General features: G+C 48.2%; 59 protein-coding genes (2 of these 59 running past the window's edge). 1 reads left to right on the top strand and 58 read right to left on the bottom strand.

From position 1 onward, the window contains the following. The 54 genes from BCS37_RS02395 to BCS37_RS02135 all read right to left on the bottom strand — a co-directional run. Nucleotides 1-365 carry the 5' portion of a hypothetical protein gene (locus tag BCS37_RS02395; RefSeq protein WP_159057707.1) on the bottom strand. The gene continues 721 nt to the left of window position 1, outside the view, so the window shows 365 of its 1,086 coding nt (coding positions 1-365); its start codon is at nucleotides 363-365; its stop codon lies beyond the left edge, outside the window. 7 nt (nucleotides 366-372) lie between these two features. Further along, complete coding sequence (locus tag BCS37_RS02390; RefSeq protein ID WP_069179982.1) at nucleotides 373-1,881, bottom strand: MBOAT family O-acyltransferase; 1,509 nt, start codon at nucleotides 1,879-1,881, stop codon at nucleotides 373-375. A gap of 13 nt (nucleotides 1,882-1,894) precedes the next feature. Beyond that, nucleotides 1,895-2,137, bottom strand: a complete 243-nt coding sequence (locus BCS37_RS02385; protein WP_069179981.1) for an acyl carrier protein — start codon at nucleotides 2,135-2,137, stop codon at nucleotides 1,895-1,897. Nucleotides 2,138-2,160: 23 nt separating this feature from the next. After that, a complete protein-coding gene (locus BCS37_RS02380; RefSeq protein ID WP_069179980.1) occupies nucleotides 2,161-2,589 on the bottom strand; it encodes a MaoC/PaaZ C-terminal domain-containing protein in 429 nt (142 codons plus the stop codon). Nucleotide 2,590: 1 nt separating this feature from the next. Further along, complete coding sequence (locus BCS37_RS02375; protein ID WP_069179979.1) at nucleotides 2,591-3,505, bottom strand: transketolase family protein; 915 nt, start codon at nucleotides 3,503-3,505, stop codon at nucleotides 2,591-2,593. Nucleotides 3,506-3,508: 3 nt separating this feature from the next. Then, nucleotides 3,509-4,339, bottom strand: coding sequence for a transketolase (locus BCS37_RS02370; protein ID WP_083205756.1), 831 nt, complete (start codon nucleotides 4,337-4,339; stop codon nucleotides 3,509-3,511). Beyond that, on the bottom strand, nucleotides 4,332-5,177 hold the full coding sequence (locus tag BCS37_RS02365; RefSeq protein ID WP_069179978.1) for an aldo/keto reductase: 846 nt from the start codon (nucleotides 5,175-5,177) through the stop codon (nucleotides 4,332-4,334). The genes BCS37_RS02370 and BCS37_RS02365 overlap by 8 nt, the downstream gene beginning before the upstream one ends. Beyond that, nucleotides 5,164-6,969 carry an HAD-IIIC family phosphatase gene (locus BCS37_RS02360; protein ID WP_069179977.1) on the bottom strand — a complete coding sequence of 602 codons (1,806 nt, stop codon included), beginning with the start codon at nucleotides 6,967-6,969 and terminating at the stop codon, nucleotides 5,164-5,166. The genes BCS37_RS02365 and BCS37_RS02360 overlap by 14 nt, the downstream gene beginning before the upstream one ends. Before the next feature lie 460 nt (nucleotides 6,970-7,429). Next, a complete protein-coding gene (locus BCS37_RS02355; protein WP_069179976.1) occupies nucleotides 7,430-8,479 on the bottom strand; it encodes a hypothetical protein in 1,050 nt (349 codons plus the stop codon). After that, nucleotides 8,472-9,251, bottom strand: a complete 780-nt coding sequence (locus tag BCS37_RS02350) for an AAC(3) family N-acetyltransferase (protein ID WP_069179975.1) — start codon at nucleotides 9,249-9,251, stop codon at nucleotides 8,472-8,474. The genes BCS37_RS02355 and BCS37_RS02350 overlap by 8 nt, the downstream gene beginning before the upstream one ends. Next, entirely contained in the window at nucleotides 9,248-9,493 is a 246-nt protein-coding gene (locus tag BCS37_RS02345; RefSeq protein WP_069179974.1) for an acyl carrier protein, read from the bottom strand. The genes BCS37_RS02350 and BCS37_RS02345 overlap by 4 nt, the downstream gene beginning before the upstream one ends. Before the next feature lie 2 nt (nucleotides 9,494-9,495). Next, nucleotides 9,496-10,146 carry a cyclase family protein gene (locus tag BCS37_RS02340; protein WP_069179973.1) on the bottom strand — a complete coding sequence of 217 codons (651 nt, stop codon included), beginning with the start codon at nucleotides 10,144-10,146 and terminating at the stop codon, nucleotides 9,496-9,498. Nucleotide 10,147: 1 nt separating this feature from the next. Further along, the gene (locus BCS37_RS02335) at nucleotides 10,148-10,783 is read right to left on the bottom strand and encodes a glyoxalase/bleomycin resistance/dioxygenase family protein (protein WP_069179972.1); all 636 of its coding nucleotides are present in this window, start codon (nucleotides 10,781-10,783) and stop codon (nucleotides 10,148-10,150) included. Next, on the bottom strand, nucleotides 10,767-12,197 hold the full coding sequence (locus BCS37_RS02330; RefSeq protein ID WP_069179971.1) for a class I adenylate-forming enzyme family protein: 1,431 nt from the start codon (nucleotides 12,195-12,197) through the stop codon (nucleotides 10,767-10,769). Before BCS37_RS02330 ends, BCS37_RS02335 begins: the two co-directional genes overlap by 17 nt. A gap of 29 nt (nucleotides 12,198-12,226) precedes the next feature. Beyond that, nucleotides 12,227-13,537, bottom strand: a complete 1,311-nt coding sequence (locus BCS37_RS02325; RefSeq protein WP_069179970.1) for a DUF4910 domain-containing protein — start codon at nucleotides 13,535-13,537, stop codon at nucleotides 12,227-12,229. A 36-nt stretch (nucleotides 13,538-13,573) separates the two neighbouring features. Continuing rightward, on the bottom strand, nucleotides 13,574-14,719 hold the full coding sequence (locus tag BCS37_RS11695) for a glycosyltransferase family 4 protein (protein ID WP_083205755.1): 1,146 nt from the start codon (nucleotides 14,717-14,719) through the stop codon (nucleotides 13,574-13,576). Beyond that, nucleotides 14,694-15,623, bottom strand: a complete 930-nt coding sequence (locus BCS37_RS02315) for an NAD-dependent epimerase/dehydratase family protein (protein WP_069179968.1) — start codon at nucleotides 15,621-15,623, stop codon at nucleotides 14,694-14,696. The genes BCS37_RS11695 and BCS37_RS02315 overlap by 26 nt, the downstream gene beginning before the upstream one ends. A gap of 11 nt (nucleotides 15,624-15,634) precedes the next feature. Then, nucleotides 15,635-16,258: an acyltransferase gene (locus tag BCS37_RS12330; RefSeq protein WP_069179967.1), complete on the bottom strand. Its 624-nt coding sequence runs from the start codon at nucleotides 16,256-16,258 to the stop codon at nucleotides 15,635-15,637. 6 nt (nucleotides 16,259-16,264) lie between these two features. Beyond that, entirely contained in the window at nucleotides 16,265-16,744 is a 480-nt protein-coding gene (locus BCS37_RS11690; protein WP_159057706.1) for an acyltransferase, read from the bottom strand. A 206-nt stretch (nucleotides 16,745-16,950) separates the two neighbouring features. After that, complete coding sequence (locus BCS37_RS02305) at nucleotides 16,951-17,928, bottom strand: glycosyltransferase (protein WP_237142730.1); 978 nt, start codon at nucleotides 17,926-17,928, stop codon at nucleotides 16,951-16,953. 36 nt (nucleotides 17,929-17,964) lie between these two features. Continuing rightward, on the bottom strand, nucleotides 17,965-19,860 hold the full coding sequence (gene asnB, locus BCS37_RS02300) for an asparagine synthase (glutamine-hydrolyzing) (RefSeq protein ID WP_069179966.1): 1,896 nt from the start codon (nucleotides 19,858-19,860) through the stop codon (nucleotides 17,965-17,967). Between the two features lie 26 nt (nucleotides 19,861-19,886). Then, a complete protein-coding gene (locus BCS37_RS02295) occupies nucleotides 19,887-21,053 on the bottom strand; it encodes a nucleotide sugar dehydrogenase (RefSeq protein WP_069179965.1) in 1,167 nt (388 codons plus the stop codon). A 45-nt stretch (nucleotides 21,054-21,098) separates the two neighbouring features. Beyond that, nucleotides 21,099-22,271, bottom strand: a complete 1,173-nt coding sequence (locus tag BCS37_RS02290; RefSeq protein ID WP_237142729.1) for a glycosyltransferase family A protein — start codon at nucleotides 22,269-22,271, stop codon at nucleotides 21,099-21,101. A 174-nt stretch (nucleotides 22,272-22,445) separates the two neighbouring features. After that, nucleotides 22,446-24,314: an LIC12162 family transferase gene (locus tag BCS37_RS02285; protein ID WP_069179963.1), complete on the bottom strand. Its 1,869-nt coding sequence runs from the start codon at nucleotides 24,312-24,314 to the stop codon at nucleotides 22,446-22,448. A 70-nt stretch (nucleotides 24,315-24,384) separates the two neighbouring features. Next, nucleotides 24,385-25,410, bottom strand: a complete 1,026-nt coding sequence (gene pseI, locus BCS37_RS02280) for a pseudaminic acid synthase (RefSeq protein WP_069179962.1) — start codon at nucleotides 25,408-25,410, stop codon at nucleotides 24,385-24,387. Nucleotides 25,411-25,432: 22 nt separating this feature from the next. Beyond that, on the bottom strand, nucleotides 25,433-26,365 hold the full coding sequence (locus BCS37_RS02275) for an ATP-grasp domain-containing protein (protein ID WP_069179961.1): 933 nt from the start codon (nucleotides 26,363-26,365) through the stop codon (nucleotides 25,433-25,435). Between the two features lie 18 nt (nucleotides 26,366-26,383). Then, nucleotides 26,384-27,085: a metallophosphoesterase family protein gene (locus BCS37_RS02270; protein ID WP_069179960.1), complete on the bottom strand. Its 702-nt coding sequence runs from the start codon at nucleotides 27,083-27,085 to the stop codon at nucleotides 26,384-26,386. Then, nucleotides 27,082-27,759: an SDR family NAD(P)-dependent oxidoreductase gene (locus BCS37_RS02265; protein ID WP_069179959.1), complete on the bottom strand. Its 678-nt coding sequence runs from the start codon at nucleotides 27,757-27,759 to the stop codon at nucleotides 27,082-27,084. Before BCS37_RS02265 ends, BCS37_RS02270 begins: the two co-directional genes overlap by 4 nt. After that, a complete protein-coding gene (locus BCS37_RS02260; RefSeq protein ID WP_069179958.1) occupies nucleotides 27,756-28,655 on the bottom strand; it encodes a class I SAM-dependent methyltransferase in 900 nt (299 codons plus the stop codon). The genes BCS37_RS02265 and BCS37_RS02260 overlap by 4 nt, the downstream gene beginning before the upstream one ends. Before the next feature lie 23 nt (nucleotides 28,656-28,678). Next, complete coding sequence (gene pseG, locus BCS37_RS02255; protein WP_237142727.1) at nucleotides 28,679-29,713, bottom strand: UDP-2,4-diacetamido-2,4,6-trideoxy-beta-L-altropyranose hydrolase; 1,035 nt, start codon at nucleotides 29,711-29,713, stop codon at nucleotides 28,679-28,681. A 32-nt stretch (nucleotides 29,714-29,745) separates the two neighbouring features. Then, nucleotides 29,746-31,038 carry an aspartate aminotransferase family protein gene (locus BCS37_RS02250; protein ID WP_069179957.1) on the bottom strand — a complete coding sequence of 431 codons (1,293 nt, stop codon included), beginning with the start codon at nucleotides 31,036-31,038 and terminating at the stop codon, nucleotides 29,746-29,748. 33 nt (nucleotides 31,039-31,071) lie between these two features. Next, complete coding sequence (locus BCS37_RS02245; protein WP_069179956.1) at nucleotides 31,072-31,824, bottom strand: cytidylyltransferase domain-containing protein; 753 nt, start codon at nucleotides 31,822-31,824, stop codon at nucleotides 31,072-31,074. A gap of 44 nt (nucleotides 31,825-31,868) precedes the next feature. Then, complete coding sequence (locus tag BCS37_RS02240) at nucleotides 31,869-32,522, bottom strand: class I SAM-dependent methyltransferase (protein WP_069179955.1); 654 nt, start codon at nucleotides 32,520-32,522, stop codon at nucleotides 31,869-31,871. A gap of 11 nt (nucleotides 32,523-32,533) precedes the next feature. Then, nucleotides 32,534-33,412 carry an aldo/keto reductase gene (locus BCS37_RS02235; RefSeq protein ID WP_083205806.1) on the bottom strand — a complete coding sequence of 293 codons (879 nt, stop codon included), beginning with the start codon at nucleotides 33,410-33,412 and terminating at the stop codon, nucleotides 32,534-32,536. Between the two features lie 38 nt (nucleotides 33,413-33,450). Beyond that, nucleotides 33,451-34,605, bottom strand: coding sequence for a UDP-4-amino-4,6-dideoxy-N-acetyl-beta-L-altrosamine transaminase (pseC, locus tag BCS37_RS02230; protein ID WP_069179953.1), 1,155 nt, complete (start codon nucleotides 34,603-34,605; stop codon nucleotides 33,451-33,453). Further along, nucleotides 34,602-35,585 carry a UDP-N-acetylglucosamine 4,6-dehydratase (inverting) gene (gene pseB, locus BCS37_RS02225; RefSeq protein WP_069179952.1) on the bottom strand — a complete coding sequence of 328 codons (984 nt, stop codon included), beginning with the start codon at nucleotides 35,583-35,585 and terminating at the stop codon, nucleotides 34,602-34,604. The genes pseC and pseB overlap by 4 nt, the downstream gene beginning before the upstream one ends. Before the next feature lie 66 nt (nucleotides 35,586-35,651). Beyond that, on the bottom strand, nucleotides 35,652-37,391 hold the full coding sequence (locus BCS37_RS02220) for an ABC transporter ATP-binding protein (protein WP_069179951.1): 1,740 nt from the start codon (nucleotides 37,389-37,391) through the stop codon (nucleotides 35,652-35,654). A gap of 163 nt (nucleotides 37,392-37,554) precedes the next feature. Then, nucleotides 37,555-38,499: a GDP-L-fucose synthase family protein gene (locus BCS37_RS02215; RefSeq protein WP_069179950.1), complete on the bottom strand. Its 945-nt coding sequence runs from the start codon at nucleotides 38,497-38,499 to the stop codon at nucleotides 37,555-37,557. Continuing rightward, nucleotides 38,496-39,818 (bottom strand): sugar phosphate nucleotidyltransferase, encoded by a 1,323-nt coding sequence (locus tag BCS37_RS02210; protein WP_069179949.1) that lies wholly within the window; start codon nucleotides 39,816-39,818, stop codon nucleotides 38,496-38,498. The genes BCS37_RS02215 and BCS37_RS02210 overlap by 4 nt, the downstream gene beginning before the upstream one ends. A gap of 24 nt (nucleotides 39,819-39,842) precedes the next feature. After that, nucleotides 39,843-40,874, bottom strand: coding sequence for a GDP-mannose 4,6-dehydratase (gene gmd / locus BCS37_RS02205; protein ID WP_069179948.1), 1,032 nt, complete (start codon nucleotides 40,872-40,874; stop codon nucleotides 39,843-39,845). Nucleotides 40,875-40,906: 32 nt separating this feature from the next. Continuing rightward, a complete protein-coding gene (locus tag BCS37_RS02200) occupies nucleotides 40,907-41,773 on the bottom strand; it encodes a glycosyltransferase family 2 protein (protein WP_069179947.1) in 867 nt (288 codons plus the stop codon). Nucleotides 41,774-41,850: 77 nt separating this feature from the next. Beyond that, nucleotides 41,851-43,038, bottom strand: a complete 1,188-nt coding sequence (locus BCS37_RS02195; protein WP_069179946.1) for a glycosyltransferase — start codon at nucleotides 43,036-43,038, stop codon at nucleotides 41,851-41,853. Nucleotides 43,039-43,073: 35 nt separating this feature from the next. Next, nucleotides 43,074-44,075 (bottom strand): glycosyltransferase family 9 protein, encoded by a 1,002-nt coding sequence (locus BCS37_RS02190; protein WP_069179945.1) that lies wholly within the window; start codon nucleotides 44,073-44,075, stop codon nucleotides 43,074-43,076. A 34-nt stretch (nucleotides 44,076-44,109) separates the two neighbouring features. Further along, a complete protein-coding gene (locus tag BCS37_RS02185) occupies nucleotides 44,110-44,865 on the bottom strand; it encodes a glycosyltransferase family 2 protein (protein ID WP_069179944.1) in 756 nt (251 codons plus the stop codon). Between the two features lie 38 nt (nucleotides 44,866-44,903). Next, nucleotides 44,904-46,343, bottom strand: a complete 1,440-nt coding sequence (wbaP, locus tag BCS37_RS02180; protein WP_069179943.1) for an undecaprenyl-phosphate galactose phosphotransferase WbaP — start codon at nucleotides 46,341-46,343, stop codon at nucleotides 44,904-44,906. Between the two features lie 48 nt (nucleotides 46,344-46,391). Further along, nucleotides 46,392-47,333 carry an AEC family transporter gene (locus tag BCS37_RS02175; protein WP_069179942.1) on the bottom strand — a complete coding sequence of 314 codons (942 nt, stop codon included), beginning with the start codon at nucleotides 47,331-47,333 and terminating at the stop codon, nucleotides 46,392-46,394. Nucleotides 47,334-47,433: 100 nt separating this feature from the next. Then, nucleotides 47,434-48,219 (bottom strand): histidinol-phosphatase HisJ family protein, encoded by a 786-nt coding sequence (locus tag BCS37_RS02170; protein WP_069179941.1) that lies wholly within the window; start codon nucleotides 48,217-48,219, stop codon nucleotides 47,434-47,436. After that, nucleotides 48,216-49,094, bottom strand: coding sequence for a 16S rRNA (adenine(1518)-N(6)/adenine(1519)-N(6))-dimethyltransferase RsmA (rsmA, locus tag BCS37_RS02165; protein WP_069179940.1), 879 nt, complete (start codon nucleotides 49,092-49,094; stop codon nucleotides 48,216-48,218). The genes BCS37_RS02170 and rsmA overlap by 4 nt, the downstream gene beginning before the upstream one ends. Continuing rightward, nucleotides 49,094-49,630, bottom strand: a complete 537-nt coding sequence (gene rnmV, locus BCS37_RS02160) for a ribonuclease M5 (protein WP_069179939.1) — start codon at nucleotides 49,628-49,630, stop codon at nucleotides 49,094-49,096. The genes rsmA and rnmV overlap by 1 nt, the downstream gene beginning before the upstream one ends. A 13-nt stretch (nucleotides 49,631-49,643) precedes the next feature. After that, a complete protein-coding gene (locus BCS37_RS02155) occupies nucleotides 49,644-49,958 on the bottom strand; it encodes a DUF2442 domain-containing protein (RefSeq protein WP_069181522.1) in 315 nt (104 codons plus the stop codon). A gap of 5 nt (nucleotides 49,959-49,963) precedes the next feature. Further along, complete coding sequence (locus BCS37_RS02150) at nucleotides 49,964-50,230, bottom strand: DUF4160 domain-containing protein (RefSeq protein ID WP_069179938.1); 267 nt, start codon at nucleotides 50,228-50,230, stop codon at nucleotides 49,964-49,966. Nucleotides 50,231-50,246: 16 nt separating this feature from the next. Further along, nucleotides 50,247-50,918: a dTMP kinase gene (locus BCS37_RS02145; protein WP_069179937.1), complete on the bottom strand. Its 672-nt coding sequence runs from the start codon at nucleotides 50,916-50,918 to the stop codon at nucleotides 50,247-50,249. Between the two features lies 1 nt (nucleotide 50,919). Further along, nucleotides 50,920-52,371: an aminotransferase class I/II-fold pyridoxal phosphate-dependent enzyme gene (locus BCS37_RS02140; protein ID WP_069179936.1), complete on the bottom strand. Its 1,452-nt coding sequence runs from the start codon at nucleotides 52,369-52,371 to the stop codon at nucleotides 50,920-50,922. Continuing rightward, on the bottom strand, nucleotides 52,368-53,627 hold the full coding sequence (locus tag BCS37_RS02135; protein ID WP_069179935.1) for a sensor histidine kinase: 1,260 nt from the start codon (nucleotides 53,625-53,627) through the stop codon (nucleotides 52,368-52,370). Before BCS37_RS02135 ends, BCS37_RS02140 begins: the two co-directional genes overlap by 4 nt. Before the next feature lie 159 nt (nucleotides 53,628-53,786). On the opposite strand from BCS37_RS02135, the gene BCS37_RS02130 reads away from it, so the two are divergent. Beyond that, a complete protein-coding gene (locus tag BCS37_RS02130) occupies nucleotides 53,787-54,242 on the top strand; it encodes a nitrous oxide-stimulated promoter family protein (RefSeq protein ID WP_069179934.1) in 456 nt (151 codons plus the stop codon). A gap of 45 nt (nucleotides 54,243-54,287) precedes the next feature. Here the strand turns inward: BCS37_RS02130 and BCS37_RS02125 are convergent, their stop codons facing one another. The 4 genes from BCS37_RS02125 to whiA form a co-directional block, all read right to left on the bottom strand. Continuing rightward, a complete protein-coding gene (locus BCS37_RS02125; protein ID WP_069179933.1) occupies nucleotides 54,288-54,812 on the bottom strand; it encodes a methyl-accepting chemotaxis protein in 525 nt (174 codons plus the stop codon). Nucleotides 54,813-54,921: 109 nt separating this feature from the next. Continuing rightward, a complete protein-coding gene (locus BCS37_RS02120; RefSeq protein WP_069179932.1) occupies nucleotides 54,922-56,151 on the bottom strand; it encodes a copper amine oxidase in 1,230 nt (409 codons plus the stop codon). A 28-nt stretch (nucleotides 56,152-56,179) separates the two neighbouring features. Then, nucleotides 56,180-57,043 (bottom strand): polysaccharide deacetylase family protein, encoded by an 864-nt coding sequence (locus BCS37_RS02115; RefSeq protein WP_069179931.1) that lies wholly within the window; start codon nucleotides 57,041-57,043, stop codon nucleotides 56,180-56,182. Nucleotides 57,044-57,046: 3 nt separating this feature from the next. After that, nucleotides 57,047-57,671, bottom strand: partial view of a DNA-binding protein WhiA gene (gene whiA / locus BCS37_RS02110; protein ID WP_069179930.1) — the 3' portion only. It continues 302 nt past the right edge of the window; the window shows 625 of its 927 coding nt (coding positions 303-927); its start codon lies off the right edge, out of view — the gene reads right to left on this strand; its stop codon occupies nucleotides 57,047-57,049.

The raw sequence follows: 57,671 nt of genomic DNA, 5'->3' as shown, positions 1-57,671 counted from the left end.
TCATGCAAGTCCAGCAATGCAAACTGCGCTAAAATATCATAAAAATCTGCGCCTGACTCGCTCAAATTATAAAAACTCTGCGTACCAACAGTATCAGATCGTACTCCCATAATTAGACTTGGACCAACAGCAATGCAATCCACTTCCCTTGGCATAGCTTCAATCAAATGTCGCTTCACTTCACGTTCATTAACATTACTATGTGCAAACCACGTTTTATTTCCTGCCGCCATAGAACGTGCCATAGCCTCCGTGTTATCATGGTACAAGGCCGATGGATCTACAACATAGTTGATACCAGCAACAATCAGAGGAATCGGCAAAAGCACTAGAAATCTCAGCCACTTGTTTTGAAAACGCATCATTCACTCCTCAGAATTGAAAATAAATAAAGGTCGATTTACCAATCATGCCTGTTCCCAAGATGAGAAAAACCACGAGATAAATTGCCCCGATGCGGAATAAATAATGCCGTCCATCCATAAACCTCTGAATAGAGCTCCCCTTATTTTCCAGATACTCTGCAAATACGAGGAGCATGAGGCAAAGAAACATAAAAACAGCTTTTTTTCCATCGATTCCCGTCGTATTCAATATATCATAAAAATGTGATGCCGAAAAATTAGAAACCATATTAACAAAAACCGAGATTCCCGCAGAAACACTGCCAGCACACACAAACACCCAACAAATACAAATCAACAACAAAGTTCGTACTCTTTGTATATATGCAACAAAGATATTGTCCGATTCAAGACGCAAGCAACTCGGCCACTTTACAGTCAACGCTGAAATGCCATCACTCAGTATCAACAAGGTGCACGGAACCAACGCAGCTGCGACAAAGTAATATGCAGTACATCCATGCCAAACACCGATCAGAAACCAAAGTACTATCATGGAGAGATAGAACGGAATCTTCTTTCCTGCCTTCTTCCCCCATCTTTTCTTACACATACGTCCAAGTGCCACCATCGGTGCAGATATCTGGATTGGGTACATCACGTAGTCCTTGAACCAAAGTCCCAATGTAATATGCCAACGCTGCCAAAATTCCTGTAATGATCGCGAAAAAAAAGGCGCACGAAAATTCTCTGGCAAACGAACACCAAATAGTGCCGAAGCACCCAGTACAATATCCATACAACCAGAGAAGTCTGTATAAAGTTGTATCGCATAGCACAACGTCGCCAACACAAAATCCATTCCACCATAAGATTCCGGACTCGCATAAACAGTTGTCACCACCATAGCGAATCGCTCGGAGATTACTAGCTTCTTAAAGTATCCCCACAACATACGACGCAGACCATACTCAATATTCTCATACTGAAGGCTGAATCTTCTTGCGAACTGCTCCCTCATGGCAGTAAATCGTGTTACAGGTCCTGATATTAGCTGGGGAAAATAATAAAGAAACAATGCCACTGTCGTCGGATTACGCTCCGCTGAACACGTCTGCCAACGGACATCCAGCAGATAACCTATGGCTGACAGCACAAAATAGGACAGTCCCATAATGGGAACGAAATCCAACCAGGAAAGATTCGTATCCATCTGTAAGAGCGATAAAAACAATTCGCCCATATTAAATGCATATTTAAGAATAAACAGTGTCGCGACAAGTCCTATAATAGAGACTAGTGAATAAACATCCTTTTTCCAGCCCTCAGTTTTTTCGATGGCAATCGCACCTAAATATGTAACAAAAAAAATATACGCCATCAACAAACACATAAGAGGCTCTGAAACGGCAGAGGCTGTCAAAAAGAACATCAAGCTGGCTGTCAGCAGGATATATTTCTGAGCCCTAGGAAAAAGATAGTATAAAACGAGAGTAAGGCACAAAAACAGAAAAAATTCCCCGCTCATCAAATTCATTCTGCCGGATCACCTACTCCCCCAACTCCATGATGAGATCTACCATTTCACCCACATTTTTCATTGTTACGACTTTGCCCATGGGAATCTTAAAGGAAAATTCATCCTGCACAGACACAACCAGGTTGATATGCTCAAAGGAATCCCAGTCCTCTATGTCATTCGCTGTGGTTTCATCATGCAAAACAATACTCTCGTCATCGAATACATCACGAAAAACATTCTGCAATCTCTCATAAACTTCTTCTCTGGTCATGTTATACGTCCTCTTTCTATGTACTATTTCAAAACTATAATCTTCATCTTAGCTTTAGAGACCTTCCTTTTTTCCTGATTGTGAATACAGGCATTCACACGAATCAGGTGCAGGCTCTCATCCTTATCAGTCACCTCTCCCTCTACAAAAAGTACATCTCCGACAAATACAGGGTTCAAAAAGGATACGTTTTCCAAACTGTGAATAAGGCTATATGCACCGGGCAGATACATCCCTGCTAATGTAGAATATAAAGATGCCGTCAACATACCAAAGGAGACATGCACCGGATACTTTCCTGCACTAATCTCACGCGCATAAACATCATCTCTGTGTAAAGGGTTATTGTCCCCCGACATCTCACGAAAGGCATTCTCCATTTCTATGCTGATCTGCTGCTCAAAGGTTTCCCGCAGACCAACATATATCTCTGAAAATGTATATTTTTTCATTTTATAGCACTTCCTTGATTTCTCGGAAAATACTCCTCGCGTCCAACTGATTTTCTATCCTAACGTTTTTATGCGTTCCGTAGCCCGATGCAAAGCAATCGTGCAATCCAATTCGATGCAGCCGCATCCCAATTCCATGTGCAGACAGCACCTCGGAAATAATACTTCCCAAGCCGCCCAATATATTATGCTCCTCAACGGTAATAAACATCTGCACGTCCTGCACCATAGACAAAATATTCTCCTCATCGAACGGTTTCAGCGTATGGACATAAACAATTCTTGCATGAACGCCTTCCGCCTTTAAAAGCTGCGCAGCTTCGTATACCTCCTCTAAGATACTCCCTGTCACAAAGATACAGAGATCCCCCCCTTCCTGCAAAACATCATTTTTACCGACTTGAAAATCATATGTTTCATCGAAAAATTCTTTTTCATGATTCATTCCAATGCGGGTATAGACAGGGCCAATATGTTGATAAGCCGCCTCCACACACTTCGATACCTGATACGGCGTTGCCGGCGACAGAATCATGAGATTTGGCAGTGCGCGCAGCACAGCAACATCCTCCGTTGTATGATGCGTCGGTCCCAAAGAACTCCATGAAAGACCGCTCCCCATTCCTGTGATTTTAACATTCAAATTTTGAAAACACACATCATCGCGGATAAACTCTAAAGAACGATATGCAAGAAATGCCCCTGCAGTATAGACAAACGGAATTTTTCCGACCGTAGCCATCCCTGCAGCAGCGGCAACCATATGCTCCTCGTTAATTCCAAAATTGCAAATCTGATCTGGAAAATTATGACGAAACATCTCATCGTAACCTGTACCACTGTCCGCAAGAAGGTGAATGACTTCCCGATCACGCTCTGCAAGTTCCATTAGTTTCCCCATATAGGCGCTCTGCATGAATCAGCCCTCCCACTCTGCTTCAGAAATGCCTAATTCTTCCTGAAAGACCTTCCTCTCTTTGCGATTGGGCAGCTTAAAATGCCAGTTGGGATTCTGTTCCATAATGGATACGCCTTTCCCCTTGATCGTATGTGCCAGAATAAATCGAGGCTTCCCTTTCACACCTTCACGAGAAAAATGGTCTCTCATCACCGTTATATCATGACCATCCATCTCTTCAACACTCCAGCCAAAGGATGTCCATTTCTCCATCCACCGGGGTGCACCAATAATGCGGTCAATTCGATCCATTTTCTGAATCTCATTGCAATCCAAAATCACAACCAGATTATCCAATTGATGCGCTGCTGCGGACATTGCCGCTCCCCATACAGCCCCCTCCTCGCATTCACCATCACCAAGGACAACATACACTTTAGCGAGACTGTGATTAAGCCGAAGAGCCATAGCAATTCCGGCAGCAAACGAGAGTCCGTGTCCAAGAGAACCCGTTGTAGCCTCTACCCACTTGCTATCACGCATACACGGCTCACCACCAATGCAGCCTTTGAGCTGAAGATATGACGAAAATTCATCCTCTCTCATAAACCCCATATGTGTCAGAATAGCATAGAGTGCCAAACCTGCATGTCCCTTGCTCAAAATCAGACGGTCCCGATCTGCCCACATAGGGTCATCACGATTCAAGCGCAGGATTCCCCCTGCATACAAAGTATATAAAATCTCAAGACAAGAATATGAAGATGCAAGATGAGCCATCCCGCCACGATATCCTGTAACAGCAATTTGTTTGCGCAGCATCCTCAATGTAGCTGTTGTCTTCTCATCCAAATTCAGTCACCTCATCCGGATCAATGCCGACACCACCGCAATAGGGCATCTTACTCAAGCTCGACTTTTCGTCCGGGGTCAGGGAAAAGTCGAATATATCCATGTTCTCTGCCAAACGAACAGAACTGCTCGTTTTAGGGATCACTACAAAACCTTGTTCCACAGCATACCGTAAACAGATCTGTGCAGGTGTCTTATCATGCGATTTAGCTATCGTGCTGATCAACTCGTGTGAAAGGATCTGACCATTCCCCAACGGACTGCTGGCCTCGATACAGATATTTTTTTCCGCACAAAATGTCGTCGTATCACTTTGCATCATACCGGGGTGAACCTCAATTTGATTCACCATAGGCTGAATTTCCGCAGTGTTTCCCAAAGCCTCTAAATGATGCGGCTTAAAATTGCATACACCGATCGCGCGCACATATCCGTCCCGATATAGAGACTCCATGCCACGCCACGTGCTTGCATTCTGCGCCTCCCAGTCTGAATACAACTTAGGAGAAGCAGGCCAGTGCACCAGATAGAGATCCAAATAGTCCGTTTTCAGTTTTTTCATAGAGCGTTTACAGGCTTCACGAACCTTTTCATAACCGCGACAGGAATTCCAAACCTTATCCGAGAGGAACATCTCTCCTCGTGGTACAGATAACTTCTCCAGAGCCTTTCCAATCCCAATTTCATTGCCATATGCTGCAGCGGTATCAATAAGACGATACCCCATGTCATATCCGCGCTCAATGATATTCGCTAAGACCTCTCTGTCATTGATCTGCCATGTACCCATTCCAATCTGCGGCATCAAAACGCCATTGAGAAGCCTAACTGTCTGCATGAACCTCAATCACCTGATTTCTGTTCTTATAGTCGTTTGTAATCAAAAATTCCCAAACAGTGTTTCCGTTCTCGTCCTCTTGGATTTTTGTGAATCCTTGCTGACCATAAAAGCCCTTCACCATACCATTTTTAGCCGTAGGATAATAATAGCCACGGAGACATCGAACACCACGTTCACGACATTTTCCGACAAGTTCATCCATCATTGCGATTTCCATATCCCTCTTCAGTACACGGCAGCTCATCAGCCACAAGTCAATATGGAATAATGTGGCATCTCCTTGATCCACATGACCAAACACGACAGACACGACACCATTATCGCCAAATCGATCCTCTAATTTCCCATATAGCGTGATATATTCGGGATTATTCACATATCCTTCCATATCCGCCTGACTGCATCGCTTTGTTGTCAAGTTGAACTGATTGCTTTTATTTGTAAGCTGTGCAATGCGAGACATATAGACGGGAGAAAAGGGTGCTATCTCCGCTTTCATTTGAAGAGAACGAAGATAGTCCGAATAATCCGCGTAGCTTTCCTGCGATTTTTTTCGAGAAATGTTTTCTTGATACATTTCTGTACGCTGCACATCTTCTGCAGACAGCTGCATTGCCTCAAAATAGCCGGAACGATCCAATACACTGATAAACTGCGCAGGATCATCAACCTCCGGAATTTTGACATCTGAAACCCGAGTCCTCACAATATCACGCTCAACGGGATTATCGTCTACGAAAACAAGTGTATCTGTTCCTATATTTAATTCCTGTGCTATCTGCCGAATATTACAATCCTTATCTTCCCAATTTGCTTTAATTACAAGAAAGTCCTCCGGTCTCAAAGTGCTATCCGGTCGATTCAACCCTGCCAGTGCATTTTCTATATCATTCTTAGAGTTAATTGCAAGGAGAATACCTCGCTCCTTGTATTCCTTAATATAAGTTTGGAACTCACTATAAAGCTGCCCCATAGATGTCTCTTGTCCAATTTCAATATTATCAGCACCATCATCACCGACAATGCCGCCCCATAATGTATTATCAAGATCAAGGACAAGAGCTTTTTGTGACTTCCCGTAAAGCGATTTTATCATATTTGACAGATTGTAGGCAAGTTCCGGGATGGCTTCAACGGCGCAAGCATATTTATACATATGCCATGCGTATGGATCTGCCCATTGCTGCAGTCCATAACAGGAAGCCATATAGTGAATATCATGAATATAGAAACTCTCATGGGATTGTGCGTATTGACAAAACTTTTCATTCAGTGTATTAACAAAACGCACACGACCATGAGGATCAGAAAAATCATTATTCCCAAGGAGTCGATAAAATGGCAGCTCAAAATTATTCTGGATCAAAGGGCAGTGATAGTCAGCTGCTATTTTTTCCCACAGTTGTACATAGGGTCGATATATTTCATCCACAAGTGCATCAATATCTATCAAAGGCTCTTTAGGTGAAGGAAACCTATGGATATTGCGCGAACTTGTGTGAATATAGATGATATCCGGCTGAAACTCCGATAGTGCAGGATTATCAAATATAACATCTTGCCAATACTGATTATACTCCGACTCATAAAACGAAGGTATGATACCTGCATCTAGGAGAAACAACTCTAACATATCACGAACATCATGTGTTGTGGACCCCCCGAGGATTGCAATGCGTTTTTCAACACACATTTCTCCTTCAAGCTTCTCCATCAGCATCTTCTTTATTTTTTTGCGCTTCTTCAACAACTTGACAGAATCTACCGGATAGGTCAATATACGCTTCATTTTATTTTCCTCACTCAAACTTCGCATATCAAAAACATATGTCAAACCTTGAAAATTCTAGTTCTATAGGTACAAAAACACATCCCCTATGCACATTTTCACAGGTTTTGTGCCAGTAACATCACCAGTTCTGCTAGAGAATCAGTGAAACATAGTGAATAATCACATCCGCAGACACAATTTTCACAAATTGCAGTGAAAAACAGAGTACAACACCGCCCCGTTGCTCCCTTTCCTTCCCCGAATTTTCCGTTTGGACGAGAAATTCGGGAACATGGGCGCACTTATCCCATTATCATACAAAACGCACTCTACCTTCCCGCCTTCAAACACGTAGCGAGATTCGCCAACGCAAAGAGCAGATAGTATTGGAGCAGGTTCTTCCTGAGTCCACGATACCTTGTCTTACCCGCATGGAACATCCTCTTCACGATCAGAAACGGACTATTTGGAATATAAATCACTGTTCACCACCAAAGTAGTTAAAGAAATCAAGCAACATCCCGCTCTCATGATCCTGCGGCAGTTTCCCGGCCAATTCCTTCAACGTATCGACATTCATGCCTACCTGATCATATTTGCAGTACTCTCGAATGAGCATCAGCGGATTTACTTCATAGGCAGCAGAGACTTTATGAATTTCCTGCAAATAACTGCTGTGAAATCCGGAGATGCCGCATTCTACATCAATAGGGTTGATTCCACGATTCTTCACCAGAGGATAGACATACTTTTTACTGAGCAACAGCATTTTTATTTCATCAACATGGAGATCACAGCCCATTTTCTGCAGGCATATGGTGAGTTCCTCCAGAGATGTGTTACCCGCACTTCTTCCTAGTCCCTGCAGGGAGCAATCGATAAAGTCAATCCCAAGCTCGACGGCATACAAACTATTTGCGAGTGCCATCCCAATATTATTATGCCCATGAAAGCCTGTCTTGATATTGCTGATCTGCTTGATGGCATTGAAATATCGCTCCACATCGGACGGCAGCATGCCACCGGCAGAATCTACAATATAGACCAAATCACTGCCCCACGACTCTGATTTCCGCACTGCATCCTGAAATTCTTCCAATGACGATGCATAGGACTTCATGTAGTTTGATGCAACATAGAGCCCCAGCCTCTTTGCTTCTTTGATATAGGCTTCCGTCTTGTCAATGTCTTCTACATTGCAGCCAATACGAATAAAGCTACACCCATAATCTGCTGCCAGTTTAATATCATCCAGTTCGGCAATGCCAGGGATGCAGAATATGCCATATTTGATACGATGCAGATTCTTTTGCGCACATTTCAGATACTCTTCATCGTTATGAAGTGCCTCCCATTTCTTAATACGGTCAGCACCAAGCCCCATCCCATGGCCGATCTCTGTATAGTGAAAGCCTAGATCCTCTACTCCTTGACAGATGTGTTTCTCATCTGCAGTGGACATCTGGAACTTGACAACATAGCTGCCATCACGGCAGGTAACATCCATGATCTCAAATTTATTATTCATCGGGAAGCGACTCCTTGACGCAAAAAACTCTTGGGCGCACTTTCAGCAATTCTGTGAAAAAATCGTAGTATTTCTGTGTCGAAAACGCTAGGATTGTTCCCTTCCCCAGATTCACCTGCTTCGACACATTCTGTGCCTTACATAGTTCATCAACACGTTCCATAGACGGGGCATCATCCGCTCCGTCAAACACAAAATGTACGGCATAATCTTTTTTTACAATACCATGGATTATTGTCTTTCCATTGAACGCTTTATTATATCTATAAGAAACATTATTGTTCCGCTCGATAAAGTGTATAAAGGTAGATCCGGAATCAAAATTCATGCAGATAATCTTGCCGTTATGCTGCATAAATTTATCCCAAAAGCAACTCTTCCCAAAAGCCTCATGGATATTGCTCTGCATATACTCTGCCATATGCTTTCCAACACCGCATACGGAGAAATTCGGATCTAACGTGCGATTATTCGGATATGTTTTTCTCATATACTCGGACAGCATACCACAGTTTGTCTTTGTTTGATAGGGATCATACACTTCATTATGGCAGTAAGAATACGAAAATGTTGGTGTAACAACAGTTCCCTCATCCCCGATGACTGATCGAATTACAGTCAGGAACATCTCACAAAGCTGATCGGCAGAACGGCATCCCTCCAAAACACCAAAAAATCCGAGGTTGCTGTGAATGAACACATCATCCCCCTTGTCGATCCCAATATCCATAAGCGCTTTTGTGATATCTTGAGTCGTATAATCTCCCCTCATTTTTCTGCTTCCTCTGCCAAAGCCTTGGCAAGACCACGAATAGTGGAAAAAGCGCGATCCTGAAACCGATCGTTGTCAAAAGATACGCCAAATTCGTCCTCAATGTCGGACATCAACGTAATAAAGGCAAACGAGTCAATGTATCCCAAATCAAAAAAATTCTCGTCGAGGTGCTCCTTGATTGCAGCCTCGGCAGCTCCATGTGCAGCAAACCAATGTATGACCCAATTCAAGTGGTTCATCTTTACTCCTCCAGCACAATTACTCTTGACGGAGCACCGTCACAATCCCTTAGTTTCAAGGGAAGCGGAAAGATTGTATGAGACTTCGTGAGATCAAGCTGATCCGTATTCGTCAAATATTCAATAATCGTCACATCCGATTTCAAGAGAATCTTATGTACGGGTGAATCGTCCATTTTTCCGATTGCAGCTCCGGTATCGGGAGATGGTGTATCGAGTGCAAGAACACGCATACCGCCATCGACGAGATACCGCGCAGCATCTTCCGAAAAGAACGGAAAATCTTTGTAAAACTGTGTGGTCTGCCAGTGGCGGAACCAATCGAAACGAAACAGCATCCGTTTTGTTACAGCAAGGGGTTTTACATCCTGCAGGGAAACAATATCTCCCGTACCTTTATGTGTCATATTGACAACCTGGCATGAACCACAGATTTTGTCCAAATCAACCTGATCGATTCCTGCCGTCCTATCCAAAAAATGCAGTGGGGCATCCATGTGTGTTCCCGTATGACTGCCCAGCGTTATGCTATGCGTATTTCTTCCCACCGTCGCAAGCGTTCCAAGCGGCGCAAGCTTTACTTTTTCGTGCCACGGTGTGCCGCACGTCATACAGTTCTTATCTATGGTGTAGCTAAGATCGATGATCTTCATATCAAGCCCTCTCTTTCTTGATAGAAATCAATTCTACCAATTCCCCATTCTCTCCTTCAGCAAATGCAATATTCATCCATCGTTCTTGTACTTTGATAGGGGATATCTCCGAGATTGGAAAACCGGCGGCAGCACATTGAGCCAGATGTTTTTGGATATTATCGACAAAGATCCCGATCGATGAAAATCCGGCAATATCCAGAAAAGGCTCTCTCGCACACATAGAATTCTCAGAGAGTTGAATAAAAATCTTGTTTTTATCCAAAAACGGAGATAGAACCAAATGTTTCATATTGTTTGCCTCTTTTGCTCCAAGAGAAAGAAAAAATCTGTGGGCAGCCGGTATGTCAGAAACTTCCCAAAAGATCGTATCATCCTTGAATGATAAGGTTTTCGTGTTCGGAAGAACCTCCGGATATTGGGTGATTTCGATCGGAATGCCTCGGCCATTCGGAGCAGTTGGAGCGAGCATAATAATATTATGCTTTGGACTCTTAAATTTCAAATACTTCATCTTACACGGAATATTATTGAGTTCTATGTCCCGAAAAACCTCTATGTAATGTGCGGGAACATACCTCGCCGCCTCCACTTCACTGGAACACGAGAATGAAATATGATCAAACTTTAGTATCATATTGCTCCTCCACAATGTTTGCAATCGCACGTTTATCTACTTTACCGTTCAGATTCTTGGGAAGTGACCTCATACGCTCAAGAAAATCTATTTTGCTGTGTTTACCAAGTACGCTTACAATCATATGGTTAATGTCTGTTATGCCGTATTCCCTAGCAGCAACGTAGCAACATACAATCATTTCTTCGCCGCGAATCAACGCAGAGGTAACGGCGCACTCAGAGATATCTTCCTGTTCGAGTACGGTGTTTTCAATATCTCTCGGATTGACATTATAACCACCTCTAACAATGACCTCTTTTTTTCGTCCTGCAATGACGAGATTTCCATTGTCATCAAACCGCCCAAGATCACCTGACAAATAAAATTCATCGTTCATATAGAGGGACGTGTCTTCATTGGTATACCCTAGAAACATCCAAGGCACACTGATCTGCAGTTCACCATCCTCGGAACAGCGAATTTTTACGCTAGGTAAAAGTCGCCCAACCGTATGTCTTGATATATACTCCTCTGGAATTTCCGTCGAAATGAACAGGGTTTCCGAGAGTCCATAGCTTTGATAAAGCCGGATGCCATATTTTCCTTCCACTTCATCCCGCAGATTTTTATCCAATGGCGCTGTTCCGACACTGATCCTTACGTTATGCTCATGCAGATACGCCTTCATCGCGGCGCGCTTATCCATCATGTTGGCAATGCGAAGCATGGTCGGGGATAACCATAGTGTATTAACCGAGCCCTTCTTGATATTATCCCAAAAGGAAAACGAACTTTTCATCGAAAAACGCTGAAGTACGACAATACAGCCGCCCATAAGATACGGCATGATGACGGTATTCAATATGCCGGCCATATAGGTCATCGGCATACAATGTCCCATGACCGTGCGGTGATCATATTTGAGCATGATGCCAAACTCATACGCCGCATGAAACAAATTCGACGCCGTATGTCGAACGCCCTTCGGCATTCCTGTACTCCCAGAAGTATAGGTGATTAAAAAAAGTTTGTCAAAATCCACGCGTTCCCATAAAAGCCGCGTGGATTTTTTTTCTGCATATACTGGGAAAGACACGAGCTTCTGGACTGCATTATTGTCCAAGAAAAAAGCCGCAGAATGCAGCTCCCTGATCCGCTGGATCTCTCCGATTTCTTTTTCTGGATCAATCGGGACCATCACTTTCCCTGAAAAAAGCCCCGCAAAATATAAGATTACAAGTTCTGCAGAGTTATCTGCACAAATAAGAACCTCATCTGCCATATGTTCTTTCATATAGGCGGACAGGAAATTTACTGCAGCAGAAAACTCAGCATTGGTATATTTTCTTTCACAAATGTTGTCATTAAGAACAACATGCCCTGGTGGAATCGAATCCAACAGCTGCAAAATATGAGAGAATGCCCCTTGCATAAAGAATGCTCCTATGACCTAGACAATTTTTATACTACTCGTAGCAATTCAGCCTCTTTTAATCGCCGAATAATAGGGATCAATTGATTTACAGATACTCCGATTCGCTCACTGATCTCTATCAGATCATGCTTCCCGTCTGCATAGGCAATGAAATCCACCATTGCCGCGATCCCATCATAACTGCCCTTCTGACTAACCGTTGGATACAGACCGCGTTTCCCTAGCTGCGGTTCACCGAGAACCATCATCTGATATTTTTCGTTGGCTTCTAGTGTCTGAATGACTTGCGTCATGACCTCATAACTGCCCTGAAAGCCCTCTGGGGAGACCAGTGTCATATCATCCGCTGATGTATGATACTCAGGATATTCTCCAAACTTAGAGCGGCAGTAGCATACAACAGGTAAATCGATACCAGGCGCATTGTACTGGCGTTCATCTGAACCACGCTCCAAAAAAGAATACGTCGTATAGTCGTCCACATGGTAGCGCAGCACATTCTTCAGCACCCGATCCGCAAGTGTGTCAGCATACCTCGTCTCCACAATGGAATAGGCTCGATCATCACCGACACAAGAGAGATTGAAGCCGGCTAGCATTGTCGCCTTCATATGAGCCAGATGATCTTCCGTACTCATATAGCTGATCGATCCGATCGTTTCTGGAATAAAGATAAAACGATAAGTGTATTTGCGCCGTTCCATACTTGCAACAAACCGAATCAGCTCCGCCGCAAGTGCGGGACCCGAGCATTCATTGTTTGCCATCGACGGATGACAGATGTAGGTAGAGAAGAAAATCTCCTGCTCCATCTCACCTGGGATAACTGCCTCTGCATAATTTAATACACCGTCAAACAGCTCACTGTCGATATACATGTGATACTTCCCATGAGCAAGTGTATCTTTTTGACATTCACTCATACAGAACCCATAACGCTCCTTGTAGTAGGATGTAACATAGGGGATTACGTTGGGCTGGTTCCGCTCTGTATAGATATACTCCTTCAGTTCATCCAGATCCACCCAACGATCCACATGGGTTGAATACCCCATAACATGCAGGTTATTTTCCTGCATATCAACAATACGGTTTCCCGCCTCATCCTCAATATAGGCCTCCTGAATACGCCATTCCTTTGGAACTGTCCAGTCAAAAACAGGCGTACCCGAGGGAATTTCGTGAATATGCAGTTGAGCATTGGTTCCGGTTTCAATATATTCCTTCAAATCCGCAAACGTACAGCGAACGCCCCCTCCCGTGATACTTCTGCAATACGGGAATATCTTTTTTGCCAGATTGTATATATTCTGTCCTTTATGATGTACCGATAACATATACGGTTCTCTCCTTTCTATCCACAAGAGCATTTTTCATGATGACAGCACGATCTCAACATAGTCCTGTACAAATTTTTGAAGAGCTGTCTCATTTCTTCTCTTCAATACCTCAACGTCTTCATCCAGTGCCGGCTGCTGCAACATATCCCACATCTTCTTCGCTAAATCTTCAGGATCTTTTGGATTGAAAAACACACCTTTCGACGGTGCTTGCTCTCTGTGTACCTTCAGATCTGACAGCAGTATCGGTTTCCCCCGATATTTTGCCTCCTCTACTGTGGTACTCCACCCTTCAAAAAACGAAGGGTTGATATACCCCAAAGAGCCCTCTGCCAAGGCCTGCACATCTGCATAGGGAATCATGCCCAAGATCAAATATCGGTCGCTGAGTTCGTGTTCCTTAACGAACGCTTCGATCGCAGCAAAGTGTCCCGGTGCTCGATAATCATGCGTATTCCCCGTTGATACGACGCGGACAAACTTTCCTTCTTCCTTTAGAATACGGAGTGCTTCTAGAACCACCTTATGATTTTTATGTTTCCAGTATTGATTCGGCAAAAAGAAATACTTTCCTGTAATGCCATATTTCTCCTCAACCAAATTCACCTGTTTGGGCGAATCAAAATCCAAAACGGGAGCAAAACGCAGGACACATGCTTTTTCTTTATACTGTGGGTAATATTTTATAAAATCAGCCTTTGCGGTCTCACTGCTGAGGATCACCTTATCCATACATTCTGCTATATGCTCAAATTCTGCATCTCGTCCAGAAAGCTCTTCTTTTGAAAAAAATTCCGGCAGATACTTGTGTTGAAAGTCCGGAATCCATGCGATATTTTTTACTCCCGAACACCGAACGGAATCCGGCGCATGGGAGAGAACTCCGACACCATGACAACGAAGATGCCGCGCCAGAAATCGATCTTCATGAAAAAATTTCATCCCCAGTTTTCGCACGAACCAAGGAAGTGTCCATCGTGCAGGAAATGATACAGATACAAACTCGATATTCTTTGACAGATCACGAAACGCATCCATATCCTGCCCTTCGGGGAGAAACACCTTGACACGAATAGAGTCCGATGCATATCGCGAAATCGCAGTAAGGAGATTCCGATAGTAATTTACTCCGCCAAGCCAGTTGTTCGATAGGTCAAGCACGAATGCTACGGTCACCATACTCCCGATACCACCTTACATACTCTCTAATCCCTTGTGTCAAATCGACAGACGGATGCCATCCCCATTCGGACACCGCAGCAACATCCGCCACATAATGATTTGGATTCCCTGCATTGACTTCTCCACCGAAGGCCGGCCGCTCTTGCGCCCCATAAGCTTCAAAAAGGATGCCCAAAACCTCTTTGATCTTCACTGCATGACCCGTTCCCACATTGACAACGGGACATTTGGACGATGCCTTTTCCCCTGCAATTAGAAATGCCTGCGCCACATCGGAAACATGAACCCAGTCCCGCGTCTCCTCACCGGTCCCCCAAAAGGTATTGATGCCCTGTGACAGCTTGCTGCAAGCATCCCACAGCAACTGTTTTTTCAGACCGTTCCCGTATACCGAAAACAACCGAAGCACCGCAGCACGAACCCCATATTGCTTCGCATACATGTCACACAGCTCTTCCACGATGCTTTTATGCACGCCATAGGGAGAAATCGGATTAGGCGTCATGTCCGTCGTCAACGGAAGCATCTCTTGATTGCCGTAAATTGCCGCACTGGATGGGTACAGCAGTCGTGTCTGTGGAGAGAAAACACGAATGTATTCGAGCACATAATGCGTTGTCCAAACCGTTCGCTCAAAATCCTTCATTGGATTGAACAGAGAAAAGCCGACCGATCCGCTGCCTGCACAGTGAATGATAATATCCACATCAGAAGCATAGCTTTGAAGCGAATCCATGTTAACATCAGCATTGTGCCACTCATCAATTCCCCATACTTTTGCCTCAGATACACTCCATGTTCCATGTCCCAATCCAATGACGTAAAAGCCAGCATTATGATAGGTTTTTGCTGTGTACCTTCCAATAAAACCATAGGCACCTGTCACCAAAATGTGCTTCACCCAATCCCTCCTCAATGCTGCAGTTTTTTCACCTCACACGCCGGATTTCCTGCCACAACAATCCATGCAGGCACATCATGTGTTACCACGGCACCAGCGCCAACAACTGCGCCTTCGCCAATCGTAACACCTTTTAAGATGATCGCATTCATGCCAATCCAAGCCTTATCACATATCCTAATTGGTGCAGTATTCACCTTAGACCAATCTTTGTTTGCAATGAAATTTCTTCCTGCATGAAAATCTTCATTTTGCTGACGAATATCTTCAACCCGATCCCGCCAATCCAAGGAATGTGAGTCATGGTCGTAAATGCAAACCCCCCAAGCAATGGTTACATCATTACCAATTTCAATCTTACTGCGCGAAATCAGCCACGTTCCACTGTTGATAAAGGAACGATCTCCTATAGAGACAAAGCCTTGGTCAGACTCAAAGACAAACGTGCACCCTAAGATGCAATCATCCCCAATAGAAACACGTTGTTTACCATGATCAATACGGCAATCAATACGTGCACTATCCATAAACGAAGATGCTTTTCCTATTTTTACGAAATAGGGATGTCGATCAATTTCTCTATGTATATCATATCCCAATCGTTTTCGTAACCATTGCAGAAATGCTCTTAACATATATTCTCACTCCAACGGATGGTCATCCGACAATTTTTTTATAATCTGAGCTGGATTTCCACCGACAATGACACTGGGTGGAACATCCCTAATCACAACAGCGTGAGCGGCGATCACTGCACCTTCTCCTATTGTTACACCTTTCATGACGCATGCACCAAATCCAATCCATACATCATCCTTAATGCAAATTTCCTGACCATTCAGATCAAAATTTTTAGGAAAACCGTTTTTTATAATAGATAAGAAATGATTATGCCGTGCTTTCTTTTCTACCGGATGATCATTAGAGTCATGTATATCGACATTGTGTGCAATTAGCACGCGGTCGCCAATAGAAATCCTCTTCTCAGACCAAATTCTCGTTCCCTCTCCAATATAACAATCATCGCCAATTTGAATTTTTCCTCTATATGGATAAACTAAAAGTTCTCCACGAATATGGGTTCCTCTCCCTATCAAAATATTATCACTTTCATTTGACATATTTATTATTTTGGATTGTCGATAAAACTTAGTGTTACTCCCCACAATACAACGTTTTTGTTGTAACCTATTATGAATATGTTCCCATAAATTTATCATGCGACATAATAAACGAAGTATCACAGCATATAGCATCTATCATCGCACCTTTTCCTCAAAAGCACATTGCTTTTGATGTTATTGTTAAGATTCTCCCTCTCTCTAACCTAAGGTTGTAACAGTTTTCGTATGCTGTTCTTCCCTTTGCTTGCCAATCGCCTAAGGAAACTCTGTTTCTGTCTCTCAAAAAAGAGGCGGTGGCGTGCTCTTGCAAGGGGAAGTTCTTGGATCTCTAAAGGAAAATATTGTATTACATCCATATTGACAGCGGAGTCATATAGATTGGTCGTACCACAATGCTCGCCCGTTCCATCCATACCGACATTCAGCGTAAGTGAGGTTCTTGGTGTCAGGGTCAGTCCCTGATTCCGGAAAATAGCAGCATACCAGAAAACAGCCCACGTGTATAGTTGACCTTCCTCATTGGCTATGACTTGTTGCCAAACGTCCACTGCACCCTCAAGATTGAACCGATAGATATCATCTTTTGTAAATTCTTGTATTAACTTCTCCGGTTCTCTCTCGAAATGTGACCATGCATCCTTCCACGTCGCCCATCCCCAGCAATACCCATAATGCATGAAAAAGACTTCAGGTAAATCCTCCGTTGCGAGCGGATACATGTAAGCAGAGATATTCATAACCCGCGGAGATCCCTTGTATATCTCAAGCGCATCATTCATGTACTTCAGGAAATACTTTGATGTAACAATGTCATCCTCAAGAACGATGATCTTCCCATATTGATTTACAATCTGCGTCACACCATTCATGATATTGCGTGCAAGCCCCCAATTCTCCTCACGAAGAATGATATGGACTCCACGAAATCCATCAATCGTATGGAGATAGTCGCGCACCGCCTGTACAGCTTCGGCCGCCGTCTCCGTCTTTGGCGCATCGGAGTATATATAGAGCACACTTTCCTTTGCATAGAGATTTTCCCGAAGAGCCTCCACCGTCTGCTTTGTATGGTCAAGGCGGTTATAGGTAAAAAGTACAATCGGCGCAAGATTGTTCATATACTCTGCATGAGCATTCTCGTCATGATCCCATACCAAGTCGGCGTAGTTCAAATCAATCACCCATTCAATCGAAAGATCGTCTGCACTGCATCGAAGTCACGCCAGTCTGCATGGATGCAGTTCCAGCCACATGGAGAGCTGCAGCAGCATCCATTGCTGCCAAACAGCATTCTGGTCTTTCATAATCGCTTGTACACCATCGAAATCAAGAACATCAAAGATCTTTCTGTCTCGTTCGTGCAGATAAACCGAAGTCATCTCCTTCACCTTGGGTTCCTGCAGCCATGCGCCGAACGGTGGCGAAAATCCGTTTTTGGCAAAGCCCTTTACCGCATCCGTCCAGCGATTGCCCAAGGCTTTTCGCATGATGTACTTCGCGGACTTCTCGCGCACTTTCATCGAAAATGGCAGACTGATCGCAAACATTGCCAATTCGACATCACAGAACGGCGTCCTGCTTTCAAGAGAAACCGCCATCGTCGTTCGATCCGATTTGACGAACCCGTTGCCCGGAAGATAGTCGAGCAAGTCAATGCGGATTGCATCATCAAGCGCGTTCCCTCCGAGAAGTCCCTCGTTCAGCCAATAATCATCGCCAAGCGGTGCAAGACCGAGCGCATGTGCCTGTTCCTTACTGAGCAGTCGAAACGTGCTCCGTGCGTAATCCGCAATGTTTTGTGGAGCATCCGCATAGATGTCGAGAGCACGCATACGAATCTCCGTATCACGCACAGCAGATGACTGTCTGTCCATAGAGCACAGTGTTTTCAGTTTTCTTTTTACACGCTGCGCGAAATGAGCTGCCTGAAGCCGTCGTCGATATAACGAGATGGAAATATTTTGTTCCTCAAAACGCCGTGCATAGGCGAATGCGGAATATTTGGTATCGTAGCCGCCCAGCATCTCATCGCCGGCATCTCCGGTCAGAACGACCTTAGCATGCTTGCGCGCCTCCTTCGCGATCAGATAGGCAGGAATCGCAGCAGGATCGGCAAACGGCTCATCGAAGATTTCCTGCATCTTTATCAACATCGATGCCGTATCAAAATCAATATCTCGCACATTAATATGGTTCGTTCCATATCGTTCCGCCATCGTATGTGCAATCGGCGACTCGTCAATCCCTTCGCGAAAGGAAAACGAAATGGTCGTCAATTTCGGCACATAGTCCGATGCAATCGCAACAACAGAGCCGGAGTCCAGTCCGCCGGAGAGAAACGCTCCCACAGGGACATCGGCGACCAGCTGCCGCCGAACCGCCTGATGAAAAAGCCGCGAAAACTCCTCGACAGCCTCCTCCTCCCCGATTTTCGTATTCGTCTCGGGAAGTGTCCAGTACCGTTCGACCTCAATGCACCCTGCACGATAGCAAAGCGAATGCGCGGGCGGCAGCGTAAATATGTTCTTATAAATTGTAAGTGTCGGATAAATATATGAGTAATTCAAATAATGCGAGACTGCACGCATATCCAGGACAGGGTCAACGAGATTGCTTGCTAGGATCGACTTGATTTCTGAGGCGAAGATCAGCTCTCCATTTCGTCCGACAGCATAGTAAAACGGCTTCTCTCCGAATCGATCACGCGCACAAAAAAGACGTTGCTCCCGATCATCCCATAGAGCAAAGGCAAACATGCCCGGCAGATGCGAAAGCATCTGTCCGCCATATTTCTGATAAAGCGCAAGGAGAACCTCCGTATCTGAGTTGGTGTGAAAGGCCGTCCCATCTGCGTAAAGTTCCTCACGAATTTCACGAAATCCATAGATTTCCCCATTGAACACAACGCCCATATCATTGTGTTCCGAGAGCATGGGCTGCCGCCCGGACACCATGTCTACGATGCTAAGACGCACATGTCCGAGAGCACAGTTTGAGAACATATACACGCCCTGCTCGTCCGGTCCACGATGTCGGATCGTGTCAAGCATTGCATCAACACACTCTTTCTCCTCACTTGCTCCTGGACGTACGATCCCCGCAAATCCGCACATACGCTCTCACCTCCTGGCCTAAGACCCTAGTCTCTTCTAAAAATATCCCGTGTGTAGACCTTGTCCTTGACATCAGACAACTCTGCCGACCAGCGATTCGCTACGATGATATCGCTCCCCCGCTTAAACTCCTCGATATCATGGAGAATCCGGCAGTGAAACAGTTCCGCTTTCTCCGCCATTGGCTCGTAAATAACGACCTGCGCGCCCTCTGCGCGGAGTCGCTTGATAATCCCCTGAATCGCCGAAGCACGGAAATTATCGGATCCTGTTTTCATCGTCAATCGATAGATGCCTACCGTCCGAGGCTCTTTTGCAAGGATCATCTCGGCGATGTGATCTTTTCTTGTATGATTCGCCTGCACAATAGCAGTGATAAGATTTTGCGGTATATCTTTATAATTTGCTAAAAGCTGCTTTGTATCCTTCGGCAGACAGTACCCTCCATACCCAAACGAAGGATTGTTATAGTCCATACCGATGCGCGGATCGAGGCATACGCCCTCAATAATCTGCCCACTGTCCAGACCGCGCAGTTCCGCATAGCTGTCCAGCTCGTTAAAGTACGCCACACGAAGAGCAAGATAGGTGTTCGCAAAGAGCTTGACTGCCTCTGCTTCCGTTGACTCCATAAAGAGCACCGGCACATCTTTTTTTATCGCGCCTTCAACCAGTAATTGTGCAAATAGCTTTGCCGCCGCCGTCTGTGCACCGATGATGATGCGCGACGGATAGAGATTGTCATGAAGAGCCTTCCCCTCGCGCAGAAACTCCGGCGCAAAAAAGATATTTTCACACGTATAATGTCGCTGGAGCGACTTCGTGTAACCGACCGGCACAGTGGACTTAATGACAATATGAGCATTCGGATTGATCGCGAGGATCTTCTTCAGCGCATCCTCCACCGATGATGTATCGAAAAAATTCCGCTTGGGATCATAGTCCGTCGGCGTTGCTATAATGACATATTCCGCCCCACAAAACGCTTCCTCGGGATCTGTTGTAGCACAGAAGGACAATGCTTCCTTACGAAGATACGCCTCAATATCTGCATCGACAATCGGCGAACGTTGCTGATTGAGCAGCGCCACCTTGGCAGGATCAATATCATACGCACACACATCATGATTCTGTGCAAGCAAAAGACCGTTCGACAGTCCTACATAACCTGTACCCGTGATTGCGATCTTCATATTTCCCTCTCTATGACTTTGTCGGACAACAAGTAAATGGTATATTCAGCACTGACGAAAAACACTCTCTTTTGGCGACTGATACTGCACTGTTATATATCGAGGCATTCCTAAACAAGATTTTATCACGCTTTTCAGCCAGGAAGGAATAACTCTGCGAATAAGATCCAATAGAATATTTCCCTTTTTTTCTTCATTCACACACTGCAATATCGCGCCACCTCTCGTATCCTGAGGCAGTTTCACTACTTCCCAATTCCTTTTCTGACAGGCTTTTTTTATTCTCTCATTTTCTCGTTGATAGTCCTCCTGTGTATCATATCTTATGCATTCTGCCTCCCTGATAATACCTTTAAACACATTTTCTTCATTGCAACGTTCGCTCCTACTAAGCATATGCATTGTATAATTATAATCCGCTGAAATCATATTTGTATTCGTAATCCGCAGATGCGGAACAGTCGCATACTGCAAACGTTCTATCCCACATGGACTCAGCTCTTGAAATTTACATGCCGCCGCATACGATATGCTATGTACAATCCCTTCCGAATCCGACAAGGGGATCATAACATACAAATTATCACGAAAAAAAACCAGCGTTTTCACATAGCTCAAAATCAATAAAGGCGGCCCATAGTCCGGATTAAAAAAATTGAATACGCTGCCATATGTATCCTTGATTTTATGAAGAATTTCTGCTCTTATAACCCCTCCTAACAAACTGCCACATCCGGGAATGCCACCATGATCTTGAAAATTTCCATTAGGAAAATCCAACTTTTTTGCAATCGCCGCCTTCGGATCACATTTTTCCCACTTGTTCACCGTATCTAGGCGACGATCCAATTTTCCTTCAAACGATTTTCCATCCATTTGATATAAACTGTAAAAGTCCCACCCCCAATTAAGCATATCCGGCATCTTTTCTTCCTGAATACATGTGTGTAGGCTCTGTAGTGTATCTGAATACATATACATCTTATCCTGCATGAAGCCGACATACCGTCCAGATGCAAACTGTAATCCATATTCCCAATTCCCACACATTCCCAAAACGGGATCATCTGGTGGATGCACATAGATAAAGCGCTCATCTTGATATTTTTTAACAATGGTCTTACAGGAAAGATCTTCATCATCATAATCGTCGGTAATGATGACTTCAAAATCTGAAAACGTTTGGTGATGTAAGGAATAAAGTGCTATATCCACCATAGCAGGTCTTGCCTTTGTCGGTATTATCACTGAAAAAAAGGGCATAGTTCCATATCACTCCATAGCAGCCATATCCCTAGACCAAGCTGAGATAAAATAAAGGGGCTTTTATCTGAAGAACAGTTGATATGCTTTCCACTTTCATCAAATAGCCTTCTCTTCATCATAATTCAGTCATTTCCTTGCTTGGCGCAGTAATTCATGTATCCACCAATCATCAATATCATCCACTTCAGATAAGTAATCCTCTCGGATTTTTTTCACAACTCGTTGTCTCGTGGGCTCATTCCACCACCCTTGAACATTTTCATGTATCCGGTTTACCAACCAGGCCGCTTCGTCACAATCATATATGATGATACCAACTTCCTCCATCAAACGTACATTTTCAAGAGCCTCTTCTCTAAAATGCGATGTTTGTCTATCCAAAAGCATAATGAATGGCTTATTAAGATACAGCGCTTCTCGCCATGTCGTTGAGAGATGATCACATACCATCAACCTACATCCTGTCAAAACCTCGGCAAAGGAAATATTTCTATCTATCATATCCACTTCACTGAAATTTGTTGCAATCTTTTCAGTGCCTAAAAATTGAAGCATAGGAAACAACTTTGTTAGACAAGATACTATATGCCAGCCATAGTCTACATAGAATTCTTTTACATATAGATTATCTCTCACATGCTTTTCTAAAGCAGAAAAGAATTCAATCTGTCGATCTATATATCTTTTCTTGTGAACATCATCTAAGGAGTCATCATAGTGTGGATACACCCAGAATGCAGTCCCAACAAAAAGAACATATCGATCTGAGCTTTTCATATCCCAATAGTAGCTAAATTTATATGAGGGTGAGCTCAGAATCTCACATATAGAAGAGCGTGGCTTCGCTGCCCCTCTGGACCATGAATAAAAAACATCACTTAAATATTCTTCTTGTTCAAGTATACCTTCTACTAGTTCGTAATTTCCCCCATGCTGCAGCTCCAGGATTTTTACGCCACGACGTTGCGCTAGGAAGGAAAAAATGGTTTCCTTACTGCAAGACAGTATTCCAGTATATGATAATATGACTTTCAATTTCTTATGTGTTGTTAAGAAATGCAAGCTGTTTTCATGATGATATTTATATTCTTCAAGATAGAGTTTCGGTAAGGTTCGCCCTATAATATCCGCAACAATAGGGGATATATTGTTAACATTCCTTAGTGCAAATATTATGTCCCGCCGCAACTCATCCGAAATAGAAACATTCACTTCAATTAAGGGCAATTGTAGAGGCTGTATTTTTCCGACGGATCCAATTAACCACTTCGAGCTCGTATCAGCAGGAATGTCTAAACAATAATACAACACCTCCTCTTTACCACGAAAAATTTTAATGTACATGTATTCTCTTAGTTTTCTCAGTATATATTGTGGAGATGACGTACATGCTTTCTTGATTTTATAATATAGTGTATGTAGAAAAGAGTTTTTTTTCTTCTCTATCTCTCCCCTTGCGACGGATGGGCCTTTAATCTCGACAGGTTCTACTTGAATTCCAAAATATCTTTTTGCCAAATAAGTATAAAGCCAAAGATGATAATCATCCGTCCATAGAGAATCTGGCCTGCCTTCAAAATAGTTCTTATCCATGAATTCTTTTTTTGTATATGTATAAAACTCCTGCCCACGATACTGGCTCTTGAGAGCCTCAAATTGCAGTATTTTTACTTGGACATCATACACAATATACAACAAGCATCTAAAAAACAGTCTCTCCCAGTATTCCCTATCTTCATAAATCTTAGAATGACTACTTATAACTTGGCCAATACATGCAGCGACAGCTTTGATATTATCCTGAAAAAGCTTATCCTTAATGGGCCGTTTTACATTACAAAAGCTATAATGTAATCTTGATTTTTCTTTTTCATCAAGCTGCTCACAATATACTTGGTTAAGAAAAATCATTGCTGCATCAAAGTTCCATAGTTTTCTATTTATCGTTATAGGAAGAAATACTCTGTTGTTCTTTTTAGTCATCTCCACACTCATCTGCAATTCTCCTTACGTATTGACTATTTATTCTCTATTGAGTGTTTTACGATTGATTCAAACAGAGCCATTACTCTACCAAATCCCAAGACACAGGTGTCCCACATTTCACATTGTATTTGACTCGTCGCCCAAGCAACGTATCATAGTATTGGGGTAAAAGGCCAAATCCCGGGCGGATGCGCCGCAGATTCTTTTCGGTAAAGACATCTCCCGCCTTCATATCCTCCGCAACGTATAGGCTACGTCGGAACTGCAGGGACTTCTTTTCCTGTTCCGTAATCTCATAGCGCACCTCGCCCATCGCGAGTGCAGCAACACGGCATTCTCGAACGAGCTGTGCCATCTCATCCGGCTCTAAAGAGAAGACCGAATCGACGCCTCCGTCGGCACGCGACAATGTAAAGTGTTTCTCGATCACGGTCGCCCCCAATGCAACACTCGCAACGGCAACACCGATACCGAGCGTATGGTCGGACAGCCCCACATCACAACGGAATAGTTCCCGCATATGTGGGATTGTTCGAAGATTCGTCCCCTCGGGAGAGGACGGATAGCTGCTCGTACATTTGAGCAGTGTCAAATCTGTGCAGCCATTCTCCCGTGCCGTTCGAACGAGATCATCAAGTTCCGATACGGTCGTCATGCCGGTCGAGACAATAAGCGGCTTCCCTGTCCGCGCAACTTTCCGAATAAGAGGAAGATCGACATTCTCAAATGATGCAATCTTATAGCACGGAACGCCAAGTTCCTCAAGGAAATCGACCGACGTATCATCGAACGGCGTGCTGAATCCCATAATTCCGTGTGCCTTGCAGCGGTCAAAGATAGGCTTATGCCATTCCCATGGGGTATGCGCCTTCTCATATAGATGGTATAGCGACTCGCCCTCCCATAGGCTGTCTTTATCCGCAATAAAAAATTCGCCCGTATCAATATCGAGGGTCATCGTATCTGCGGTATAGGTTTGAATCTTGACCGCATCAACCCCCGCCGCTGCCGCAGCATCAACGATGGCGAGTGCTCTCTCGAGTGATTGGTTATGATTGCCCGACATCTCTGCAATGATAAAAGGCGTCCCCATTTTACTCCACATATCCGAGCTCCCATATAATCATTTATCCAATAATATCTTCATAGATCTTGTAAAAACGAGTCCCGATCATAGGCGTTTGATAACGGTCAACAACACGATGTAAAAAATCCTGCATTGACCAAATCACATCCGAAAATCCAAGCTTATATCGAAACCGCACCGTACTGGAAAAACGTGGATTGATTTCAAAAACATACGGAATACCCGCACGCAAACGCAGCTGAACATTGATGCTCCCCTGCAAATCAAGATGCAGGGCTATCGCATGAAGCAATTCCTCGATCTCAGAGTTCGTCTCAACAATGCCGCTTCCTGTGAGTCCGCCGCGCAATTTCCGCCGAAGAATAATGCTTCGTATTTCTCCCGAGGAGCTGCGGAAAAGCCCACACGTGTATTCGGCGTCATCGCCCTCGATCAACTCTTGAAAGATTTCGTCTTTGCTCTCAAAAACCTGATCGCAATTATTTTCCTCTGTAAGAATGCGTACATCCTTGCTGCCGCACCCTGTCCGACTTTTCAAAATGCAGGGGAATTCCTGCGGCATCCCATGTGCAGCAATTTGTGTCCAAGGATGAGGAAGTCCATGTTTTTGCAGGAACTCTGCTGTTCTATACTTATCGAATCCAACTTCCATCGCTTTCTTATTGGCGGTCAGGAACAGATCTTTCCGTCCGAAAAAGTCGTTTGCGTACAGCGTCCGCAGCTCAGGCTCAGAACTCGGAATAACGAGATCTATATGCTCCTTCTCCACAAGCTGCATCAAGGAATCCATGTAGTTCGACGATGTCGCTCTCTCAACAACAAAGCAGTCATCAAAGAATACCCATCCCGCATGATCCGCCTCTATATCGCAGCCGATCACAGCGGCTGCGCACCGTTCTTCCTGTAAGATACGTCCGATCGCAAGCCCAATATCGCCGCCGCAGCCAGTCACCAGAACCTTGTGAAACAGCATGATGTGTCTCCTTTTCTCTCAGCGACGCAGAACATCCTGCAAATATCCAAGTTCCGGATCGTATTGACGACACTCGTTCAAAACCTGCGTGATGTCGTACGGTGTCTGCCGCATCGTTATAACATCATTTTCCGTATTGATGATACACCAATCGGCATATCCGCCCCGCTCACGCGCCTGTCCGACAGATCCAGGGTTGACGACGCAAAAGAATTTGCTGCATCGAATCATTGGATAATGCGTGTGTCCCAGAAGGACATAATCAGCTTCAATCTCCGCGAAATCAAACATCTCTGCTTTCGCATCGGGATAAATATAGCGATCTTCATCAGGTGGTGATCCGTGACACAGAAGGAAGCGTTTACCGTCACGTTCTTCCTGTCGCTGATTAGGCAGTGAGAGGAACTCCATCAAACTCTTTGTAGGAATCTGCTGTGCGGCGATTTCAAGCCCATGCCCGTATTTTACGCATATCTTGTCCCAGTCTATACTACCTTGCAGTGCACGTTCCAGCATGCGCTCGTGATTTCCACGAATCATACGGCACCGAAGCTTGGACTCCTCCAAAAGCTGAAGAACCTCGAGAGGACGATGGTAATACCCGATCAAATCCCCCAATATAAAACATTCTTCAATTTTCTGTCGCCGAATATCCTGTAAGACCGCCTGCAATGCAACAGCATTTCCATGAATATCAGAGAGAACAGCGATCAGGCTCATAAAATATACTTTCGGATAATCTCTTGCGCGACTTCATCGGGATCACGCAGTTTCCCATTTACCTTATATGAGCGGAATTCCGCAAGACGAGGAAAAGACGCCGCGGTTGACGCGCGAATCTGTTCCTGCATGTCCGTATCCATAACACCGGGATCTACGTGGATGACCTCGACATCTCTGTCTGCTTTTCCTTGTTCCGCCAAGACATCAAGAAACATTTTAAACGCCGCTTTAGTTGAGCAGTATGCGCCCCACCCGGCAATTGGATGATCTGCTGCCCCACTCGAGATATTGATGATCTTGAGCTTCCTTTTTTTTCTGCGGCAAAAGCCAACAAGCTGGTTACAAAAAGCCATAGGAGAAACAAAATTGATGTGTACAGCTTCTTCGAGTTGTTTATCAGAAAGCACTCCGATTTCACCAATGGGTGCTATCGTCCCTGCATTGTTAATAAACACGATGGATTCTGTTTCATCTAATAACGCATGATCTATTTGAGGCATCTGATCTGGCTTTGCAAAATCCCATACAATGAATAAACCCGAGATTTTTTCTTTGTTATCAGGAACATGCCTGCCCATACAGGTTAAGCGAATATCAGTTTGATGATTCAACGAGAGGAACAAACTTCGTCCAAGACCTCGTGAAACACCTGTCAAAATGATGTCTTTCATCCCATTTGCCTTTTCCCAAACACAGCAATTAAATTACGACCCAGTCCCATACCTCCCAGAGCTTTGTAAAGTGCAATCTTTTCGTTCAAAGAAAATTCGCGCAAAAGTTTTGTCCAATGCCTTCTTGCGACATGACAATTATGTCCGACTTCTGGATGGTCATAATAGTTCGTATCCGGATTCAATCCAAAGAACTCTATGATGTCTGTTCCCAGAACAAGCTTAGTTTCTAAGCCACACTCCTGAGCCAAATTCACCAAACCATCTTTGTTAAAATATGAGATGTGCTCCATCTCAGCAATCCATTTTGTCCTTTTGATGAGTCCACCTTCATAAAGGTATCCCTGCAACGGATTGAAATCATTTGGCACATTAATATAGAGTATGCCACCTTGCGCTAAGAGTTGTTCACATTTTTGTAAAATCAACTTTGGGTCAATAACGTGCTCGAGAACATTTTCCATATGGACAACAGTATATACTTTCCCCGCAGCAATGCGAGCGTCACAAACAGATTCGACATCTCCCTGAACAAAGAATTTTTCCACGCTCTTATTATGCTTTTGAATTCCATAACAGGAAAAATCACAACCTTCAACAGACCATCCGCGTTCATGAAAATATGCGAGTGCCCATCCCTCACCGCAGCCTATATCAAAGAAACTCTTGTCCCCCTCCTGCACACAAAGAGTATTTAATAAATACTCTTTCTCTTCCAAGTTGGCGCGGATATACTCCAGTTCCTCTGCATCATACTCTTGTTCGTATGTATCAGATTTGGTTTCTTGATAATATCTTTCCCGATAATGTTTCTCCAACTCCTCCAATTGGGGGATAGGATCAAGTTGAAAAAAACCATATTCATTCTTTTTGACACCACTGATATTTTCCCACATAACACTTCCACCTACTGTAGATTTTACATATGGATACTGCAGGTCTGCTGAAAATCCTTAAGGAGCTTAGGATTCATATATTTCGACACTGCTCTCATAAGATCTGCCGCTGTCACTTCATCCCATTTACCCAGATAGTGAATCAGTCCCGCTTCGGCACAGTCCCGACAAACCTCAAACTGATTCTCGGCGATTGCCGTTACAATGGTGGGAAGCCCCAAAAAGCAACGCTCCCAAGAGGTCGTTCCTCCAGCCCCAAGACCAAGATCAGCATTTGCCATGAGCTGCGCCATATGGGAAACCTGACAATGGTAGTGGAGAAATCCATGTGACGCGCAAAGGTTCTCGATATACGTACGTTGCGGATTGCTCCCGCCAACAACAACATCTACATCAACAGAAGGCAAATGCAGCTGCAAAAGCGCATGAATCGCCTTCTCTGTCTCGCACGTCGCATCACTGCCGCCATAGAATACGAGAATACGGCGCAGACGGCCGTCCCGCTTTCTGAGATGTGCACGCGCCGCATAAAACTCCTCTCGCAGGAGCGCATGGGGTGGACCAAGCAAAAGTTTACATTTCGGTGGTACAAGCCCATCATAACGGTACTGCATCTCACGATAGAAGTTCTGATCGAGAAGGATATCACAGTCATGCTGGCGATTTGCCAGGTCATCAATCACGAAGATTTCTCGAACCAGAGACCGCATCTGCTGTTCCCAAACAATATCAAGTGCATAGCTGTCCACAACGAGACGGTCCACGGGTGGAATCTGGCGCAAAATCGTCGCTGTTTCCTCCGCATCCATAGTCTGCAAAACTGTAAGCCATGCCGCATAGCCCGTAAGATTTGCCTGCATCTCATGACGCGGCAGGAGATGCAAAGAGAATCCATGCTCCGTAACCATCCGATGCAGACTTCCTATAAGATCACGCGAGATAAAATGAACCTCCGCATTTTTCTTCCGCATCTGCTCCGCCAGTGTCAAACAGCGCATCAAATGCCCGCTTCCAATCTGCTCGGACGAATCTACGCGAATCACCGCAACACTGCTCACAGCATCCATCCGATCTGTTATTCCACACTGCATTATCCAAGAACGATCTTCAACGGCTGTCCCTCCATATAGGTTTCGGGATGTCCGCTCCTGAGCGCCTCACGATAGACCTTCATCGCATCCTCGAATACATTAAGCGTGAAGTCGAGATCCTCCTGTGTATGCGTGTAGCAGGGGAAGATGTGCCAGCCGAGAAGGACGCCGCGCTTGACACTCTCCTGCATAAATATAGAATTGTATAGCCAGTCCTTTTTCCCGTCATAGTCCGTGTACTCAAGATTCAGACGGCAGGGGTAACCGCTGAGGTCAATCGGCACATCAATATCCTTGGCAAGCCGACGGAAATTATCTTGAAGGTATTTCCCCTTCGCCCAGATTGCCTTTATAACATCACCAGACTCGAGTTCCTTCATCACAGCAATACCGGCAGCAAGGGACAGACAGTCACCGCCAAAGGTAGTAGAGATAAAGATTTTCTTATCTACTTCCTCCATGATGTCCTTGCGTCCCGCGACAATGGAGAGCGGCATTCCGTTCGCCGTCGCCTTGCCGAACGTCGAAATATCAGGTGTCACACCAAAGTATTCCTGCGCACCACCGATTGAGAAGCGGAATCCGTTGACAACCTCATCAAAAATCAGCAACGCTCCGTTCCGATGACAGAGATCCTTCAGTTGTTCAAGGAAGCCCTCTTTCGGCGGCTCAACCTCGACTGCCTCGGTAATGACAGCAGCGATTTCCCCAGGGTAGGTTTCAAAATATTCCTCGACCTTTGCCAGATCGTTGTAGTCAAACTTATGCACGAACTGCCGCACCTCAGGCAGAATACCGCCCTGACGAACGCTCTCCGCCGCCGTTGTCCATTCATGCCAACCGTGATACTCCCCGCGCACGATATGCTTGCGCCCCGTATAGCAACGTGCGATGCGGACAGCCGCCTCCGTCGCAGAAGAACCGGTTTTGAGGAAGCGGACTTTACCCGCGCTTGGGATATGCTTTATGCAAAGTTCTGCGTACTCCACTTCCTCGGGCGCAACGAGGGAGTATCCCATGCCGCGGCGCAGCTGTGCGAGTACAGCATCATCCACCGCCTTGTACTGATAGCCAAGCAGGATTGGCCCAAGCCCCATATCGTAGTCGATGTACTCATTACCGTCCGGATCCCAGACGTGCCCATCTTTGCCATGATCAATATAAATAGGAGACACACCCTTGATATGCGTCTCCGGGCCTTTACTGTATAACTGACATCCGGAAAGAATCGTATCTTGCGCCCTTTGCCACAACTCATCGGATTTTTTCAAGCTTCTCTGATTGATCTTCACGTTGATGCTCCTCCTCGCCTCTCCACGCCCCAACTATAACAGCAGTGCATCCTCTGCTATGGATTTCTGCAACCCCTCATTGCGTAAAATTCCCTGATTGATCTCCCGCAGCTCCGGCTTCTCATCGAGCAATGCAAGGATGTCCTGCATAGCAAAGTCATTGTTGCGTGGAAAGAGTTCGGTATACACAGCCTCAACAAAAGCAAAATCACGTGGCTCATCCACCGTCCAACGCAGGTCACCATAGTCCGCCGCTGCGTCCACACTGCCAATGCGAAATAGCTCCTGATGATTGCGGAAGTAGAGAGTGACATGTTCCCGCTCGGAGGGCATTTTTGCATCCTGATGCGCCCGTGTGAGGGCAGCAAATGTCATGACCTCAGTATCAAGTCCATCTGGGAATCGTTCCGTTGTATGCGTATAGTCATTCTGCTCGGCAAGATGCCGCACAATCACATCATCAACAACACGCCAGTCAATGAGTGGGCAGTCTCCCGTTACACGCACAATATGATCTGCAGCATATTCTGCTGCACAGGCATAGTAACGCCTAAGAACATCATCGAGGCTGCCGCGATAGAGCGCGTACCCAGCTGTCTTGACTGTCGCGGCAAGCATATCATCACTTTCATCTACACTAGTTGCAAGAACGATCTTAGTAATTTCCTTGCTTCGATTGAGCCGTTCCATTTGTCTAAGAATCATCGCACGCCCCAAGAGAGGCTGCAGCACCTTTCTTGGCAGACGCCTGGAGGAAGTCCTTGCCTGCAGAATTGCTAAAACCAATATATTTCCTCCTAGTGAACGTAAAAAATGTGCACATTATTTAATTACACCAATACATAGTATTCGTTGTCCTCCATCTTACGAAGGGCTGTACACATCCCCCGCTCTTCAGATGGTGCATATCCATATATTAGTTTATCATGATTAAATGTAAATACTGCAACTTCCCGATATAAGCCTATCGCCTTGAAAAATGCCGCATAATCTTGTTTATAGGTATAAACTTCCTCATTTGGCAAGTGATGATATTTTCTTTTTTGCTGATAGTCGGGGCAAAAATCGCCAAGCACTAACGTCCCCCCTCCTCGGACAAGCGCATCAATAGTGACCATCGATTGCGCCAGATGATTTCGATCAACCCAATGCAATACAAAGTTGCAGATTACAAGATCAAACGTTTCATCAGAGGGAACCTCATGCAGCGCCTTCTGCGCCAAATGAACATGGGAAAATGCTTTGCTCCCTGCCTCAATCGCTTCATGCGAAATATCATATCCATAGCACACAGCGTTATACTTCTGCCGCAAGTGTTCCAACCGGCAGCCGTTGCTGCATCCAAGCTCCACAATCCGCTGCGGCCGCACACCAATATTTTCAATCATGCGGCAAACATAATCTTCTTTTGGAACCAACTTTGATTTATTACGTTTGTACCACTGATCTCCTTCTCCATTTTTAAAAATCATATTCTGTGTCATAAATATTCCCCCTACCAAAGATTTGGTTGAATAATTTCCAATGGTGTATCTAAAAAAGCGCCTTGCAGATGCTGATAGCACCGCATCGACGCGGCCCCTTTCTTCGATATTTTAATATTCTCTATCAGCTGGTCAGGTGTATCAACACCAAATACAACATAGTCAATATGAGGATGCGAAAGCGCATAAAGCATTGCTGCCTCAACAGGTGAACAATCACTCTCTTGAGCCTTCTTTTGAAAGCATTCTATCAATCGGCCACTGCCCTTGACCCTTGCCTCTGCAGCTCTTGGATTCATAAGGAGAAGCCCCTGTAAAAAGGCACTCCTTGCAAAGATTATTTTGCTGTTTTTCTTTGCCAATTCAAAAAAACAGCACACATCAAGGCGTTGATCGAGCACATTATACGGAATTTGTATTGCATCAATGCGATCATCCTGTGCTGCCTGCATGGCCTCTTGCGGCCCATAAACGCTGATCCCGATCTTTTCTGTAAGACCACGTTCTTTCGCAGTACACATTCCATCCATAATGCCGCTTCTGTCTAAATCTTCTGCACGATGAAGCATGTAACAAAAGAGTTTTTCTGCCCCTAAACGCTGAAGAGAGCAACGAAGTTCGGCAAGCACCTCTTCTTTACAATCTGCAGCACCGGGAGACAGCTTCGATACAATATGAGCCTTCTTCACAAGCCCATAGCGGCCTAAAATAGTTTCTGCCGTCCCATAAGCGCTTGCCGTATCAAACATATGAATTCCCTGAGCAAGAGCTATGTCCAGAACAGTACAGACTTCCTCATCTGTCGGTTGGCGCTTAAGCGAATTATTGATGCCGTACTGCATGCCAAACTGCACCGTCCCGAGACAGAGTTTAGCTTTCAAATCCTGCACAAACAGCACCTTCTTTTCCGAATCTGAAACTCTGGTTATCATAAAATCTTTCGCAACGATTCGACAATGCGATCTTGCTGGTCATTCGTCAAATCATAGTAGAGCGGAAGTGTGAATGCCTCGTCATAATACTTCTCGCTCTGCGGGAAATCTCCTTGTCGAAAGCCGAGCTTTTCATAATATGGCTGACGGTGCACCGGAATATAGTGGAGATTGAGCATGATTCCCTGCTCCTTCATTGCCTCAAAAAGCTGTTGCTTCGTCTTGCTGATCTGCCCAAACGCTACGCGTACCACATATATATGCCAAGAAGGGTTCGCCCCTTCCATCACATGCGGCGTTACAAGTGGGAGTTCCTGAAGCAAGGCATCATAACGTGCCGCAAGTTCACGCCTCCGTGCAACAAAAGCATCCAGGCGCTTCATCTGACTGGTGCCAAGCGCCGCCTGAATATCTGTCATGCGATAGTTGCAGCCGAGCACAATCTGCTGATAATACCACGCGCCATCAGAGACATGCGTCATCTTGGCAGGATTGCGTGTTATTCCATGGCTGCGGTAAAGCAGGAGCTTTTCGTAAAGTTCATGGTTGTTGGTCAGCACCATGCCGCCTTCCCCCGTTGTAACAATCTTGACGGGATGAAAGCTAAAGACTGTCATATCGGAAAAAGCACAGCTTCCAACCTTGGTGTCCAAGTAGTCTGCACCTACCGCATGAGATGCATCCTCGATGATGGTAAAACCGTATTCATCTGACAGTTCTTTGATGCGCACCATATCGCAGGACTGTCCCGCGAGGTGTATCGGAATAACGACTTTCGGCAGTTTATTTTCTCGCCGTGCACGTCGCAGCTTTTCCTCAAGTGCAGCCGCACTCATATTATACGTCTTTTCATCAATATCAACAAAATCAACATCCGCCCCACAGTATCGTCCGCAGTTTGCCGAGGCGACAAATGTGATCGGGCTCGTCCAGAGCAACTCGCCCGTGTCAAGCCCTGCGGAAAGACATGCGATATGGAGTGCCGCCGTCGCATTGCAGACTGCTACCGCATATTTCGCCCCGCAGTAATCCGCAACAGTACGCTCAAATTGTTCGATTGCAGGTCCCTGCGTCAAGAAATCGGAGCGCAGAACCTCCTCAACTGCCTTGATGTCAGTCTCACTGATGCTCTGTTTCCCGTAGTAAATCATGGGTTCATCTCCCTCAGTTCCTCAACGGTCAGAAAATGTAGGTTAGAACCAGAGTCATAGGCAAAGCCATCGGGAACAGGCCTACCTTCCTCGCCAAGCATATTTTTTTCATAATCGACTCCAAAGATCGGCGTCGAAGGGCGAATGACGAAGTGATCCGAAAACTCAAGCGTATCATAATAGAGGTCGGCAGGACACATAACCTCATGAAGTTTTTCCCCTGGACGGATGCCAATGACATTGATCGGCATATTCGGAGCGATTGCTTTCGCCAAATCCGTAATCCGCATAGAGGGAATCTTTGGAATAAAGATCTCCCCGCCATGCATACGTTCGAAGTTCTTCAATACGAATTCAACGCCATCCTCCAGTCGCAGCCAGAATCGTGTCATGCGAGTATCTGTCACAGGAAGCTCCGTCGCCCCGTCTGCAATCAGCTTCTTAAAGAACGGAACGACAGAGCCACGCGAGCCAACAACATTCCCATAGCGAACAACCGCAAACCTTGTCTCACGATCCCCAACAAGATTGTTTGCGGCCGTAAAGAGCTTGTCTGAGGCAAGCTTGGTTGCACCATACAGATTGATCGGATTTGCCGCCTTGTCCGTGGAGAGGGCAATCACCTTTTTGACGCCTGCCGCGATTGCGGCATTGATAACATTCTGTGCACCGTTGATGTTTGTCTTGATGCACTCCATCGGATTGTACTCCGCCGCAGGCACCTGCTTAAGTGCTGCGGCATGCACAACATAATCCACCTGGTACATCGCCTGTTTCAAGCGAGGTTCATCACGAACATCTCCTATAAAATAACGCATGCAAGACTGATTGAACTTTTGCTGCATCTCAAACTGTTTGAGTTCATCGCGGGAAAAAACAATGATCTTCTTTGGTGTGAACCTCTTGAGTACGATTTCTATAAACTTCTTTCCAAACGATCCAGTTCCACCTGTGATAAGAATACTTCTATTGTTAAACAAGTAAGTCATCTCCTAGTAAGAATCAAGATATTCTAAAGGTTATGTGTAGAAAGGCTCGCGCTGCCATTATAGTGTTTCCGCTTTTCCATTCTCAAATCGCACTTTGAAGTCGCATTCTGCAAGTGTGCTGACACGATGCGCAATCGCAATGATGGTAATCTGCCCTTTGAACTTCAGTATTGTATCAGTAATACTCTTTTCCGTTTCGTTATCAAGAGCTGAGGTTGCTTCATCAAGAATCAGAACTTCGGGCTGCTGATAGAGAGCACGCGCGATTCCTATGCGCTGTCGCTGCCCGCCCGAGAGCTTCACGCCGCGTTCACCGACCATGGTTTCGATGCCCTTGGGCTGTGCGTTCACAAACAAATCTAATTCTGCCATAGTAAGGGCTTTGTGAACGCGAACATCATCAATTTCATCGGTGGACTCCCCCAGTGCCACGTTCTCACGAATGGTCGCATCGATCAGGTAAATGGATTGTGGAACGTAGGCGATATTCGCCTGCCAGGCACGCAGTTGATGGCGAATGTCCACGCCATCAACGGTGATCCTGCCGCGTGTCGGAACGAAAAGCCCCAGAAGGATGTCAACAAAGGTGGTTTTTCCCGCCCCCGAAGGACCCACGATTCCAACAAAGCTCCCCTTCGGTATTAAAAAGCTGACATCTGTGAGCACATCCTCTGAAGTGCCTGGATAATAAAACCCCAGATGCTCCACACGAATCACATTGGCAAAGGGAAGTGATGGCGGCAGATCTGCCATCTTGAGTTTCCGTTGATGATATTTGCGGGATTTAATCGCAATCAGTTCGCGGTAAAGCTCCTCAAACAGCGGAAGCTGAAACTTGATTCCGTTTGAAAGGGTCACAATACGGTTCGCACTCGGCATCAGACGAAAAGCCGCAAGTGCCAAAACTCCGAGCAGAGGGACGATCTCCATCGGCGTATACCCCATAGTCATCTTCTCAATGATGAGGAAAAGTAATGCACATACAATGAGCGTCTCAATGATGATGCGGGGCAATTGATTCAAAAACATGAACTGTCCATTTGCCAGTCCATATTTTTCGTAGTTCTGTATGAATTCCTGAAGGAAGAACTGTTCCTTGCGCATCACCTTCGTTTCCTTGACCGCCCCCAGTCCCTGATTCACGGCCTGAACGTACGCTGCAGCATATACATTCTGTATCTGCCCAGTCTCACCAATCCTGCGCCGAAATGACCGAAGCAGTGAATAGATCAGCCCCCCCATCACACCTGCTACAACAATCGCTGTAAAGGGATCTGCAAGGACAAGCATTCCCCAAATGGTCAACGCAGTAATAATCTCCGTCAACAGCTGAAAAACAGGAACTAAGATGTTAGAAAATATAATAACACCGCCGCTATTGACATTTCGCAGAAGCACTGCCGTATTATGATTCAGATGGAAAAGATAGGGTTTGGCAAGATAGCTTGCCATAATTTCCTTGGAAAACTGAATCTGATTCAAGACAGCAAAGTTGATCTGCAAATGAAGCTGCCAAACGAGATAGAGATTTTTCAGGATATAGAGAAGAATAAGGAAGAGCGAGAGCCCAATGATAAGTTCTGTATGCGTTGTAATGCCGACCTTCGCCGCATAGTCTGCAATCTCCGCATGTTGTGCAAGAAAATCCGGCTGTCCCATAAGTGAGATCAGGGGCAGGATCGCGCCGATGCCGACCGCCTCAAGGACAGCACCGACCATCATCACAACAACCAAAAAGGCACAGTAGCGCAGTTCCTTCGGCGTGAAGATCGAAAAGATTTTCAGAAACAATTTCATCCGGAAAAAGCTCCCTAGTTCTATGCAAAATCACTAAGCAACGACACAAATTGCAGACACAATAAAAAGCTACCTGACACACAACAGTATAGATGTAAGCAGGTAGACTGTCAATATATGCCTTAACGTCGCTGCAATAGAAGCATTTGCTTCATCAATCCACTTACCGTTCCGCACGCACTGGGTTGTTCAAAAAATCCTCGTATGCAAGTCGAATCCCGTCCTCGAGTTCTGTTGTGTACTGCCAACCGAGCGCTGCCGCCTTGGAGACATCGAGTAGCTTGCGCGGCGTTCCGTTCGGCTTCGTTGTATCCCACAGAATCTCTCCGCGATAGTCCACCACACGTGCAACCATCTCCGCGAGTTTGCGGATCGAGATTTCCTTGCCGCTCCCCGCATTGACCGTCTCGTCTCCGCTGTAGTGATTCATCAAGAAAACACAGAGGTTTGCAAGATCGTCGACATAGAGGAACTCGCGCAGCGGTGAGCCGTCGCCCCAACAGGTCACGGACGGCGCGCCCGCTTCTTTCGCCTCGTGAAACCGTCGGATCAGTGCGGGAAGAACGTGACTGTGCTCCGGATGGTAGTTGTCGTTCGGGCCGTAGAGATTCGTCGGCATGACTGAGATATAGTCCGCTGTGTACTGTTTGTTCAGATACGCACAGTATTTCAGCCCCGCGATCTTTGCAAGCGCATATGCCTCGTTCGTCTCCTCCAGTGCCGATGTCAGCAGGCAGTCCTCCTTCATCGGCTGCGGGGCGAGACGCGGATAGATGCAGGAAGATCCGAGGAATTCGAGTTTCTTGCATCCATTCTCCCAAGCGGCATGGATGACATTCATCTCGAGCATCATGTTTTGATACATAAAGTCGGCGGGAGCTTCCGAATTTGCCTGTATTCCGCCGACCTTTGCCGCCGCCAGAAAAACATACGATGGCTTTTCCTCCGCAAAAAAAGTCTCGACAGCATCCTGCCGGCAAAGGTCAAGCTGCGCGTGCGTGCGCGTTATGATGTTCGTATATCCCTGCCGCTCAAGCTCTCGGCAGATGGCAGAGCCAACCATGCCGCGATGCCCCGCCACGTAGATCTTTGCATCCTTTTCCATCATCGTACTACCTCTTCCGACCACTTGATTTTATCCTCTTTTACAATATCCTCGCCGATCTGAACTTCGATTACAACCATATGCTCCTCTGCGCTGATCTTGTGCTTCATCCCCACAGGAATATCAACGATATCCCCTGAGCCCACGGCACGTTCCTTCCCATCGAGCAGAACCGTCCCGCTGCCGCTCACGACAGTCCAGATCTCACGGCGACGCGCGTGGCTGTGGTAATTCATCGCGTGTCCTGCATTCAACGTCACCTTGATCGTCAAGCTGCCTTCCTCCACGTCGATAATGCGGAAGCTCCCCCACGATTTTTCGGCAAACATAACGGGCTGACTGATCTGCTCAACATAGGGCTTCATATGGCTCGACGCTGCTTTATCCGCCACAAGGATGCCCTCGGGACTTGCCGCAACAATGAGATCCTGCCCGCCCATCACCAGAATCGGGACATCCAGTTCGTTGACAACGTGGGTACTGCGGCATCGTTCATCCATCGTGACATCTCCGAGCGAGGCTTCCTCCATGATCTCCGTCAGCGTGTTCCACGTCCCGAGATCCTTCCATGCCCCTGCATAGCGCAGAACGCCGATATTTTTCTCCCGCTCGACAACGGCATAGTCAAAGCTGATCTTTTCAAGACGGTCATAGATCGAAAACAGTGACTTATAGTCCGCGCATCCAAGCAGCGTATGCGCACGCGTTAGCACATAGCCCAGACGATAGGCAAACACGCCGCTGTTCCAGAGTGCCCCCTGCTCGATGTACCGTTTTGCCGCAGCTTCATCGGGTTTTTCGCGAAATGAGAGGACGCGGCTCACGGGCTCTTTGTCCTGCGGCATGATGTAGCCGTACTTCTCACTCGGATAGGAAGGTTCAATGCCCATAAGCATGAGACTCGCCGCACCGTCTGCAGCAAGCTGTGCCAAACGGTGAACCGAGGAGAAATATCCGTCCTCGACATAGGGATCGACCGGACAGACGGCGACGGCTTCATCGCACCCAACGCCTTTCACATCATGCAGGTAGGCACTGACAAGTGCAATCGCAGGAAACGTATCGCGGCGGCACGGCTCGACAGAGATATCGACCAGATCACCGAGCTGGCTGCGCAGTGCCGAGACCTGCGCCTTCGATGTTGCGATCGTGATCTTTGCATCCGGAATAGCATGGCGCACCTGCTCGCAGACACGTTGTGCCATCGAATGCCGCGATCCGTCATTCTGTCGAAAAAGCGGAATGAACTGCTTGGAACGAATGTCATTCGACAGCGGCCAGAGCCGTTTCCCCGAACCGCCCGAAAGCAGGACAATGTGCATATACGTTCTCCTTCGACAGGAATCTCAATGTCCGTACTTCTCTCGATCCGCTTGTACCATCATGCGGACGAGGTCAGCGAAAGACACCTTGCGCTGCCATCCAAGCTCTCGTTCCGCCTTCGACGGATTTCCCCAGAGAAGCTCCACCTCGGCAGGACGGAAATAACGCGGATCGACATCGACGAGCAGACGCCCCGTTTCTGCGTCATAGCCCTTCTCCCCAACACCGCTTCCTCGCCATTCAATCTCGATGCCTGCTGCACGGAAGGACAGCTCCGCAAATTCGCGCACCGTATGCGTCTCATTCGTCGCAAGCACATAGTCATCCGGCATATCCTGCTGAAGCATCCGCCACATGCCCTCAACATAGTCGCCTGCAAAGCCCCAGTCGCGCTTTGCAGCCAGATTCCCGAGCGAAAGTTTTTCCTGCTTCCCTGCAAGGATACGGGCAACAGCAAGCGTGATCTTGCGCGTGACAAAGGTCTCCCCACGGCGCGGTGACTCGTGGTTAAAGAGAATCCCGTTCACTGCGAACATATCGTAGGATTCGCGGTAGTTCTTCGTAATCCAGAAGCTGTAGAGCTTTGCCGCTCCATAAGGTGATTTCGGATAGAACGGCGTTGTCTCACTCTGCGGCGCCGTATCCGGAAGCCCACCGAAGAGCTCCGATGTCGATGCCTGATAGAAACGGATCGGCAAGTCGCTCTGTCGCACCGCCTCCAAAAGGCGGATCGTCCCGACACCCGTCGCCTCTGCCGTATACTCCGGCACCTCGAACGAAACCGCCACATGGGACTGCGCTGCGAGGTTATAGACCTCATCCGGCTGAATCTCACGAATGAGTGCATGTGCATTGCTCGAATCCGTCAGGTCACCGTAGTGGAGAAAGAGCCGCCCATCATACTGAACATCAGACAGGAGATGATCGATCCGCTCCATGCATGGCGTGCTATGCCGACGAATGATACCGTGTACCTCATAGCCCTTTGCGAGCAGAAGCTCGGACAAATACGAACCGTCCTGCCCCGTAATTCCTGTAATCAATGCTTTTTTCATGTGATTCTCCTGTCTGCCTATATACATAAAACTCATTCAACACGTCCGCACCAACGACAAATTGGATTTGTACATTGATGTTTCTGCCACCGGATATGCGTGTTAAGAAATCGCCGAACAGGAATCCAGAGACGTTTAGCAATGGGGAAAAGGCCTACTGCTGCAAGCGCCTTCTTCATCCTGCGCTTTATAGGCCGAGCAAGCATATCATTCGGTGAATGAAAAGGCAATCCCAACTCTTCATAAATCCTATTATCTTCTTTGTGGCAGGCCTGCATATCGGAACTTATGCCTGCTATCGAAAAAAAGGCGACCATTTCATCACTATATTGTATTCGCACCATTTCATCATAATAACACTGCAAAAAAAATTTATAATCTGCTGCAATACGATAATTTATATCAAAAGGATGCTGCAGAAGTAATTCCTTGCGAGCAAACATCGCTGCATGGGGAACCATTCCACCTTGGTATGTCTCCTTATTTCGCGCCATCTCATTAAAATACGGAAATTGCATACTGCTCTTCTCATCTACGCACCATGCTTGACCACATAGGATATCCGTATTCAATTCAATTTGATGCACAATACGAGAAATAATATTTTGATCCACGAGCGCGTCATCCCCGCCTAGAACCTCTATATACTCTCCCGATGCCATACCAACACCTTTATTCAGCGCATCATAAAGCCCACGATCCGGTTCGCTAATCCAACGCAGTCCATCTTTTTCGTACTTCTTTAAAATATCAATCGTTCCATCTGTAGAGCCCCCATCAATTATGATGTATTCAAGATTGGGATAATCCTGATAAACAACACTTACTATCGTCTGTTCAATCGTTGCAGCTGCATTATACGATGCTGTAAGAATCGTTATTTTGGGTAACTGCTTCAAAATAAACCTTCTCCTTTTGACACAAATATAAGAGTCTCTAGTTCACAGAAACACATCCAAACATTTAAATCCAACTGTCAAAAGAGCAATTCCTGCCATCTTTTTTTGTTGTACCGATAATCGTATTGCTCCTTGAAAAAAATGTCTGCATTTGCAGACAATTGTTCGCGTTCCCCGCGATGTGACAACAAGCATTCCATACAGCGAATATAATCCTCTTTCGTATCCGCTACGAAATATGGAACAGGCTGTTTCTCATCAAAGGGAACACCGTCAAAACAATGCGTGGAAGCAATGATTGGAATTCCCATGGAAAGGCCCTGAACCAATTTCATTTTTGTCCCGGATCCTTTTATAACCGGGGAAACAAGGAACAAGCAATTCTGCATAAGACGATACAGTTCCTCTTCCGCAAGAAATCCTGTAAATTCGATATTTTTATGCCGAAATTCCTTCTGAACCGATTCCTGATTTTTTCCAGTAATGAGAAGTTTTATGTCCGGATGCCTTTCGACAAATGGATAAAACACCGACGATACAAAGTGCTTCATGCTGTAATAATTTGGATAAAAATCCAGCGTGCCGTTAAATACAATATATTCACTGTTCGTATCATACCATCTATGCTCTGAGCGAAGGTAAGGCGTCGGCATATATACAATATTGTCCAATTGAAACTCTTTTTGCAAAAGATGATAATCAGCAGGAGAAATAGAAATAACCCGATCGGCTTTCCTTAAATTCACTTTCTCATAGTGGTAGGTACGGTTTATTTCCAACTTTGATAAAAAGCCAAACTTAGACAGCACATCTTTTTGAAATTCATATTCTACATTATGCGCAAACGTGATGATGCGTATATTCTTGGCCTTTAAGCGGTCATAATCAATGTATTCCCCGGCATAAGGAGACTCTAACAGGACAGTTTCGATTTGATTCTGCGCAATATAATCCATCACCTGCTTTTTATTTTCTTCGGAAGCCAAGACCTGCGCATTTCTTGGCTTCCCTGAAAATATATAGTCCGCTATGGCTCGAAAAGGCGCTTTTCTTACGCTCGCATGGCATCTTTGAAATATAAGCAGATTGGAGAATTCTGTCATATGCTCATGCCAATCCTCGCACGGATCTTCGACATTTCCCATGACGCCATGCAAATCCGCACCTAAAAACTTCAAAATACGGCTGTGCATTGCAATGCACTTCTGACCGCCATCCGAAATCGGGTAATTTTTTCGCGTCATAATTTGCAGGACAGTTTTCATTTAATCCTTCCTTAAACGCAGTATTTTCTCAGACATTATCTACATAAAAGCGTATAGGCAAGCTGTGCCACATCCTCTGCATTGATGCTGCGAATACACCTATAATCCGTACACTTCGGTTTATTGTAACATGGCCAATATTCACAATCAAATTTTCCTGTCACAACGCTGCTGAGAGGCGTCTGCCAAATATGAAAATCATTAGCCCCATTCAACATTATACTGCGGACGCCTAAACTGTAAGAAGCGTGAACAGCGAAACTATCCAAACAAATAAGCAAATCAATGTGCCGAAGCTCTTCTAAAAAAAATTGCAGATCTCCCGCAATGATATTGGAACTCTGATCAATCTCGATATTTTCTTCGAGAATTGCTCGTTCTGCGGGGGAACAAAAGAATTGTACAACACAGCCTTTTTCAAGCAATAATCTATACAATCTATTCCATTTTTCCCACTCCCATAATCTGCATTTCTGACTGGCAAAAGGATGTATTCCAATAATTGGAGGGGAAGCACATAGCCCGTTGGGTTCCTGCGTCCATTTTTGAACATCTAAATACTTTAGTAAATATGCAAGTTGGATATAGACATTTACCATATCCTTCGGTATGACGACAGGCTCAACAAGGAACGATAAACCTCGGCGAATCAGGTGATTGAAGGGATGCCCCTGCTCTCGCTCAATACTGATTATCCTTTTCGGATGAGCCAACCACAGGAGCAATCTCTCGCGAAAATCTCCCATTGTATCAATTGCAAGGTCATAACGTTCCTTACGAAGTGTCCATATCGTTCTCGCAAGTGTGATGATATTCCATGACTTCATCCCGGCGATGGGAAATCCGGAGGTATAAAATTTATTGATTCGTGTATTTCTTGAAAATATACCTGCAAACTGCTTCTTTGCCCAAAGATCGACCCGCTGCTCCGGATGTCCTGCACCATACTGAGAGATCAACGTGCTCTTTATAATCGCATCGCCAAAATTTCTCGTTTCAAGAAATAACACTTTTCTGTACAGGCTTACATCAGGCATATGTCCTAATCTCCCAAATACAACATTCTATGAATCATGTAAAAATAACAGAAAAAAGGTATTTCACGAACTCCCACCCATATGCTTCAAAGAAATAGATCCTGCTGTATCCATTTCTTCGATAAGCATAAGCCTTCTCTGAGGCGCGCTGCATCATTTTTGAAAAATCGGCATTGATGCTTGTTCCGCCGGCTTGAAAATGAGCAATAACTTCATTCTCTGGAAAGATAACAATTTTAATAGGGCGTTTTCGAACCTTTAAGAACCAATCAAAATCAGCATATGCTTTAAACTGAAGATCAAATGGCGCATCCAAGTAAAGATTCTTTTTAACAAAGCTGCTGGGATGATTCCAATTCCTGCTGGATACAAAACTGTCTAGGCGTGATTTCTTTTTCAGGATTGCCCCCTTTGTGCCCATATATTGAATCGTACCATACGCGAAATCAAAAGGTGTCTTAGCGTACGTTTCCTGTACTGTCTTAAGAGCAGTCGGCGTATACCAATCGTCCGCATTCAAGAAAGCAATATACTCCCCTTTTGCAAGGCGCACACCTTTATTGAACGCGTCGTATATTCCACTATCTTTTTCCGAAACAATGTTGTATATTATTCCCCTATTTTCAAAGGCTTCACGATAAGATTCTGCAATTTCTACGGTATGATCAGAAGATAAACCGTCAACAATGAGGTATTCATATGGTTTCACTTTCTGTGCCAAGACGGACTCAATTGTTTTCTTTATTGTATCTTCACCATTATACACAGAAGTAATGACTGTAATGTTCATACAAATATCACGCTCCGAGCCCCCACAGATTTTATTTTCTAATATGCTCCTTTTCCCGTAAATACAATCTTCGCCGTCTTAAACAGATACGCCAGATCAAGCCAAATTGACCAATTTCGTACATACCACGTATCCATTGCAACGCGCCCCGCAAAACTCACATCGTTTCTGCCGCTTGTCTGCCAAAAGCCAGTAATCCCCGGAACGGTCAGTGTGATTGTGGAAACATACTCACCGATATCATCCTTTTCCCGCGGCAGATAGGGACGCGGACCTACGAGGCTCATATTGCCCCGAACGACATTGAAGATCTGCGGCAATTCATCCAGACTATACTTACGAATCCACCGCCCCACCTTAGTCACGCGCGGATCATAGCCCTTGAGCTTGGCAAATGTGTTCCATTCCATCTGCGCAGCGGGATTCTCACGCAGATACTGTTCCAAAATAGCATCTGCGTTTAAATGCATCGAGCGAAATTTATAGCAGGTAAATATTTTTTCATCTTTCCCGATGCGTTCTGCATTAAAAAATACTGCACCTCTGGAATCAATTTTGATGCAGATGGAAATCAAGAGAATGATGGGAAGAAGGGCAATGCACAACAATCCTCCCACAATGATATCAAAAAAACGCTTATACAACCGGTTTCTCCGCCGTGCCAAATTATTACGGAGCGACAGCAACATAATTTGTTCACTGAACAGCGTTTGTGCTTCAACATTATAAAGTGGAATTCCCACTAAATCAGGGACAAAAGAAATATCCCGCACATACGGTTGTATATCTTCCAATAAGCACTGTATTTTCTGTTTTTCCAAGCCAGGCGCTGTGATGATGACCGTATCGACACCGGAGTCGCGGATGATCGTCTCAGCGTCCGCCAGCGTACCCATCAGCTGGAATTGCTGCGGCAGGGTCTTGGAGATCGGGTGGTCGTCGAGGATGCCGATGACCTCATAGCGGTAACCGAGATCTCCGTCGAAAAAGCCCAGCACCTGTTCCGCAGTCCTGCCCGCGCCGATCAAGATGACGGGCTTGGTCAGGGTGTGCGTTGTTTTCAGGAGTTTCAGCAGGATGTAACGTGCGGCATAGATGCTAAAGAGGACGAGAACGCCGAAAAGGATGACATAGAGACGCGATGCGAGAAGTCCTGCCTGCATGAAGTAAAGCACCAGAATACACGCAATCATCGCATAGAGTACAGCATAGAAAATCTTGCGCACGGTCTCCAGAATGGGCTGCATCTTCGTATAGGTCTGCATCCCCCACAGAAAGGCAATGAATACGAGCGGTATCCAAAAGACAAGATAGGGAACGGGTACATGGAAGGTGCGTCCCACAAGCATCCCGTAAATCTCGTGCAGTTCGAACGCCATTTTCTCCGCAAACAGGATGGCAAGATAATCAAAGAGCATAAAAAGGAGTGGAGCACATACTCTGCGCATGCGAGCCGACATCTGCGATCTCGTTTGCATAGATGCACTCCCCTCCTTTTTATGTCTGATGTTACATAAACTAGCTGATTAGAAGAACTCCAACATCTTGAGCAAAAACACCCATCCGAAAATTGTAAAACAGGCGAGGGCGCTGCTGTAGACGACGCAGTTGCCCGCCAGCTCCGCGTCCGCCTGCATCTGCTGCGCCATGGCGAAGCCGGCAACGGCGCAGGGTGTGGCAAACACGGCAATGAGCGTCACAAGCTCGACATTACGAAAGCCAAGGGCGATCGCAAGTGGAAGCACGATGGCGGGTACAATGACGAGACGTGAGGCAACCGAAAAGACGAGTTGGCGCAAATGCGCCTGATAGCTCCCACCGTGAAAGGATGCACCGAGGATGATAAGTGCGACGGGCGTGGTCGCCGCCGCAATCTGCGCAACTGGCTTCAGCACGGGCGCAGGAATCGGCAGCTGCACAAGGCGGCACAGCGCACCCGCAATCGCTCCCAGGATCATGGGGTTCATAAGTACGCTGCGCAGGATCGGCAGGAGGTCGAACCGTCCGCCGCGAAAGGTCTCGAGCACGAGCACGCCGAGTACATTGTAGAGCGGAACGATGACCGCAATCATCATGGTTGGAACCGCAATCGCCGCATCGCCGAAGATGTTGCTGACGAGCGGGATGCCCATGAGGACATAATTGCCGCGAAAGACCGCCTGGATCATCGGACCGCGCCGCGCATTGTCCGGCTCAATGCGGCAGACAACGCCCGTAAAGACGAGTGCTGTGAGCAGCACGCCGCCCGCACCGAAGAGCATGAGCAGCGGCTGAAATGCCGTCCCCGGATCGGAGATGTAGATGTTGTAGAACATCATGAAAAAGAAGAACACGCGGAAGACCATACGGTTCATATGCAGGAGTTCTTCCTCACTGAGAAGGCGCGAGCGCTTCACAAATACGCCGACCGCCATGAGACAGAAAAGGGGAACAACACCACCGAGCGCAACGAAAAAATTGCTAAGCATATAAAAGCGCCTCCCCATCCATCCCCTGCATTATAGCAGGAAACGAGAGGAGAGGCAACGCATAAAAACGTGCATACAAGGTCGATAAATTCGCTGTATTTTACTCACAAGTCTGCATCTTCCGCTCACGGAACGCAACAATCTGTAGATCAAAAGCGCAGGCAAGCTCACGTGCCCGGTGATAGTTTCGGCCGACCCCATCGGGGACATGGGCATCCGAGCCGATGGTGACATAGCGTCCGCCGAGTTCACGGTAGCGGCGGTAGATGGGCGCAAGCTCCTTAATGCCGCGCGGCGTGCCGAGACGGCGCGTATTGATCTCGATGGCTGTATCTGTCTCAATGAGAGCGCGCAGAACGGCATCGATCTCGTCCGAAAATTCACCATAGGAGATCTCTGGATTGTCAAACGTGGAATTGCGCGCGATGTAATCAATATGCGCGAGCGTGTTGATAAACGGATGCGCGTAGATTTCATCACGCATGACGGTGAAGTATTCGTGATACATTTCCGCCTTCTCGCGGCCCTCGAACGTCTCCGGATAGTAGAGATCCTTCACGTCCAGAAAGTGAATCGACGCAAGCACAAAATCAAACGGAACACGCTGCAGGAATGCGGCATTTTTTTCGCGTGCACTTGCCATCATGCCCATCTCAACACCGAGTGAGAGCTTCCCGCCCGCGCGCAGCGGCTCATACGCCGCCCAATACGCCGCAGGATCGAAGATGAACTCCTCCCTGCCCGCCGCCGGATAGTCGTAGTCGAGATGCTCGGTAAAGACCAGTCCGAGTCCCTGCCGCTCCGCCTCACGCAGCGCATCCTGCGCCTTCATCTCCGAATCAGCAGAGAACTCCGTATGTATATGGCTGTCGAAAAACATCGTCATCCCTCCCGTTGCTCCAAACGCCCAACCGCATCGGAGAGCCGTGCAAAATCCGCAAGCGAGAGCTGCTCACCGCGCATATTCTCCGCAATCCCCGCCGCCGTAAGCCCTGCACGGCTCATTTCCTTCGTCAGGCCTGCCCCCGTGAGCGCATTGAGGAGCGTCTTGCGCCGCTGGCCGAATGCGGCACGGACAAGGCGGAAGAAGAGTTTTTCATCGGCGGGCTGAACCGTCGGAACATCCTGCACATGACAGGCGATGACGGCACTCGTCACCTCGGGCGCGGGCAGGAAGGAGCGCGGCGGCACGTCCATCACCATGCGCGGCACGGTGAAATACTGTACGGCGACAGAGAGCGCACCATAGTCCTTTGAGCCGGGACGCGCCGTCATGCGGACGGCGACCTCCTTCTGCACCATCGTCACAAGGCGCTCGATCGGAAGACGCTGTTCGAGGAGCGTCATAAGGATCGGTGTTGTGATATAGTACGGCAGATTCGCGACAACCTTGAACCGTGATCCGTTCGGCAGCCCAAGAATTTCCGAGATATTCAGCTTCAGGATGTCGCCCGGCACAATCGTCACATTATCGTAGCCCTTCAGCGTCTCGGCGAGCACGGCAGGGAGTTTCTTGTCGAGTTCGACAGCGACAACGCGCGCACCCGTCTCGGCAAGCCCCTGCGTCAGCGTTCCAATGCCGGGGCCAATCTCGAGCACGGTATCCGCAGGCGAGAGTTCTGCCGCGTCCACAATCCCCTGCACGACGCCCCTGTCCACGAGGAAGTTCTGCCCAAGCCGCTTGCTCGCACGCAGGTGAAATGCACTGAGGATGTGGCGTGTGACCTTCGGGTCGGCGATCACGGGGATACTTGCGTTCATCATAGCTCCTCTATTGCAGATGTAAATTCCTCGCGCGTGATGCCATACGTATTGAGACGACGGAGAAAGGTCTTGGCATTTGCAAAACCGAGTCCGAGCCGCCGTCCGAGATGTGCACGGCGCGCAGCGGCATCCTCCGTTCCCGTAAGTCCTGCCTGCATCATATCCGCCATTGAGAAGATCTCTGCGGGCGCATCCATCGGCGTCCGCACCTTTTCAAGAGCCGCGCGAATCGCCGCAGGGCTTGCCTGCTCGATGCCGATGTCACCATCGCTCAGATTCGTCGCATCCTCTGCGGGAACAAAGGCATGGCGAGCACGTGGGAACATCTCCGTGAGACGTGCGCGAATACGCTCCCCCACGGTATCGGGGTCGGTGAGGATAATGATGCCGCGCTTCTCGTAGGCGGCGCGGATGTTCTTGATCGCCGCACTGCGGAGACGGAATCCGTCGGTGATAATGCAGTCCGCCTCCACCGCGCGCCGCACTGCCCGCACATCCATCTTTCCCTCAACGATGATAACTTCTTTAATCAACGCTTCACTCTCTTTACGATGCTTTCTGCTGCTCAGATTCTTCGAGAGGATCTTTCACAACAGGGGCTTCATAGAGGACAAAGGGATCGATGTCAATACATTTCGTCGCGTCGCGATTTCCTTCGAGATCCCACGCCACAGAACCATTCATGACCGTCATCGTACTTACAAAAACCTGCCGATCACGCAGATGTGCAAAAACGCCCGTACCCATGACAAGCTCCGAAGCATCATAACACCGTACCGTCCCGTCGTTGAAATATGCGTAGACGGTATAGTTGTCACCAGGGACAACCTGCAGTACTTCGGGGAAAAAACGAGAATCCATCATGGTCACATCCTTCCCATTGGCGGAACTGGATTGGGAGACTTTCCACTCTTGACCAACTCCCAATTCTGCATTAGTTCATCCTGATAGAGAACACACCAAGCGAGGACAATCTTCAACTGTCTATTGGGAAGAAACCCACTCAGAACGCAGGCATTCTGTATATCAATCGCCGCTTTGTTGCCTGCATATTCTGCATGGATATGCGGAGGGTTGTGATCTTTGTAATAGATTGTAATACGAATGCCAAAGAACAGACTGATTTCAGGCATATTGCGCCCCCATTCGTCACAAAAATCTCCGCACTTCCCCATACAGTCTCTCATGGATCTCCGCGATCGGCAGCGGCTCCCCGTCCATGCTTGACGGAATCCGTACCCAGCCGTAGCGTGCGGCAAGGAGGCGGTAGGCATCATGAACACGTGCGAGATAGGCGGCATCGCGCTCGTGGATATCGGGCGTACCGCCCTTTTCCCTCGCACGCGCCGCAATCAGCCGCTCTGCCGCACACGGCTCCATGTCGAGGAAGAACACGGCATCGGGCAAGGGCAGCCCCATCTTGCGGAACTCAAAATCATAGAGCCAGTCGAGAAACGTGTCGCGTTCCTCCTCGTCCCTGAGTTTCACCGCCTGATGCACCATGTTCGACGTGGTGTAACGGTCCGCGAGAATGATCGCACCCGCCTCATAGTCCTGCCTCCACTTCGTCCGATAGGAAGCGTAGCGGTCAACAGCGAAGAACGTCGATGCCGCATAGGCATTCACATCGTCCGCGCGTGCGCCGAAGTCGCCGCGCAGATACATCCGCACGAGCATGGAGGAATCCGCCTCATAGTCGGGAAACGTGACGGATACAACGCGATGTCCCTCCCGCACGAGCCGCTCCGTGAGAAGGCGTGTCTGCGTCTCCTTGCCCGAGCCGTCCCCCGCCTCGATGATAAAGAGTTTTCCGTTTGCCATATCAGCCTTTCGCAATTACTGTCAAGGTTCCGAGCGACGCATCCGCCGCACCCACCACACGCGCACCGATCGCCTTCATCGCACGCAGATACGCGAGAGTCTCGCCGTCAATCACGTCGCCCGGCGCGAGCACGGGAATCCCCGGCGGATAGAACACAATTGTCTCCGCCGCGATCCGCCCCTCAGCTGTCCCGACATCAACATGCTCACTGCGTGCAAAATACGCATCGCGCGGCGCGAGTGCCGTCTCCGGAAGCGGCGGCAGTGCCAAAAAGGCTGCCGCTCCGCGCGACGTACACATCGGCGCATGCTCCTCTGCCATCCCCCGCAGTGCCGCCAAGACCCGCTCCGTCTCCCGTGCCCCGTCCGCATAGGACAGCAGCAGAAGCACATTCCGCGCGTCGGCAAGCTCACACGCGACATTGCGCCGCCGCAGTTCCTCCTCCGCCGCAAAGCCCGAGAGCCCCAGTCCTGTGACCTGCACCGTGATCTTCAGCGGATCAAGTGCCGCCATCCCGTCCGCACCCATGTACTCTGCACCAAACGCCCAAAGCCCTTCGATCTCATTGATGCTGCGGCGCAGCTCCTCTGCCGCACGAATCGCGACGGCAAGACGTTCCTGTCCCTCCTCCGCCATCTGCGCACGTGCAAGATCGAGCGAGGCGAGCAGCAGTTCATTCGGACTGGTCGACTGCACGATGCCCGATGCCGCACGAATCCGCTCCGTCGATACGAGCCCGCCGCGTGCGAGCAGCATCGAGGTCTGCGTCAGCGAGCCGAGCAGCTTGTGCGTGCTCTCCGCCGAGAGATCCGCACCCGCCGCCATCGCAGACGGCGGCAGCTCATCGGAGAACGCGAAGTGCGCTCCATGTGCAGCATCCGTGAGAAGCAGCATATCGTGTGCATGCAGGAAGTCCGCGATGGCAGACAGCTCCGTCACCACACCGTAGTACGTTGGATAGACGAGGAGCGCCGCGCGTGCCTCGGGATGTTCGCGCACCGCCGCCTCCACCGTATGCAGCGACACCCCCATCGCAATGCCGAGCCGCGTGTCAATCTCCGGCTGCATATAAATGGGGCGAACCCCCGTAAGGATCATCGCCCCCACGATAGAGCGGTGCACGTTGCGCGGCACGAGGATAGTCTCGCCGGGCGCAAGCGCCGCCATCAGCATTGTATGGACCGCGCCCGTCGTCCCATTCACCATAAAGTACGCCGCGTCCGCACCGTACGCCTCTGCCGCAAGCTCCTCCGCCGCACGGATACAGCCTGTCGGCGCATGGAGATCATCCAGTTCCGCCGAGAGCGAGACATCAGAACGCAGACCTTCCTCCGTAAAGAAGCGGCGCAGCACGGGATGCGCCCCGCGCCCGCCCTTGTGCCCCGGCGTATGCATCGGCAGAACACCCAGCCCCGCATAGCGGAGCACCGCATCCGCAAGCGGCGTGCTCAATGCTCCTCCACCATGCGGTTCTGCACGCGCAGATGCACCTTGGTCCCCTTGCCCGGCTCGGAGAGAATCTGAATCGCCGCGCCGATGATCTTCGCACGTTCCTCCATGCCGATTACGCCAAAATGCCGTCCGCGCAGACGGCGCTGTGTCTCCATATCGAGCGCATCCGCCGTCTCATCCGTATTCTCCGTCTGCTCCGGCAGACGGTTCACATCGAAACCGACGCCATCGTCCGCAATGAGGACCGTCAGTGCCTGATCCGTGTAGTGCATGCGCACGCGCACCTTGTCCGTCTTGGCATGGTGGACGACGTTGTTCAGCGCCTCCTGCACGATGCGGAAGATCGCAATCTCCACATGCTTTGGCAGCGTGTAATGCGCCCCCTCGAGGCTGAATGTGCCGCGCAGCTTCCCGCGCTCGCCGAAGAGGCGAATCAGCTGCTCCACCGCCTGCGGCAGCCCCAGATCATCGAGCGCCATCGGGCGCATATCGAAGATGATCTGGCGCACACTCGTGAGACATTTGCGGATCTCCTCGCGCATCTCCACGAGCGTATTCTTCGCCTCCGCCATATCCTGATCCATCAGGCGTTCTGCGATGGTCGTTGTAAAGAGAACATTCGCAAGATCCTGCGCGGGACCGTCGTGAATCTCGCGCGAAATGCGGTAGCGCTCCTCCTCCGTCGCCTTGATGATGCGCGCGCCGACGAATTTATCCTTCTGCACCGCCTCGATCTTCCAGAGCACGCCGCTGACCTGCGTGCTGAGATAGCTGAGTACCGATCCGATCGAGAGCGCCATATGCTCCGCGCGCGCCACAACGTTGTAGAGGTAGCGCAGACGGATCTCGAGTTTGTCGCGCTCCACGCGCATGGACTGCTCCTTCTCGCGCTCGATCGCGAGGTTGATCTGGATGATCGAGACCGCCTCGTATGTCTTGCGGATCTCATCCTCCGTGTGGTCGGCGAAGTTCCGGCTCACCTCCGCAAGCCGCTGCTTTGCCCGCTGTTCCTCTTGCGTGAGGCCATCCACGCGCTCGATCGTCTCCGCAACGCGGTTCCGCAGCTCGGCCAGACGATCGCGCGCATCGTCCACCTCGCTGCGCGTATTCTGGTAAATATCGAAGATCTGCGTCTTATTGTCCTCGATCGTGTCAATCGTATTCGACAGCAGCCTGCGCAGCTGCCCCTCCTCGATGCCCTCTGCGGGCCGTTCATCCATCCGGCTGTCTAACCGCCATCTCTCATCTCTGCGCATCGTACCCTCCTGAACTGTATCTGCGTTCATTGTACTCCATTTCAGGGCAAAAGTCACGCAGACTTCTCGCTTGCTTTTTCCCGAAAAAATCGGTAAAATGACGGAATGGAGAGAAAAGCGCATCCGCGCAAGAAATAGACGAAAGCACAGGTGAACCAGATGAGCATCTTCTCACGCTTCCTCCCGAAGCGCAAACCACCCGAACTGAAGAACAACATCCCGAAGGAGAAGGAGAACATCCGCAAGACCTTCGGAATCTACTGCAGGAAGCATCACAGCCCGAAGGACGGCAAGCTCTGCCCCTCCTGCACGGCGCTCCTCGCCACCGTCTTTACGAAGATCGACCGCTGCCCCTACGGCATCACAAAACCGATCTGCGACCGCTGCGACCGCCCCTGCTTCGGCACGAAGGCGACGCAGGACTTCCTCACCATCATGAACGAGACGCAACGCGGCATGTTCCTGCGCCACCCGATCATGACGATCAAGCACAAGCTGGCGAGCATGGGCGTTGACTACGCAAAGTACCAGCAGGACAAAAAGGTCAGCGACAAGGCAAAGGCGAAGGAAAAGGCAGCGAAGTCGCGTGCCAAAGAAAAAGAGAAGAAGAAATGAACGACAAAAAACTCCCGCGTACCTGCGGGAGTTTTTTGTGTCGTCTTAAGCAAGATTCCGAATATAGTCCTTCAGTTCGTCCGCCGCACGCGTCACACGCGAGAGGTTCGCCGTGATCTCCTGCGTCGAGGCCGCCTGCTGCTCGCTGATGGAGCCGGTCGTCTCGATGGACTTTGAGATGTCCTCAACCGCGCGGTTCATCTCATTCAGCGTTACCTGAATGCGCTCCGTCGCCTCGCGCGACTGCTCCGCAAGCTTGCGTACCTCCTCAGCGACAACGGCAAAGCCGCGTCCCTGCTCGCCGGCACGCGCCGCCTCGATGGCTGCATTCAGACCAAGCAGATTGGTCTGTCCTGCGATATTAGTGATAAAGTCGATGACCTTGATCGTGTCGGCGTTGCGTTCCTGCAGGAACTTCGCCTGCTTGACGGACTCCTGTCCCGCGCTCGCAAGCTCCGTTGCGCTCTTCGCAACCTGCTCGATCGCCTCATAAACCGTCTGCGTTGAGGTCGCAATCCGCTCAATCGCTTCGAGCAGGCGCTCGTGGTCAATCTTCGTCTCTTCTGACATATTTTCTTCCTCCCTGATCCACCCGAAGTTGAATAGTTTCCTATGTATCACTCGCTATTTCATTATTCAACACACATAAGAAAAACCCTTCCCAGATGAAAAAATTATCTTATTTCTCCGGCATGAGAATGATATTTACCGGCAGATTGGACGCGCCCGGCGGTGAGTACTCGAACTGTACGGACTGCGCGCTCGTGTAGGTTCCGAGGTCCGCGAGCTCTGTGTACTGCGTCAGGAAGAGCAGCCCCTCCTCGCGTGCCTGCGCCACCTGCGCCGGCTCCGGCAGTGTCTGGTCACCGAAATACGGCCGCGTCGCAGGCGTCTGAAGCAGCATACTCTTCGCGCCGCTCTCCGCGCGCATCGCCCCCGCATAGACCCCGCCCAGAGGACTGAGGAAGTAGCGCGTGTTCTCGCGTCCTGTTGTCGGGATGCGGATCTGATAGAGAATGCCGTAGTTGCCGTAATTCACAACGGCAGAACCGTCCGTTGCATCGATGCCGCGGCGGTAGATATCGTGGACATTGTCGCCGATGGGAAAGTAAACGGTGCCGTCCGTTGTGGGGCGATAGATCTTCTGCGAGGTGATCATACGGTTCATCCCGCGGAACGTCCCGCGCAGCGCAACCTTATCGCGCGGCAGCACGCGTGCAGTGCGGAGGAAGGCGAAAGGATCCACATCCGCCCCGTACATGATGACCGAGACGCGCACAGGTGCATTTGTGTGAAAATCATAGACACCGTAGACCAGATCCCCCGGTGCCAGAACCGTCGTATTCATATCGGGCACGAGAAGGCGCGGACGCTCCTTCGTCACGTAAACGTGCTCATGCATCTCCCGCGTGTCGAAGTAGCCGATCTGTGTGGCCTTGCCGACCTGCAGATAATCTGCACTCGGTGCAGCGGCTGCGCCGCGCGTCACGGACACCGTCGCAAGATCCGCCTCTGTCTCGAGTATGACTGCCACCTTCTTCGGCTGTGCGGTGTCATTCAGGTGGTAGTAGAGGACGCGCGCATCCCCCGTCACCGTATCGCGGTAGAGAATGCCGCTCTCCTTGACATACTCCGGACTGTCCGAGAAGAGCAGTGTGCCGCCCGTGTCGTAGGACTCCACAGGCCAGCGATGCATGAGATGTGATGTCCCCGGTGCAAACACGCGGTTGCGCGGCGGCTCGCTCGACCCGAGGATACTCGCAACGCGGTCACGGATATTCGCCTGTGCCGCGCCGCGCTCGCGCATGACCGTTGTGCCCTCGCCATGTCCCGCAGCGAATGCCTGCCCGCCCGTGCAGAGCAGCGCGAGCGTCAGCGCTGCCATTTTCTGAAAGATTCCCTTATTCATGTGTGTTGTCTACATTCCCTTCGATTGTTCAATCATCCCTGCGCAGTGTGCCCCACATCTGTGCAATCCCTAAGCGCAGTCCCTCCGGCAGCTGCGCGATCCGCGCATCCAGACGCGCGGCGATGTCCGCCTTCATCAGACGCAGACGGAACTCCGTCAGCCCCAGGCGCGGCGGCGCAATGTTGACACGCCGCAGGAGATACGGATTCGTCGCCCGATCATTCAGCCCCGCGTCGCCCGTCACGGCGGTCAGATACTCCTCCTCTTGGAGCATGGCAACAATCCCCGCATCATAGGCACCGTTTGGATAGGAGAAGCTGTAGATCGTCTTCATCCCCTTCCACTCGAGCATCAGCTTCGAGAGGCGCAGCTCATCGCGCTGCTTTTCGGGCGGAAGCTCCGTCAGTGGAATGTGGTTCGCCGTGTGGCTGCCGATCTCCATGCCGCGCCGCTCCATGTCAAAGAGATTGTCCCATGTCATATAGCCGGGGAGCCCGATGTCATTCGTCACCACATAGAACACCGCTTTCATGCCGCGCTCCTCAAGCATCGGCAGGATGACGCGGTAGTTGTCCTCATAGCCGTCGTCAAAGGAGAGAATAATGGGCTTCTCGGGCAGCTCCTGCTTTCCCTTGCGCGCACGCGCGTAGTCCTGCGGCGTGATCGTCGTATATCCCTCTGCAAGAAGGTAATCCAGCTGCGCAGCAAAATCCTCGGGCGGGACCACATAGGGTTTTGCCTTCGGCGGCGCATCCTCCTTCACCATATGGTACTCCAGAATGGGAAAGCCCGCAGGTACCTCTGCTGTCAGAATCCAGCCCGCAAACGCGGCGAGCAGGAGTACCGGCAGCGGCAGTCCCGCGGAAAGCCGCCGTACAATTCCTCTGATCAAACTCTATACCTCCTCTGCCATCGCACAGATCTTCCTCAGGCGATGGCTCATGCCCGACTTGCTGATGTGACAGAGCGCCGCAAGCTCCGACATGCTGATCTCCGGATGCTCGCGCCGCATCTCTGCGGTCTCGCGCAGCTCCTCAGGCAGCTCGGCGAGCCGTCCCGCCGCCGCGAGGCGCTCAATCGCCGCACGCTGCACCGCCGCCGCATCTACTGCACGCTGCAGATTTGCCGTCTCCACATTGACAAGACGGTTCACCTGTGCGCGTACTTCCTTCAGATTGCGTGCCACCTCGATCTCCTCTGCCGCCTCCTCCGCGCCGATGAGCGCGAGGAAATCCATGACTGCGTCCCCCTCCTTTAGATAGACGACGTAGGTATCGCGCCGATCGGTCAGCCCTACGGGGAAGTGCAGCCGCCGCAGGAGGGTGTGAAGAGCACGCCCCATCGCCGCGCTCTTCGCCGCGATCTCGAGATGGCAGCTTGCCTCGGGACGGTTCACACTGCCGCCGCCGAGAAATGCGCCGCGCAGATACGCCGCACGGCAGCACTTCTTGCGCAGGAGCAGCACATCTGTGCCCGCACGGAGCGCCTCCCCGCCGTCGAGAAAACCGAGTCGCGTGAGG

It is taken from the genome of Selenomonas sp. oral taxon 920, assembly GCF_001717585.1.
GTDB lineage: Bacteria > Bacillota > Negativicutes > Selenomonadales > Selenomonadaceae > Centipeda.
This window is presented reverse-complemented; position numbering and strand designations above follow the sequence as displayed.

Bases quoted from the DNA above. Each gene is read 5' to 3' on its own strand.
- BCS37_RS02390 (WP_069179982.1), bottom strand. From the start codon at position 1,881: ATGAATTTGATGAGCGGGGAATTTTTTCTGTTTTTGTGCCTTACTCTC.
- BCS37_RS02385 (WP_069179981.1), bottom strand. From the start codon at position 2,137: ATGACCAGAGAAGAAGTTTATGAGAGATTGCAGAATGTTTTTCGTGAT.
- BCS37_RS02380 (WP_069179980.1), bottom strand. From the start codon at position 2,589: ATGAAAAAATATACATTTTCAGAGATATATGTTGGTCTGCGGGAAACC.
- BCS37_RS02375 (WP_069179979.1), bottom strand. From the start codon at position 3,505: ATGCAGAGCGCCTATATGGGGAAACTAATGGAACTTGCAGAGCGTGAT.
- BCS37_RS02365 (WP_069179978.1), bottom strand. From the start codon at position 5,177: ATGCAGACAGTTAGGCTTCTCAATGGCGTTTTGATGCCGCAGATTGGA.
- BCS37_RS02360 (WP_069179977.1), bottom strand. From the start codon at position 6,969: ATGAAGCGTATATTGACCTATCCGGTAGATTCTGTCAAGTTGTTGAAG.
- BCS37_RS02355 (WP_069179976.1), bottom strand. From the start codon at position 8,479: ATGAATAATAAATTTGAGATCATGGATGTTACCTGCCGTGATGGCAGC.
- BCS37_RS02350 (WP_069179975.1), bottom strand. From the start codon at position 9,251: ATGAGGGGAGATTATACGACTCAAGATATCACAAAAGCGCTTATGGAT.
- BCS37_RS02345 (WP_069179974.1), bottom strand. From the start codon at position 9,493: ATGAACCACTTGAATTGGGTCATACATTGGTTTGCTGCACATGGAGCT.
- BCS37_RS02340 (WP_069179973.1), bottom strand. From the start codon at position 10,146: ATGAAGATCATCGATCTTAGCTACACCATAGATAAGAACTGTATGACG.
- BCS37_RS02335 (WP_069179972.1), bottom strand. From the start codon at position 10,783: ATGATACTAAAGTTTGATCATATTTCATTCTCGTGTTCCAGTGAAGTG.
- BCS37_RS02330 (WP_069179971.1), bottom strand. From the start codon at position 12,197: ATGCAAGGGGCATTCTCTCATATTTTGCAGCTGTTGGATTCGATTCCA.
- BCS37_RS02325 (WP_069179970.1), bottom strand. From the start codon at position 13,537: ATGTTATCGGTACATCATAAAGGACAGAATATATACAATCTGGCAAAA.
- BCS37_RS11695 (WP_083205755.1), bottom strand. From the start codon at position 14,719: ATGGTGACCGTAGCATTCGTGCTTGACCTATCGAACAACTGGCTTGGC.
- BCS37_RS12330 (WP_069179967.1), bottom strand. From the start codon at position 16,258: ATGTTAAGAGCATTTCTGCAATGGTTACGAAAACGATTGGGATATGAT.
- BCS37_RS11690 (WP_159057706.1), bottom strand. From the start codon at position 16,744: ATGTCAAATGAAAGTGATAATATTTTGATAGGGAGAGGAACCCATATT.
- asnB (WP_069179966.1), bottom strand. From the start codon at position 19,860: ATGTGCGGATTTGCGGGGATCGTACGTCCAGGAGCAAGTGAGGAGAAA.
- BCS37_RS02295 (WP_069179965.1), bottom strand. From the start codon at position 21,053: ATGAAGATCGCAATCACGGGTACAGGTTATGTAGGACTGTCGAACGGT.
- BCS37_RS02290 (WP_237142729.1), bottom strand. From the start codon at position 22,271: ATGGTGGATATAGCACTTTATTCCTTACATCACCAAACGTTTTCAGAT.
- BCS37_RS02285 (WP_069179963.1), bottom strand. From the start codon at position 24,314: ATGAGTGTGGAGATGACTAAAAAGAACAACAGAGTATTTCTTCCTATA.
- pseI (WP_069179962.1), bottom strand. From the start codon at position 25,410: ATGTGGAGTAAAATGGGGACGCCTTTTATCATTGCAGAGATGTCGGGC.
- BCS37_RS02275 (WP_069179961.1), bottom strand. From the start codon at position 26,365: ATGCTGTTTCACAAGGTTCTGGTGACTGGCTGCGGCGGCGATATTGGG.
- BCS37_RS02270 (WP_069179960.1), bottom strand. From the start codon at position 27,085: ATGAGCCTGATCGCTGTTCTCTCTGATATTCATGGAAATGCTGTTGCA.
- BCS37_RS02265 (WP_069179959.1), bottom strand. From the start codon at position 27,759: ATGAAAGACATCATTTTGACAGGTGTTTCACGAGGTCTTGGACGAAGT.
- BCS37_RS02260 (WP_069179958.1), bottom strand. From the start codon at position 28,655: ATGTGGGAAAATATCAGTGGTGTCAAAAAGAATGAATATGGTTTTTTT.
- BCS37_RS02240 (WP_069179955.1), bottom strand. From the start codon at position 32,522: ATGACACAGAATATGATTTTTAAAAATGGAGAAGGAGATCAGTGGTAC.
- pseC (WP_069179953.1), bottom strand. From the start codon at position 34,605: ATGATTTACTACGGGAAACAGAGCATCAGTGAGACTGACATCAAGGCA.
- BCS37_RS02220 (WP_069179951.1), bottom strand. From the start codon at position 37,391: ATGAAATTGTTTCTGAAAATCTTTTCGATCTTCACGCCGAAGGAACTG.
- BCS37_RS02215 (WP_069179950.1), bottom strand. From the start codon at position 38,499: ATGATGGAAAAGGATGCAAAGATCTACGTGGCGGGGCATCGCGGCATG.
- BCS37_RS02210 (WP_069179949.1), bottom strand. From the start codon at position 39,818: ATGCACATTGTCCTGCTTTCGGGCGGTTCGGGGAAACGGCTCTGGCCG.
- gmd (WP_069179948.1), bottom strand. From the start codon at position 40,874: ATGAAAAAAGCATTGATTACAGGAATTACGGGGCAGGACGGTTCGTAT.
- BCS37_RS02195 (WP_069179946.1), bottom strand. From the start codon at position 43,038: ATGAAAACTGTCCTGCAAATTATGACGCGAAAAAATTACCCGATTTCG.
- BCS37_RS02190 (WP_069179945.1), bottom strand. From the start codon at position 44,075: ATGCCTGATGTAAGCCTGTACAGAAAAGTGTTATTTCTTGAAACGAGA.
- BCS37_RS02185 (WP_069179944.1), bottom strand. From the start codon at position 44,865: ATGAACATTACAGTCATTACTTCTGTGTATAATGGTGAAGATACAATA.
- wbaP (WP_069179943.1), bottom strand. From the start codon at position 46,343: ATGCAAACGAGATCGCAGATGTCGGCTCGCATGCGCAGAGTATGTGCT.
- BCS37_RS02175 (WP_069179942.1), bottom strand. From the start codon at position 47,333: ATGCTTAGCAATTTTTTCGTTGCGCTCGGTGGTGTTGTTCCCCTTTTC.
- BCS37_RS02170 (WP_069179941.1), bottom strand. From the start codon at position 48,219: ATGACGATGTTTTTCGACAGCCATATACATACGGAGTTCTCTGCTGAT.
- rsmA (WP_069179940.1), bottom strand. From the start codon at position 49,094: ATGAACGCAAGTATCCCCGTGATCGCCGACCCGAAGGTCACACGCCAC.
- BCS37_RS02155 (WP_069181522.1), bottom strand. From the start codon at position 49,958: ATGGATTCTCGTTTTTTCCCCGAAGTACTGCAGGTTGTCCCTGGTGAC.
- BCS37_RS02150 (WP_069179938.1), bottom strand. From the start codon at position 50,230: ATGCCTGAAATCAGTCTGTTCTTTGGCATTCGTATTACAATCTATTAC.
- BCS37_RS02145 (WP_069179937.1), bottom strand. From the start codon at position 50,918: ATGGCAAACGGAAAACTCTTTATCATCGAGGCGGGGGACGGCTCGGGC.
- BCS37_RS02135 (WP_069179935.1), bottom strand. From the start codon at position 53,627: ATGCGCAGAGATGAGAGATGGCGGTTAGACAGCCGGATGGATGAACGG.
- BCS37_RS02130 (WP_069179934.1), top strand. From the start codon at position 53,787: ATGAGCATCTTCTCACGCTTCCTCCCGAAGCGCAAACCACCCGAACTG.
- BCS37_RS02125 (WP_069179933.1), bottom strand. From the start codon at position 54,812: ATGTCAGAAGAGACGAAGATTGACCACGAGCGCCTGCTCGAAGCGATT.
- BCS37_RS02120 (WP_069179932.1), bottom strand. From the start codon at position 56,151: ATGAATAAGGGAATCTTTCAGAAAATGGCAGCGCTGACGCTCGCGCTG.